Raw genomic sequence first — 57,671 nt, forward strand, 5'->3', positions numbered from 1 at the left:
GCAGCACCGGTGATCATGTTTTTAACATAGTCAGCGTGTCCTGGGCAGTCAACGTGTGCGTAGTGGCGCTCTGCAGTTTCATACTCAACGTGTGAAGTGTTGATGGTAATACCGCGTGCTTTTTCTTCGGGAGCTGCGTCAATTTGTGAGTAGTCTTTCGCTTCACCGCCGAACTCTTTTGACAGAACAGTACAAATCGCTGCTGTCAATGTTGTTTTACCGTGATCCACGTGACCGATCGTACCTACGTTTACGTGCGGTTTGGTACGTTCAAACTTACCTTTTGCCATGACCGACTCCTGATGATGGTGCTGGAATTAATAACAAAGTTTACATGGTGCCCAAGGCGGGAATCGGACCCGCGACCTCTCCCTTACCAAGGGAGTGCTCTACCACTGAGCCACTTGGGCGAATTCTGTGCTTACCGATTGAGGTTACCGGCAAGTCTGGAGCGGGTGAAGGGAATCGAACCCTCGTCATCAGCTTGGAAGGCTGTTGCACTACCATTGTGCTACACCCGCGGATCTTTCGCTTGACCCATTATTTGTTATTGTTTAACGGATATCACATAGCCATCACAAAGAACAAATAATTTTTAATTAGGCTCTCTGGTGGTGGAGGTTGGATTCGAACCAACGTAGGCGCAAGCCAACAGATTTACAGTCTGCCCCCTTTAGCCACTCGGGCACTCCACCCAGAGAATGTTTAATTATGCACATATATTTTAGATGCGTCAAGTGCTCTTCAACAAAAAACCAACTAAAAGTGGTTTTTTTGTTGAATTTTAATTTGACACACTCTTTAATGCTCGATGAGTGATGACAATCCCTGTTTTTCCAATAACGAATTCAAATGCTCCCAGCTATGAAAATCAATCATGAGCTGACCTTTGTTTTTTGCACCGACCTTGAGAACAACTTTGGTACCCAAATGATCAGACAATGCCTCTTCAAGCCGAACCAGATCCCGATCAGGAGCGGATTTGACAACACCGGCTGATTTTTTATTTTCACCTTCAATGGTTTGCTTGACCAGTTTTTCTGTTTCACGAACCGATAAACTTCTTGCAATCACCTGGTTTGCCAGCAGAATCTGTGTCGCCGCATCAACCGCCAGCAAAGCCCGGGCATGTCCCATATCAATGTCTCCGGCCAGCAACATGGTTTGCACCGGTTCAGCCAGATTCAGCAGTCGCAATAAATTGCTGGTCAGGGAACGGGAACGCCCAATTGCCTGTGCGGCCTGTTCATGCGTAAAGCTGAATTCATCAATAAGACGCTTCACACCCTGGGCCTCTTCGAGTGGATTAAGGTCTTCGCGCTGGATGTTTTCAATAAGCGCCATGATGGCCGCATTTTCATCGGCAACTTCACGAACCAGGACAGGAACTTCTTTAAGGCCCGCTAGGATTGCGGCCCGATAACGCCGCTCACCCGCAATAATTTCAAATTTGCCTTCTGGATCATCTTTTAAGGGACGAACCAAAATCGGCTGCATGATTCCCTGGGTTTTGATTGAATCGGCCAACTCCGTCAAGGCACCTTCATCCATCCGGGTTCGTGGTTGATATTTGCCGGCCTGCAATTTGCCTATCTGAATGACTGTAGGCTGCTGGACTGATTTGCCCGGCTCCTCATTTCTGATCTCTTCCAGGACATTAATATCATTTCCCAACAATGCAGCAAGGCCACGCCCCAGACCCTTGGTTTTTTTTACCGCTGTCTTGCTGGCTGTTTTACCTGCTGCCTTGGTTGCTGTTTTACTTGCCGTTGGTTTAATTGCCATTTCTATTTCCGTTTTCCTTATCCATCATTTTCACGCGTTTAATGACTTCAGCGCCAAATTGCATATAAGCCTTGGCACCACGTGAAGACTTATCATAAACAATCCCTGGCAAACCATGACTTGGCGCTTCTGCCAGCCTTACATTTCGAGGAACAACTGTTTTGAAAACACGATCACCAAAGTGTGATTCCAGTTGTTCCGAAACCTGTTGCTGCAAAGTCACCCGTGCATCGAACATTACGCGCAACAATCCTATCATCTTCAATTCGGGATTGATGTTTTTATGTACCCGTTTTATGGTATTGACCAGATCCGATAATCCTTCAAGTGCAAAATATTCACATTGCATTGGAATAATTACGCCATTTGCACATGAAAGACCATTTAACGTCAACAGCGACAAGGTGGGTGGACAGTCAATCAGCACATAATCATATTCTTGCTCTACTTTATCAATGGCCTGCTTTAACTGATGTTCACGGTTCTCCATTTGCACCAGATCAATTTCGGCTCCCGATAGTTCACGGTTTCCTGGCAATACATCATAGCCACCACTTTCTGAACGTATCCTGGCCTCATCGATACCCGCTTCTCCAATGAGAACCTGATATATGTTTAAGCTTAAATTATTCTTATCTATACCGCTTCCCATGGTGGCATTACCCTGTGGATCCAAATCTATCAAAAGGACCCTTTTCTTGTGTGATGCCAGACTGGCGGCAAGATTGATTGCCGTGGTTGTTTTACCTACCCCGCCTTTTTGATTGGCGATACAAAAAATCTTAATTGAATTTACAACTTTCCCCATGACCTACCCTTTACGCTGCAGCCAGATTAAACACCGCTTTGCATCCAGTTCCGGAACTTCAAGCGTTTCATGTGACGCCTCTTCCCATTCGGTTCTGGATACCAATTCATTTACTTCATCCTGAATATAATGCCCTTTCATTGCAACCAGATAACCGGATGCATCCACATGCTTGCCAGCCAAAGACGCAAAATCAGCCAAGGATGCAAATGCTCTTGAAATAACCAAGTCCACTTGTGGTTCGGTTCTTTGTTCTATGCGAATATGCTGTGCAGATAGATTGGGTAGTTTCAATACACCCGACATCTGACGCACGAAAGCGGTTTTTTTCTCAACCGCATCTATGCAACAAATGTTCCACGTGGCATTCATTATAGCCAGGACAATGCCAGGCAAACCACCACCCGAACCTACATCCAGTACATTCACTGTTTTTCTGCCTGCCAGTTTTTTTCTTAACGGCATTACCACAGACAGACTGTCAAAAATATGTTGAACAAGCATTTGTTCTTTATTTTTCAATGCCGTCAGATTGTAGGTTTTATTCCAACGCTGCATCTGCTCTATATACATAAGCAATGCTTGCGCCTGTTCCTCACTCATTTCAAGCCCGAGTTGCCTGGCTGCATCAAACAGGCTTTTTTTTGAATCACTCATTACTACGCTTATGCCTTTTTTGAATCGGAATATTGCATTCGTTTTATATGAATCAGCAACAATGCAATGGCTGCCGGTGTGACACCTGAAATCCGCCCTGCCTGGCCAATTGTTTCAGGTCGGCTTTCCCTGAGTTTTTGCCGGACCTCAAAAGACAAATTTCCCACTTCATCATAATTCAAGTCAACGGGAATTTTTTGATCCTCATAAGTGCTTTGACGGCGTACTTCTTCCTGCTGCCTATTTATATAACCGGCATATTTAACCTGGATTTCAATCTGTTCAATTTCCGATTCAGACAGCTCAATATCTGAATGAAGCGTTTCCCCATTGACAGTAATCGCACTGACAAGATCTTTGTAATTAACGTTCGGTCTTTTCAACAAATCGACCAAAGTGTAATCCCGTTCAAGTGACTTACCCAAGAGCGTTTGCGCCTGCTCATCGGTAAACGTTTTAGGATGAACCCTGACGCCACCCAGCCGTTTTATTTCAGCATTCACATTATCTCTTTTTCGGCTAAAGAATTCCCAACGGTCATCTGGTACCACACCCAACTTTCGTCCGATTTCCGTTAACCTGAAATCGGCATTATCTTCACGCAAACTCAAACGGTATTCAGCCCTTGAAGTAAACATTCGATAGGGTTCGGTGACACCTTTGGTAATCAAGTCATCAACAAGAACACCCAAATAAGCTTCATCACGTCGTGGCGTCCAGGGAGCTTCACCTTTCACCTGCAAGGCAGCATTCAGGCCTGCCAGCAAACCTTGCGCTGCGGCTTCTTCATATCCGGTAGTTCCATTAATTTGCCCGGCAAAAAACAAACCATTAATGCTTTTTGTTTCCAGGTTGCTTTTTAATCCACGTGGATCAAAATAATCATACTCAATGGCATAACCAGGGCGAAGAATATGGGCATTTTCAAGACCTGGCAAAGAATGTACCAATTCAAGTTGTACATCATAAGGCAAACTGGTTGAGATTCCATTCGGATAGATTTCATTGGTTGTCAAACCTTCAGGCTCCAGAAACACCTGGTGTGAATTCTTGTCCGCAAAACGATGTACCTTGTCTTCAATTGAAGGACAATAGCGTGGTCCAATACCATCAATCACTCCCGTATACATGGGAGATCTGTCCAGCCCACCCCTGATAATTTCATGGGTTCTCTCATTAGTATAAGTAATCCAGCAAGGCAACTGCCGGGGGTGCATTTGCGCATTCCCCATATATGAAAAAACAGGTATTGGATCCAGATCTCCAGGCTGCTCAATCAAATTGGAAAAATCAATTGTTCTGGCATCTATACGTGGAGGCGTTCCGGTTTTAAGTCGTCCCTGAGGAAGCTTCAACTCTTTTAATCTATGGGCAAGACTGATGGCCGGAGGATCACCGGCACGACCTGCAGAATAATTCTTCAACCCAACATGAACAAGCCCATTCAAAAATGTGCCCGTTGTTAACACCACAGCACGTGATCTGAATTTAAGACCAATTTGCGTTACCGCGCCAACTACCCGATCACCCTCAACAATCAGATCATCAACAGCCTGTTGGAACAACCAGAGGTTCTCCTGATTTTCAAGCCGGGTACGTATGGCTTGTCGATACAGCACCCTGTCTGCCTGCACCCTTGTTGCACGTACGGCAGGTCCTTTTGAGCTGTTTAATATTCTGAATTGAATTCCAGCCTCATCTGCTGCCAGTGCCATTGCACCACCAAGCGCATCAATTTCTTTTACCAGGTGCCCCTTACCAATCCCTCCAATTGAAGGATTGCAAGACATTTGACCTAAGGTTTCAATATTATGTGTCAGTAATAATGTTTTGGCACCAGTGCGGGCAGAAGCTAAAGCAGCCTCTGTTCCAGCATGACCACCACCCACTACTATCACATCAAACTCGTTTGGGTAATCCATTTTATTTCTAATAAAAAAATAGCAATAGTTGATTATAAATCCAGAACAAATGTTCCACGTGGAACATTTGCAAAAATTTCAGTTATTTTGGTTTTTATCTGTTGGAAAGCGAAAAATCTTTAGGCAAGATTGTTTTGAGGCTGTTCCACGTGGAACAAAATAAAGCTCTGTGGATAACTTTGTTAATAATATAATGAAAAAGCATGTACAAGTCTGTATGAAATGTTAATAACATTCTCTACAATAAGGCATAATAAGGATTATAGCCTTGTTGATAAAATTTATATAGCTTCAAATTGTTATACAAAAACTGTGAATAAAATGATTAAATTAAAATTACCTGACGTTGGAACAACCATTTTTACTATCATGAGCCAGTTGGCCAATGAGCATAATGCAATTAATCTGGGACAAGGATTTCCGGATTTCAATCCTGATGAAAAATTGGTTTCATTGGTGAATGAGGCAATGATAAATGGACATAACCAGTATCCACATATGCCTGGCATACCAGCGTTACGAATTGCCATTGCAGATAAAATAAATCAACTTTATTCACATAACTACAATCCCGATACAGAAATAACCGTAACCAATGGAGCCACTGAGGCTTTGATGTCTTCGATACTGAGCATTGTTCATGCTGGTGATGAAGTGATTGTGATCGAACCATGTTACGACTCTTATGTGCCATGCATAAAATTAGCCGGTGGCATCCCGGTATTTGTTTCCCTGACTCCTCCTTCCCAGGATAATCCTGCTTACTCGATTGATTGGCAAAAAGTGAAGGATGCCATTACTGAAAAAACCCGGTTAATTATTCTGAATTTTCCTCACAACCCAACCGGGCTTACATTGAAATCTTCTGATCTGGATGCTATTGAGGATTTAATCAAAGATAAAGAAATATTTTTGATCGGAGATGAGGTTTATGAACATATTGTATTTGGTCATAGACCATTTTTAAGTTTATCTACTCGAGAATTTTTAGCCAGCCGTTCATTTGTGATCTCATCTTTTGGCAAAACTTACCATACCACTGGTTGGAAAGTAGGATATTGCAGCGCACCTAAAGCCTTGACTGCAGAATTCAGGAAAAATCATCAGTTCGTGGTTTTTACTGTCAGCTCACCCATGCAGCATGCTTTTGCCGAATTTATGAAAGATCCCGGCACGTATTTAAATTTGTCCGATTTTTATCAGAAAAAACATGATTACCTTTATAACGGGTTATTAAATACCCGTTTCAAACCGATCAAGAGTGAAGGTACTTTTTTCATGCTGGCTGATTATAGTGAGATCTCATTGATCAATGAATTGGATTTTGCTACAGAATTGACAAAAAAACATGGTGTTACGCTGATTCCGGTTTCTGCATTTTATAAAGATTCTTCAGCTTTGACTTCTAACAATAATTTGGTTCGATTTTGTTTTGCAAAGAAAAATGAAACTTTGGAAAAAGCGTTGCAAGTGCTAAGTACTATTTAGTTATTATTTTTCTTTATATATAACTGATTAAGAACTAGATGCTCTGTGGATAAGTATTGAAACCCTGTTTTTTTCATTGAAAACAGGGTTTTATGCTGTTTTTTACTTGTTGAGTTCAGCTATTTTTAGCATTGGATAAAGTTGAACAAGATTTAGCGTCAAAATTTGAGATCTTGTTCTTCACTTTTCATACAAAAGTTATTCACATTTCATGCTCATAGTAGTTATCCACAGCTGTTTTTTTGCAAAAACAGGATAAAACCCTGTTTTTTTATGATTTCTGAAGGGTTGTAAAACGATTCCAAGCCGTTTTTTATTGTCTTAGGAATGAATGCATTTAATCGATTTATCGATGTCGTTTGGCTTAAGATGTTGAAATTACCTTTTGGGATTTATGTTAAAGTAATTATCAAATTGCTTCGGTTTTCAGTGAATTAACTACTTTTATGGATAATTGGAATGGTTTACGATACAAATAATATCTTCGCTAAAATTTTACGGGGTGAGGCACCTTCATTTAAAGTGTATGAAGATGATAAAACTTATGTCATGATGGATATCATGCCGCAAACAGTTGGACATACATTGGTTTTAACCAAAGAACCCGCTGCGAATTTGTTCGATTTGTCGTATGAGGCTGCCCAAGCCTGTGTTTCTACAGCAAAAAAAATTGCGCCTGCGATTATGAAAGCAACCAACGCCGATGGAATTGTTCTTAGCCAGTTTAATGGTGCCGCAGCAGGACAAACTGTCGACCATGTTCATTTTCATTTGGTGCCACGCTATGAAGGACAGAATATTCATGCTCATGCACATGTAAAAGGGGATATGGAAGAAATAAAAGCGTTGGCAGAAAAAATTGTTGCAGCCATTAATGAGTTGAATTAATACTTATACAGGCTGGTTTTACATGACTGAAAAACCGAACCCGGTATTGTACCGGGTTCGGTTTTTTTTATTATGGATTCAAATTTATTACCATAGAAACCTGTAATACAACGAAAATTGGGACAGATATCAAGGGTCAATTCTGAGTCAGAATGGGTTAATACATGCCTGACCCGGCTGATTTTTTCAGTCGGTAAAACCACAAGGCGGAAAGAATTGAGGCAGCGCCAATAACAATAAAACCTGACTTGATATCCTGGATTGAAGGCGTAGGGGAACCATTCAGGCGCATGCTTAAGTCAATGCTGAGGGTCGCTATCCCCATACCCATACTGATGCCAACTTGTTGTGCAGTTGCTGAAAAACTGCTGGCCTGACTCATTTTTTCAGGTTTGATATTGGCAAAACTCAAGGTATTGACAGATGTAAATTCGAGAGAACGAAAAAAACCGCCAAAGAGCAGGGTCATTGTCATGAGCCAGACGGGGGTTTCAAGGGTAAACAAGGCGCACGCCATAATAAATAAGCCGGTAATAACGGCATTGACGGTTAGCACGCGGCGAAACCCAAATTTTTTCAGGATGGGAATGGCAACAAACTTCATGGCAAGCGCTCCCAGTGCACCGGCAAAAGTAATAAGGCCTGCCGATAAGGGCGAGTAATTAAAGCCAATCTGTAGCAATAAGGCCAGTAAAAATGGTGTTGAACCAATGGCAAAGCGGCATAAATTGCCCGCAATAATGGAAATGGCAAAGCTTTGTATTTTTAAAAGGGACAAATCAATAATGGGATTGGCAACCCGTTTTGCATGAAACCAGTACAGGATCCCACTGACAAAAGAAATGGCCAAAAGAAAATAGGCATTGATAAATCCCTGGTTTTTGGCCAGGGATTCAAAACCATATACACAAGAAGCCATGGCAATGCCACTTAAGATGAAACCGGGCCAGTCCAGACGAGGCGGATTTTCTGTCCTGTATTCCTGAATATATTTAAGTACCATAAAAATACCCAGCATACCCATGGGAATGTTGATCAGGAAAATCCAGTGCCAGGAAGTGACGGTCACAATAAATCCACCCAGCGGTGGACCAAGCATGGGTCCTAATAAGGCAGGAATGGATAAAAAGGCCGTTGCCTTGAGTAATTGCTCACGGGGAACGGTTTTTAACATGATAATGCGTCCTACGGGCACCATCATGGCACCAGCAATGCCTTGCATAAACCTGAAAAAGATAAAAGTCTCAAATGTTGGCGCCATTGAGCAGCCCAGTGAGGTCAGGCAAAATAACAGGATGGCGAGCAAGAATATCCGTTTTGCCCCAAAGTGGTCTGCGGCCCAACCACAAACGGGAACAAAAATGGCAACCGCTATAAGATATGCGGTTATGGCAATATTCATGCGAACTGCCGTGGTGTTGAACGTATCGGCCATCATGGGTAAGGCCATTGCCACGACAGACGAGTCGAGCATTTGCATGAAAAGGGCGCATCCGACGATAAAAGGAATCAGCCTAATGGCAGTGGCGTGTTGTGTTTTGTCCGGTTTCACGTGATGATTCGATTCAGTTGACATGGTAACGTTGGTGTATGAAGTTCTTAACCACCTCAGTTTAAAGGAGATCTCAGTCAGTACGGTGCGTGATGTAAGCGTTGGACTTCAGTTTTTTTTCAAATAAATGATAGAGCGGACTTGTTAAGAGCAATACAAATACCATGCGTGACACGTGAAACGCAGTGACGATCGGTGCGCCAAGTGATAGTACTTTAGCCGTAATCGCCATTTCTGCAATGCCGCCAGGACTATTGCTGAGTACCAGGGTCGGAAAGGGGATATCTGAAACCAGAAATAACAGGTAGCTGAATCCAAATGCCAGTACTATGTTAAGCGTATTGCTGATGGCGACTACGGATAAATAGCGAGGGGCCTTTTTGAAAAAATCAGGGCCGAATTTATCTCCCAGAGACCAGCCAATAAACAATTGGCCAATTTTTGAGAGTTCACTTGGCAGATAGGTGAGGATGGTATCGTTGCCGGTTAATAGAACGCTAACCAGTAAAGGACCCAGGACCCAGGCGTTGGGCAGTGACAGTTTCTTGAAAACCCAACCGGCGATGCTGGTCAGGACGATGAGCTTGATAAAGCCGCTGGTATTAAAAAAATACAGGGTTTCCGTTCCTGGAAAATTACCGGAAATATTCAGGAATTTGAAGGCAAAGGGAACGGAAACCACGACCATGATCATTCGAAGGCTGTGTGCCGAAGCAACCAGATCTGTTCTGGCATGGTTTTTTTCCGCCAGATTGGCCATTTCACTGGCCCCGCCAATCGCACTGGCAAACCAGGCAGTTTTAAAATCCACATCACCCCATTTTCTTAAAATAAGAGATCCATTGATTCCCAATAAAAGGGCAAATATCACTCCGATAAGAATAAAAGGAGAGTAGCCGCCGATGATATCCAAAACTTCGGGTGTGAAATACAAACCCAGGGAGGTGCCAATTACCCATTGACCAATATTCCGGAAAGCCGTGTGGGAAGTGCTGTTGACGCCGGCTGTTTTAGTGATGGCTGTTAATAACAGTGAACCAATCAGCCATGGCAGGGGTATGCTTAACCATACCGCTACCAAAGCGCCAGACAGCGCGACAAGGAATCCGGTTAAATATTTTACAAACATGTCATATCAATTGGCAGGGACATGGATTTCATTTTTCTTGGAAAATTTCCTGAACAATGGCGGTACCACGCCAACCAGAACGGCGGCAATCCACAAGCCGATGGAAATCGGGCTTTCAAACAAGATGGAAATCTCACCATTGGTAATAGAGAGGGCACGACGCAGGTTTTGTTCCATCATATCACCCAATACCACACCCAGGACAAGCGGTGCCATAGGTACATTCATTTTCCGCAGGAAATAACCAATCACGCCAATTCCAACCACCAGCATCAGGTCAAATGTCGTGGCATTAATGGCATATACACCGATAAAACTGATGGATAAAATACCAGGAACCAGTAACCAGGAGGGGATGGATAACATGGCTGCAAATACCCGTACCATGGGAATGTTCATTAAAAGCAGCATGACGTTGGCAATGAACAGGGAGGCGATCAGCCCCCATACCAGCTGGGGTTGGGTATCAAACAGGACCGGTCCGGGTGTAATATTGTAAAGGGTCAGTGCACCCATCATGACCGCGGTTGTACCGGAACCGGGTACACCCAATGCCAGCATGGGAATAAATGAACCGGTTGCTGCGCTATTGTTGGCGGATTCGGGGGCTGCAAGGCCACGCATGTCTCCTTTGCCGAATTTGGCATCGGGATCTTTGCTTTCAATCAGTTTTTTTTCATTGGCATAGGCAACGGCAGAGGCGACACTGGCACCGGCGCCCGGCAAAATTCCAATGAAGAATCCTAAAAATCCGGCACGAACCGTACTCCACCAGGTAAGTGCCATTTCTTTTAAATTGAATAGCTTGCGTTCGCTTTTGGGAACATCAATGGATACACCGCTAAGCAGGTTTTCAAGCATTTGCAGCATTTCAGAAACTGCAAAAAGACCAATCACCACCACCACGAAATCAATACCATCGGCCAGATTGGGCAAATCAAAGGTATAACGGTAGACGCCAGAGTTGGCATCCACGCCGACCGTGGCAATCGACAGGCCAATCATGGCTGCCAGAATTCCTTTGACCGGTTGCTCACCCAATAGGCTGGTAAGTGCACAAAAGGCAAATACCATCAAAACAAAATATTCGGCAGGACCGAAAGCAATGGCCCATTTGGCCAGTAACGGTGCCAACAGCAATATGCCAAAAATGGCAATGGTGGAACCAATGAATGAAGACCAGGCAGACAGCGACAGAGCCACGCTGGCCAAGCCCTGGCGTGCCAGCGGATAGCCATCAAGCGTGGTCATCACGGCTGCGGCTTCGCCTGGTACGTTAATCAGGATAGAGGTAATCCGTCCACCATATTCGGCACCGACATATACGGCCGCCAGCAGGATCAGGGCTGTCTCTGGTGGCAATTGCATGGCAAAGGCAATGGGTATTAGCATGGCCACGCCATTAATGGGCCCCAATCCGGGCAAGACGCCAACAATGGTGCCAATAAATGAGCCAAGGGCGGCCACAAGCAGGTTGATACCTGAAAAGGCGACTCCAAACCCGATTGATAAATGTTCCATTAATCCACTCATAGGAGATCTCCGAGAATGCCGGTAGGCAGTACAACATCAAGGCCTTTGTCAAAAAGAAAAAAGAACAGAAGACCCATAACAACACCGCCAATAATGCATTTGATCCAGGTGCCATTGAACAGCCTGCCGACAAAAATGGTCATCAGTGCCGTAGATAGCACAAAGCCGATCCATTGAAATAAAAATGCATAGGCGGCAACATAGATGACCATGGACATAATCCGGAAATTGGCGCCTTCCGGATTCGCTTCAACCGTATTGCCACCTTTGTAAGCAAGCCGAACACCGCAAATGGCGATGATGAGTGCAAGCATAAGCGGAAATGCTTTGGGCCCAACGGGCTCATAGGTAAACGGTGCTTCAAGATCGTAGCCAAACCAGGTAAGAAATGCGGCAAAGAATAGGGCGGCAATACCCAATACCCTGTCATTGAGTGCCATAAGAGGTACCTTTTAATAAACGTTGAAGTTCCCCTGCCAGACAGGGGAACTGACGGTTTTTTTATTGAATTATTTTTTGATCAGGCCAAAAGAATCGGCCAGTTCGGTATAAAACTGAACGCGCTCTTTTACATAGCTATCCAGTTCAGCACCGGTTTTGTCAAATGGAAACAAACCTTGCTGCTCTTGCATTTGGGCAAACTCTGGAGTTTTCATCAGTTTGTTAAACGCGTCAACCCACCAGTTGTATTCGCCATCTGATACTTTGGGACCCATGTAAAAACCGCGAATGATGGGCCAATTGATATCAAAACCCTGTTCTGCAGCGGTAGGAATATCCGACATTTTTCCAGGCAAACGTTTATCATTGAAAACAGCCAGAATCCGGATGGGGGCACCGCCATCAAGCATGGTACGGGCTTCTGCGGCATCTCCCATATAAGCCTGGATATGCCCGCCTCGCAGGGCAGTTACCGCTTCACCGCCACCTTCAAAGGCAACGAAACGCATTTTTTTGTAATCAACACCGGCCGCTTTGGCAGTCAGGGCCGCTTTCATCCAATCCTGGCTACCCACAGAACCGCCTGCACCCAGGACAATTTTGGCGGGATCCGCCTTGAAAGCTTCCATCAAGGATTTGAGATCGGTATAAGGGGAGTCATTACGGACAATGGCAACGCCATAATCGCTGCCAACCGCTGCCAGCCATTTCACGTCATTAACGTTGTATTTGCCAAACTTGCCCTGAGCCAGATTGAGCAATGAACCGCCTGAAAAGGCAACAATGGCATTGCCATCAGCAGGTCGTTGAGCCACGATATTGTTATACGCCACGGCTCCAATGCCGCCTGGCATGTAAACGGTTCGCATGGGTGCTTCAAGGATTTTGGTTTGGGCAAAACCATTCTGGGCCAGTCGACAGGTCAGGTCAAAACCGCCACCGGGTTGTGCCGGTGCAATACACTCGGGTTTTTTGGGCTGTTCTTGTGCCTGGGCATTGCCAAGGCAAGCAAGGCCCAGTAAGCTTGCGGTCAGGAACGATAAGGTTTTTTTATAAAGTATCATTACAGTCTCCATTAATAGTTAAGGACTTAACGATACAAAACTGAAGCTTTCGATTAGCTTTCAATTTGATGAAAATCAGCTTTTATCAGGGTAATCCTTAGGGATTTTATGGAATACCAGCCGAACAATAAGGCCTGTTTGATTGGTTTTGGAAACAATTTCAAGCCTGGCCCGGTTGATTTCGGCAATTGTGCTCACAATGGCCAGTCCTAATCCCGATCCGTATTTTTCCTTGCCCGATGTGCCCCTGCGAAAGCGTTTGCCTGCCAGGGCAATATCTTCCGGACTCATGCCGGGGCCGTTATCTTCAACCTGTAAAATAATATGCTCTTTTTCCTCCAGGACAGAAACGGTAATCTGGGCGCGGACAGGACAATATTTAATGGCATTGTTAATAAGATTGCTTAAGGCCTCCTTAAGCAGCCATTCAATGCCATTAATCATGACGGGATGTTCGGGCAGTTCCTGTCCATAATCCATTCTTTTCTTGCGTGCCGTCGGTAATAAGTTGCTTACCACTTCGGCAGCCAGCTGGCAAATATCAATTGTTTCACGTGAAACATTGGCCGTCAGTTTATCTGCGGCATCACGAACCTTTGCCAATGCCAGTAATTGATTGGTGAGCTGAATCGTATTACCCAGTCTTTGCTGTATGGCGCTTAACACTTCTTCCATTTCGGTGGTTATAGCCAGTTTCTTTGCATAATCCACCTGCATGGTCAATACGGAAAGTGGTGTGCGCAATTGGTGGGAGGCGTCATCAAGAAACTGTTGCTGGGTAATATTCCGCTTGATGTAACGCGCCAGGTGAAGATTAATGGCCTGGACCAAAGGTTTGATTTCTTTGGGCAACTCTTTTTCATCAATGGGCAGCAAATTGTCAACGGAGCGATTCTTGATTTCTTTGCTGAGTGCTTTTAAGGGACGAAGCGCAATGATAATGCCGCCGGAAAGCAAAAGAATAAAAATGGCAAGTACTACAAAGTCTTTACGGATCGATTGCCAGATGAGCTGGTTGATGAAGGCTTCCCGGCTGGACATGCTTTCGGCAACCTGGATGATGATACGGCTATCAGGGTCATAAAGCAGGCCTTTTTTAGGGTGAATGGCAATGGCGGCAATCCGCATGGGCTGGTCAAGATAATTCCGGTTGTAAAAAACGGCTTTACCGGTTTCCAGCGGGGTCGTTGGCAAGGGCAGGTCAACATAGCCGATTTCTGTCAGCTTGTCTTCGGTGGCGACTCTGAAATAGGCGGTACTGCGCGTGGTCAGTTCAAAGAACTCAAGCATGTAAAAGGGTTGTTCCATGGCCAGGCCACCATCTTCGGTCTTGATGTTGACTTCAATGGAACGGATGGCACCGGCCAGGGAGCGGTCGAATGCCGTGTTGACTTGTCCCCTTAACTCAAGGTTTGAGGCCCAGAGCGAAATCAGCATGGTGATGACCAATGCCGGTATCAATAGCCAGAGCAATGTTGATTTCAGGCTTTTAAATTTCATCATCGGGAATGGGTTCAAGGCAATAGCCAATACCCCGCAAAGTGGTGATTTGTACCGTGGAAGGTTGAAGTTTTTTGCGTAACCGGTGAATGATGACTTCAATGGATTCTATGCCGATTTCCTCATCATTATCATGAGCCAATAAGCGTTCAAGTATGAATTTCTTGTTAACGGGCTCTTCACTTTTCCGGATAAGGATGGCCAGGACTTCACTTTCACGGGGGGTAACCTGCAGCATTTGCTGCTTAACCAGGAATTGGTGTTTTCCCACATCGTAGCTCAGGTCACCACAGCTTAAGCGTGGTTTGTCCCTGCCACGGCTTCTGCGTATAAGGGCATTAAGCCTGGCAACCAGTTCTTCAATCATGAAAGGTTTTGGCAGGAAGTCATCCGCTCCTGATTCCAGGGTCTCCACACGATCGGCAAGGGAATCCCGGGCGGTCAGTATAAGGATGGGCGTACGGTCATCTTCGGCTCGCAGCCGGCTTAGAAGGGTATTGCCATCCATGCCAGGGATGCCCAAGTCAAGGATAATGGCATCAAACTCTTCTACCTGCAATCGCTTGTAGGCGACCAAACCGTCATTGGACCATTCAATGGTGAAGCCGGCCTGGTTGCGCAGGCTACGCATTAACCATTGGGCCAGATCGGGTTCGTCTTCGATTAATAAAATACGCATTGGGCAAATGGTGTGTTAATGAAGAAGGATTACTTCCGCTATATTATGCCCTAAAAGGTTCTTGTGTATCGTACCCCTTATAATTCAGGTATCTGGTTATTCGGCATAAAAAAATGATGACTTCAAATAATGTACCCATTGTTGCCATTGCAACAGCACCCGGCCGGGGCGGTATTGGTGTTGTCAGGGTTTCAGCCCCTGATTTAAGCGTGTTTATACGGCAATTTTTCAATCGGGAATTGCAGGTTCGCCACGCCCATTACCTGCCTTTCCCGGATGCAGGCGGACAGGCGATTGATGAAGGGATTGCCCTGTTTTTCAAGGCACCGCATTCTTATACCGGTGAAGATGTGCTTGAATTGCAAGGGCATGGCGGCCCGGCCGTGCTTAAACGGATCATGCAGCGTTGCCTTGAGGTTGGTCGGGAAATTGGTATTGACCTGCGTCATGCCGAGCCCGGTGAATTTACCCAACGGGCATTTTTGAATAACCGTCTTGATCTGGCCCAGGCCGAAGCCGTGGCCGACTTGATTGATGCCTCTTCAGAGGCGGCTGCACGCAGCGCGATGGCTTCTTTAAGCGGTTCTTTTTCCAACCTGGTTAATGCCTTGGCCGACCGGGTGGTGCATTTGCGCATGCTGGTAGAGGCCACACTGGATTTTCCGGAAGAGGAAATTGAATTCCTTGAAAAATACCAGGCCAGGGAAGAACTGCAAAGCATCCAGGATGATTTGTACCATTTGATCAGGCAGGCCAAACAAGGCATGATTTTGCGTGAAGGCATGCACGTGGTACTGGCGGGCCAGCCCAATGTGGGCAAGTCCAGTTTGCTGAATGCGCTGGCAGGCGATGAAGTGGCGATTGTGACCCCGATTGCCGGTACCACACGTGACAAGGTCAGTCAGCAGATTCACATTCAGGGCGTACCCATTCATATTGTTGACACGGCGGGCTTGCGGGAAACCGACGATACGGTTGAAAGCATTGGTATAGCACGGACCTGGGCCGAGATTGAAAAGGCCAACGTCATTGTGCATTTGCAGGATGCCCGTTCACCCAATGATGAGCTGGATATTGAGATTACCCGTCGTTTGCCTGCCCGTACCCCGGTATTGAAAGTGTTCAACAAGATGGATTTATTGGATGAGGCCGCCCTGAAGCGCATGCGGGAACAGGTTGAACAGACAAGCGAAGAGAACGGGCATGAAGCCCTGGCCATCCTGGTTTCCGCCAAACAGGAAATGGGCCTGGATACCTTGCGTCATAAACTGCTGGACATTGCCGGCTGGAACCCCAGTGCCGAATCTCCCTGGCTGGCCCGTGAACGGCATTTGCACGCCCTGAACAGTGCCAATGAGCATTTGCAGATGGCCCAGGAGCATGCCAGCCATGATGACCGGGTGCTGGACCTGTTTGCCGAGGAACTCAGGCTGGCGCATGATGAGTTGTGCAAGATTACCGGGCAATTCAGCAGTGATGATTTGCTGGGGGAGATCTTTTCTTCTTTCTGCATAGGGAAGTGATCTGCTTTAGTCTTCTTGAACGGCTTGAAATGTGTTGTGAAATTGGAAGAAATCAAGCTTGGTGTTCCTGATATTTTCAAGATGTCAGATATTGTCACAAAGTTTTCATTTTAGCCTTTTAGAGTGTTGCTAATTCTAATTTCACACAAAGGCCATTGTTTTGAATTTCAATAATAATTTCAGGCTACTAACATTAGTGGCCGCCTTGCAGGTCTCATTTATTTCAAGTTCTTACGCAGCCAGTTTTACAGTGGCCAGCGGTACAACAGAGACAAACAAACAAACTTTATCCAATCTTGACCTTGGTACTGTCGAGGCAGGTGGCACATTGACTACGTCAGGATCCAATGATGCGGTAGAAGTCGGTAATGGAGTATCAACCCTTGTTAATGACGGTATTATCAGCCAGACAGGGACGGGTAATGCCATTGATACGGCATCGGCCACCCCTGTTTTCATACTGGAAAACAGGGGGCTTATTGGTGCCGTGGGTGGGTCAACGATTAAGCTTGATGTTAACGGCTCCTATATCTTGAGTAATAGCGGGGTCATTACCCAAACGGGTACTTCGGGCTTTGGTATTGATGTTGAGGATAAAACGCCCAATGTCATTATCAATAACGCAGTAGGCGGACTGATTGACGCTTATGGCAGCGGGAAATCAGCGGCTATCCGATTTGACCGGAAAGCGGGCAGCTTCACGTTGGACAACCAGGGTACGATCTGGCAAAGAAATGAAGGCGGCGGCACCAGTGACACGACCAGCCGTGCCGTGATCGCAGATAAAGACTACAGCAGCACGAGCAATACGGTTATTAACGGTTCTGAAACCAATAAATTGGCAGTAATCCGTGCCGATTCCAACGACGCCATTCGCCTGGGTACGAACGTGACGCTAACGAATTACGGTAGCATTTACTCTACCGGCATGGTCAATACCAGTAGTGCAGGCGATTCCGATCAGTATTTACATGGCATTTCCACGGCGGATTTCAGCGCATCTGATGGCGTAGCCATTCAGGATGAGCGCAGCAATGTAGCGATTCTTAATTATGGAAACATAACCGGCCCTCGCCATGGAATTGACGGAGGAGCTCCGGTTGCCGTTTCATCCCATTTGACGGATTTGGCCAGCGCCAGTTTGTCGGGCAGTCATGAGCAACTGATGACCGCTCCTTTGCTTTCAATAACAGCAACGGGTCCAAACGGTGTGGTTTTTGATAAACACCTTGATGGAGTCACCACCTCAGACGTTACCATCGCCAATCCCGTCATGATCAACTACGCGAGCGGTACGATTACCGGTAAGAATGGTTCAGGTATCGGTTTGGATGGTTACGGCGTTGTTATTAACCATGGAGACATTAGCGGCAACTATGCCGGTGAAGGGAATGTTTATTCGCATGAGGTTAACAGTCCAACCGTGACGATTAACGGGCAAACCATCACTACAAATACGAATAGCAATGGTGATGGTGATGGCGTGGATATTGACGGTGTTGCTTATATTTATAACGCCGGTAGCATTCGTGGTACGGGTGCAGGTGGATATGACTCGGGTGGCCGTCCAAATGGTGCGGATGGTATTGCGGCGGGTGGCGGTGTCATTATCAACAAGAAGGGAGCGGAAATTTATGGTCAATCAACGGGTATCTTGCTTGATGACGGCGCGAACGGCACCATAACCAATAATCCGGTAACTGCGCGTGATACAGGCTCAACAACAGGTGCAACGGCCCGTATTTATAACGAAGGCAGCATTATTGGCGAACGTAAAACAGCGATTGGTTTGGTGGGTGATTACGCCGACTTGTTGGTTAATTATGCAACTGGTGTCATCGAAGGGGGGCCTGATGCAATGCGTGTGGATGAATTAGGCAGCACAACCCCTGCTGCTGCCGTACAAATGGGTGGCGGAAACGATATTTTAATTAACTATGGGTTCATTACCGGTCACAATGGTAAAGCCATTGATTTGGGTGCAGGTGATGACCTTCTGCGGCTGTTTGGCGGTAAAGTCAACGGTACCATTGACGGAGGTACAGGTAACAATACCTTGGAAACGGCAGGTACACAGTTTTTTGCCCGTGGCGATCTGCAGAATATCCAGAATATCAACATTACCGGCGGTAACACCACGTTTGGTGGAAATCTGGATGTAGAGGGTAACTTAAGCGTGAACGGAACGCTTAAGACATCTGGTGAGCAAGCCGATCGCATTATTAATGTTGGTGGTAACTATACACAAACTGCCAATGGGGTGCTAGAAGTGGGTGTAGCGGGTAAAGACCGTTCAGACCGGATCAATGTCCTGGGTATCGCAACGCTGGCAGATGGTGCAACCATTCAACCCGTCTCACGGGGCTACATTGCAAATGGTGCCAGTTACCGTATTGTTTCCAGCCTGGGTTTGGAGGCGAATCCGGAAAATCTGGCCATCTGGAATTCTTCTTCATTAATGTCATATAGCCTTAACCGTTCAGGCAATGATTTGGTGTTGAATGCGATCCGGCCAATCGCGGTCACTAATGCGCTGTCTGGCAACCAGAATACAACGCTTTCAGCTTTAGATCAATTGGCTCTACAAGGAAGCCAGACAGCCGAACCACTGCTACAGGCTGTTTCTGATTTAAACACGACAGACCAATTATCGGATGCCTTGCGTCAACTTGCGCCTCAAACCAATGGGGCTGCCGCTAAAGTAACGCAATTAGCCACAAATTCAGTCATGTCCTCATTTTTTGATCGTATGGATGCGGTTAGAGGTAATGACTTGTCAACAGCCCCTCGTGGTTTGACAACAGGAGGTAATGACAGTTATCGCTTGTGGGCCATGGGTTTAGGCGCTTGGGGAAAGCAAAAAGAGCATGACCGGCAAGATGGATTTAAATTAAATAGTGGTGGTTTGGCTGCAGGTCTTGAATTTGATCAATCCGCTAATGCAATCTTGGGTGTTTCACTGTCTGCCAATAAAGCCAAGGCCAAAGGAATCTCAAGTGCCACTGGCGATGAAGTGAAACTGGATAACTATAATCTGGGTACTTACTATAGTTACAATACTGACGCCTGGACCTTTGATGCTGCCTTGGCGGTGGGTTATAACGATTATAAAAGCGAGCGGCGAGTACGGTTTAACGGATTCGACAGCACTGTGAATGGTGATTATTCTGGCTGGAATGTTAGTGGACGCTTTGAGTTGGGACTGCCATTCCAGCTTGCGCCGGGCTGGAACGGGCGCTGGCTGGCAAGTGTACGTGCCAGCCGCCTCAGGACTGACAGCTATACTGAAGATGGTAACAGTGCAATTGCCCAACATATCGATAAATTGACGACGACTTCTGTTCAATCGGTATTGGGTGCGGAACTTAATCATCAGTTTGAGGATCAAGGCAGCTTGCGGTTCCGTGCCCGTTACTTGCATGAGTTCCGTGATTTGCCCGATGTGAACGCCCGTTTTGTATCGGGTGGAAACACGTTTAACCTGTCGGGTGATGACCTTTCACGCAACAGCTTTGAGTTAGGGCTTGCCTACCGCGCTTTGGTACGTGAAGGGATGTCTGTAATGGTAGGTTATGATGCCGAGTTAAGTAAACGGACGACGGTGCATAAAATCACTGCCCGTGCAGTCTGGGAGTTTTAAGGCTAACGGTCCATCAATAATGCATGCGTCCATAGGCACTTGGCTTGTGGATGCATGCCTATGATTGCATCAATCTTTAATATAGCCCAATGAAGTACTCAGCTGCCGTGCTTCTTCCTGCACCTGACGGCATATTTTCCCGTTCACGCTGGCATCAAACCCGCCCGTAGCGCCCAGGGCCGTGATAACGGCACATAACTGGCCGGCATAATTATAAACCGGGGCCGCCACTGCACTAATACCCCTTAAATTGGTGTCTTTCACAATCGCGCAGTTGCGTTTTTGTACTTCCTCACGCAGTTGATTGATAAAAATTTCGGGGTCATTGATTTTTTCAGTATTTAATGAAGTGGTCGTTTTACTTATCTCTTCCTGTGCCAGTTGCCGAACCAGCCTGTCATTTTGCAGGCCCAGAAACACCCGGCCGGTTGCCGAGGTTAACAAAGGCAGGACAGAACCCACCCGCACGTTAACGGTAACCGGCAGACTGGGTTCTTCAAAGCGCACAATAACCGGCCCTTTATTACCCATTACGGCAATAAAACTGGTGACTTCCAGTGTTTCCCGCAGACGGATCAGGGCCGGTTCGGCCAGGCGAATAGGGTCTGACTGGCGCATGGCCGAAAGACCGATGAACATGGCTTCAAGGCCAAGACGATATTGCTGGGTTTCGGGATCCTGAATCACCAGTTCCTCTTCGATCAGACTGGCCAGGTAACGGTGCACCTTGGCCGGGTTCTCATTCAGATAGGTGGACAGTGCGGTCAGGCTGGCACTGCCACCTATTCTGGCTAATCCTTTCAAGACGGCAAATCCCGTTTCTGCCGCCTGTACCCGCTGCCTGCGGTCAGGGATGTGTGGTTTTTCGGTTGTTTTCATGGTCAGATTCTGGTCATTATTGATGAGCGAGGCCTATAGGCTATAAGGCATTTTACAAAAAAAGTCCTTGATACAGGTTATCCCGAATACAAAAATTACGCAATGCGTATATGATTTACGCAGGAAGGATATTGAACACTAAGGAGACTTTTCATGAATTTCTTAAAAAAGGCCTGTCTGGCCGGACTTTTATCTGTCACGACATTGGGATTAACGGCAGCCAATGCCAGTGCATCCAATTACCCCGAGAAGCAGGTTCGCTGGCTGGTGCCTTATCCGGCCGGTGGTGGTTCGGATTTTTTGGCACGTACCATTGCCCAGCCTTTAGCTGAAAAAACAGGTCAAACCGTATTGGTTGATAACAAGCCGGGGGGCAATACGTCTATTGCAGCCGTGGAAACCGCTCGCTCAACGCCCGATGGCTATACCGTTCTGTCAGCGGATAACGGCACGATGGTTTTTAATTCTGCACTTTATAAAAACTTAAGCTATGACCCGGTCAAAGATCTGGAGCCCGTTACCCTAATGGGCAAGTTTCCCATGATCCTGATCGTTTCTCCAAATTCCGGCATTAACTCGGTTGAGGAATTCGTTCAGAAAACCAGGGAAAATCCCGGTAAATTGAATTACGGCTCAGCCGGTGCTGGCAGTCCGCATCATTTGGCCATGGAACTGCTCAAAGAAGAAGCGGATATTGATATTGTGCATGTTCCTTATCGGGGTGCCGCGCCTTCCCTGTCAGATGTGGCCGGCGGTCAGGTACAGGCAATGATGGTGGATTTGGCCGCAGGTGCCGGCTTTATCAAAAGTGGCAAGGTCAAGGCACTGGCTGTGGCAAATGGATCACGGCTTGCCCAATTGCCAGAAGTTCCCACTTTTGCAGAAGCGGGATACAAGGGAGTAGAAGCGGCAGCCTTGGTGGGTATGGTGGCAACAGCAGGAACACCAAAAGATACTATTGCAAGCTTAAATAAAAAAGTGGTTGAAGTTATCAACGAGCCCGTTGTGAATAAAAAGATGATTGATTTCGGGATTGAGCCTGTGGGCAATACACCGGAAGAATATGAAGAACTGTTGAACAATGAACGGGAACGTTGGCATAAGTTGATCAGTGATCTGAAAATCACACTGGATTAATCTGCTTTCATAATTGGTATAAATTTAAAATTTATACCAATTATTCAATATTGAAATAATTAAAGAGGCAAATGAAATGAATCAATTAGCTACTACCGGTATTTCCCGCTGTCCGATTGACCACGGTGCATTCGGTCATGCACAAAGTAATGGCAAGCCCGCATCGGCAAATGGATGTCCGGTTAGTGGCCGGGCAGCGGAATTTGACCCATTCAGTAATGATTATCTGCAAAATCCACCTGAATACGTACGTTGGGCACGCGAAGAAGAACCCGTTTTCTATAGCCCCAAACTGGGTTACTGGATTGTGACCCGTTATGAAGATGTGAAAGCCGTTTTCCGTGACAATAAAACTTTCAGCCCCTCTATTGCCCTGGAAAAAATCACGCCAAACAGCGATGAGGCCAATGCCATTTTGGCTTCTTACGATTATGGCATGGGCCGTACGCTGGTTAACGAGGACGAGCCTGCGCATATGGCGCGCAGACGCCTGCTGATTGAGCCATTCACGCCTGAAGCATTAAAACACCATGAGCCGCTAGTCAGGAAACTGGCCCGGGAATACGTAGACCGTTTCATCAATGATGGCAGGGCCGATCTGGTTAACCAGATGCTTTGGGAAGTGCCATTAACCGTTGCCCTGCATTTTCTGGGCGTTCCGGAAGAGGATATGGATATGCTGCGCAAATATTCCATTGCGCACACGGTCAATACGTGGGGACGGCCAAGTCCTGAGGAACAATTGAAAGTGGCACATGCAGTGGGTAATTTCTGGCAACTGGCGGGTAAAATTCTTGAAAAAATGCGTCAGGATCCTGACGGGCCGGGCTGGATGCGTTATGGCATTCGTTTGCAGAAAGACCATCCTGATGTCATAACCGATTCTTACCTGCATTCCATGATGATGGCCGGTATTGTGGCTGCGCATGAAACCACGGCCAATGGTACGGCCAATGCCTTGAAAGTATTGCTGGAGCACCCCGATGCCTGGCAGGAAATTTGTGAAGATCCATCGCTCATTCCCAATGCGGTGGAAGAGTGCTTGCGTTATAACGGTTCTATTGCCGCCTGGCGTCGATTGGTTACCTGTGATACCAGAATAGGTGATGTGGATATCCCTGCCGGCTCAAAATTATTGATGGTTTCTTCATCGGCCAATCATGATGAACGCAAGTTTGAAGATGCGGGTCATTTTGATATCAGACGTGAGAATGCCAGTGAACAGTTAACCTTTGGTTATGGATCACATCAATGCATGGGTAAAAACCTGGCTCGCATGGAGTTGCAGATTTTCCTTGAAGAGTTCACACGTCGTTTGCCACATATGAAACTGGCGGAACAAACTTTTCATTATCTGCCAAATACATCATTCCGCGGTCCCGAGCATTTATGGGTGGAGTGGGATCCGGCCCAAAACCCGGAAAGAAAAAATCCCGGGATATTGGATTTGCAGGTCCCCTTGCGTTTGGGTGAGCCTTCCGCCAGTGCGATCAGCCGTCCGGTAGTTGTACAGGAAGTACAGTGGGTAGCCGAAGATATTTTAAAATTGAAATTAATTTCACCGGATGGAAAACCGTTACCACGCTGGACGCCCGGAGCACATATTGATATTGAATGTGGCGATACCGGTATTTCCAGGCAATATTCATTATGCAGTGATCCGGCAGATACCAGTTGCCTGGAAATCGCCATCCTGAAAGATCCGGAAAGCCGTGGCGGTTCGGCATGGTTACATGAAAATATCAGACAGGGTGACCGTGTCAGGATTCGTGGTCCACGCAACCATTTCCGCATGGATCCCAGTGCCGAAAGAGTCATCTTTATTGCCGGTGGCATTGGTATTACTCCCATCAGTGCGATGGCCCGGGAGGCCAAGCAGCGCGGCATCGATTATGAAATCCATTACAGTGGCCGCTCAAGGTCATCCATGTCTTTTCTGAATGAGCTTGAGGCCCTGCACGGTAACCGCTTGCATGTTTATGCCAAAGATGAAGGAAATCGTAATGATTTTGCCAGGTTGCTGGCTACACCGGATGCAAAAACGCAAATCTATGCCTGTGGTCCTGAAAGAATGCTGGAAGGCCTGGCACAATGTTGTGAAAACTGGCCTGAAGACGCCTTGCATGTTGAACACTTCCATTCTGTGCTGGGTGAACTGGATCCTTCCAAAGAACAGGCTTTTGAGGTTGAATTGAAAGACTCGGGTATTAGCTTGACGGTGGCTGCCGATCAGACGCTCCTGCAGGCTTTGCAAGGTGCCAACATAGACGTGCAGAGCGATTGTGGCGAGGGTTTATGCGGTTCTTGTGAGGTTCGTGTTTTACAGGGAGACATTGACCATCGGGATGTTGTATTGACCCGTTCCGAGAAGGAAGAAAGCAGAAAAATGATGGCTTGCTGTTCACGTTCAGCAAAAGGAGAAAAACTGGTTCTTGAACTTTGAGGCTAGTTTAACAACAAGCTTTTCATTGCCTGCATTACACTATTTTTTGCCCAAGACAAACAGTGTAATGCAGGCATATACCCGACTGATTTAGTCTACTATTGATGCACATCAAGGGAATTCAAAGCGGTTTATGCAAGAATGCTCAGCATATATGCAAGGATATCTCTCAATGAATGACACGCCCACACTTTCAAATGCTGTTCAGCAAGCATCAGTTTCAAAAGATCCCATCACCGCCTATGACCAGATTCGGCAACGTTGCCCTGTTGTGCACGATGAACGCTTGCACTGGACACTTTTCAAACATGAAGATGTGATGAACGTCTTGAATGATCCCCAAACATTCAGCAATGCCGTTTCCCGGCATGTCTCGGTGCCTAATGGAATGGACCAGCCTGAACATACTATTTACAGGGCACTTATTGAGCCGTTTTTCAATGAATCACGTATGGCAGCTTTTGAACCGGTATGTCAGGAAATTGCTGCTGAGCTGGTGCGGCAATCGCATCAAAACCAGGAATTTGAATTTATTTCGGGATTTGCACAAATTTATGCAGTGCGGGCGCAATGCGCCTTTTTAGGCTGGCCGGAATCATTGCATGAACCTCTGAATCAATGGGTTCGTAAAAACCATCAGGCCACCCTGGCCCAGGATCGCCAGGCTTTGTCAGAAATTGCTGTTGAATTTGATGGTTATATCCGCACTTTGCTTGAAGAACGCCGCAAGGCAGGCACTCATGCCCCTGACGATTTAACAACAGCGTTAATGCTTGAAACGGTTAATGGCCAGCCCATCAGCGATGAAGCTATTGTAAGCATTTTGCGTAACTGGACCGTAGGTGAATTGGGCAGCATCGCCGCCTGTCTGGGAATACTGGTTAATTACCTTGCCAAAAACCTGAAGTTGCAGCATCAACTGCGTTACAAACCCAAGTTACTTCCAGCTGCCATTGATGAAATCCTGCGTATTCACCCCCCTTTGATTGCCAGCCGTCGTGTAACCACCCAAGCGGTAACGGTTGCAGGCCATCACATTGAAGCGGGTGAGCGTCTAACCCTGCTGTGGGCATCCGCCAATCGCGATGAAGCGGTATTTGGCAAGCCCGATGAGTTTCGTAACGACCGTGAGCCATCACAAAACCTGCTGTATGGGGCCGGTATTCATGCCTGTCCGGGTGCTCCGTTGGCCAGGCTGGAATTGCGCCTGATTATGCAAGAACTGTTAAAAGGCACCAGCCGCTTCGCATTGGGAGAAAATGCAGCACCGGTGCACGCTGTGTATCCGGCGGGTGGTTTTGATTCCCTGCCCATCAAGCTGGTTATGGAAACCTGCTGTGGCGCTTGCAGCTAATCGTCTTCAGGCTACTTTATGACCCGTTAAAAACTGTTCAGGAAACCAGGGCAATATTTCTCCTGATTCACAAGAAAAATATTGCCCTGGATTCAATTTTGATGAATACGCCCTTAAATTTATAAATATTCTAAAAATCAGGGCTTTGGACTACATTAAGTCAAGCACCCGGAATAATTCCGGGCATGTATTGAATAAATAATATTAATGGAGATCCAAGTGGGTAAACCCGACATCACAACAAACTTGCAGGTACAAAACAATAAAAAAATGTGGGAAGCCGATTCAATTGCCATCATTGGTGCTTCCAATGATCCTTTGCGCATTGGCGGTCGTCCCATTTCTTATATGCTGCAGCGTAATTATGCTGGCCGGATTTACCCCGTCAATCCCAAACAGGAAACCGTACAGGGCCTGAAGGCCTATCCCGATGTGGACAGCCTGCCTGAAACCCCCGAAATTGCCATTATTGCCGTATCAAGCCGTATGGTCATCAAGGCGGTAGAGGACCTGGGTAAACGTGGTACACGTCTGGCCGTGATTTTGTCTGCCGGTTTTTCCGAAGTGGGTGAAGAAGGCAGGCTCATGCAGGAAGAGCTGATTGCCACAGCAAAAAAACACGGTATTCGCGTGTTGGGACCCAATACCCTGGGTTTTTATGATGACCGTCAGGGTCTGTTCTCAACCTTTTCCTCTGCCTTTGAGCTGTACTGGCCTTTACCCGGCTCCATTGCAATCGCCAGCCAGTCGGGTGCTTTCGCGCTGCATATTTTCTGCTCTGCCCGAAACCGTGGCATCGGTATTCCGCTTTGTGTCACCACCGGCAATGAAGCCGATATCAATGTGGCCGATGCGATGATTGATATGGTGCTTGATCCCCAGATTCAGGTCATTGGTGTGTACCTGGAAGGCTTGTCGAATGCGGATAAATTCATTGAAGCATTACGGTTGGCCAAGCAGCATCGCAAGCCGGTGGTGGTCATGAAAGCCGGTCGTAGTGAAATTGGTCAAATGGCGGCACAATCCCATACCGCCTCGATTGCCGGTGATGACGCTGTCTTCAATGCTGTTCTTGAAGAATATGCGGCCGTCAGGGCATACAGTCCCGATGAGTTTCTGGATATTGCCTATATGGCCACAAAAAAGATTTATCCGGAAAACAATGCAATGGGCGTGATCACAGTTAGCGGTGGCGCTGGCATCCTGATCAGTGATGCCGCCGAAGATCTTAATTTGCCCATGCCTGAACTGGAAGAAAGCGCCCAGGCATCACTTAAAGAAGCCTTGTCCTTTGCCGCCGTCAAGAATCCGGTGGATTGCACCGCTCAGGTCATTAATCAGCCTGAATTGGCTGACCAGTTCCTTTCAACCATGCTGGATACTCAACAGTATCCATCCATTCTGGCCTTTTTTGCCCATGCAGCGGGAACCGCTTCCATCGAGGCCAAACTGCGTCCGGAACTTAAAAAGGCGGTTGATAAACATCCCGATCATTTGTTTGTCCTGTCTATTATTGCCGAGAAAGATACGATTGCCCGTTATGAAGCGGATGGGTTTGCGGTGTTTGAAGACCCAATCCGTGCCACCAAGGCCATTCATCATATGGGCGTTTTGGGTACGGCCTTTGCCAGGCCAGATGCCCTCATTCCCTTTGAAAAGAAAACCGTTGCCGCGCTTGCCAGCACACCTGACGAAGCCCAGGCCAAGCTTATCCTGGAAGAGGCGGGTTTGCAGGTCATTCCGGAAGGAATTGCCCATGATGCGGCAGAAGCGGCACACCTGGCGGATAAATTCGGCTTTCCCGTTGTCATGAAAATCCTGTCACCCGATATCAAGCATAAATCTGAAATAGGTGGCGTTATTCTTAATGTGTCCAGTATTGCCGAGGTGCATGAAAGTTATGCCTTGCTCTTGCAAAGAGCCGCTGAAAAAGCGCCTTCCGCCAATATTACCGGTGTCCTGGTTGCCAAGCAGGTAAACAATGCCGTTGAATGCATTATGGGTGTCAAAAACGATCCGGTATTTGGTCCCGTGGCCATGTTCGGTCTGGGTGGCATTCATGTGGAAGTATTAAAAGATGTGGTTTTGCATCGCTGTCCATTCAGCCCTGAAACAGCCCGGAACCTGATTCTCAGTATCCGCAGTGCGGCCATTTTGCAAGGCGTGCGTGGCAAGCCGGCGGTTGATATTGACGGGCTTGCCGGGCAGCTGTCACGCCTGTCTGTTTTTGCCGCCCAGGCACAGGACCAGATCAAATCGGTGGAAGTCAATCCGATTCTGGCGGTTCCTGGTGAAAAGGGCTGCTACGTTGCCGATGCACTCATAGAGGTTTAATAAAAGTACTGTTTCCCACGCAGGAGCGTGGGAAACAGGTAAGCTCGTAATATGCAACTATCAGGCGATCTTCAGCGCTTTCAGAATGGCAAGACGCTTTGTCATGAATTCACTGGCCTGGATCTTCAATTCGGCGATGTTGGCATCGACCGTTTCCAGTGTTTTTCCATCTTTAATCAGACGTTGGCCTTGCATCGCTAATAAATCCCAAACAAACCGGGCCTGTTCGTGTGGCTGTTTATGATTGTTTTGCAGGGCCAGCAAGAACAGTTGTTGAAAGCGGGATACGCCAATGCCACCGCCTGTGACCGGACTGGCCAGATAATTCAAGTCGTTGCTGCCACGCGCCTTGGTCATTAAATAGTTATTCAGGCGCTTGGTCCTTTCATGAGCAATGTTTATGGTCGCTTCATCCTGGACAGCCATCAGGGTATTGTTACTGGCAAGAACCATCACGGCTTGTATGATCTGGGCGAAGGTGATACTGCTTGACTTAAGAGCTTGCTCCAGCTGACCCAGTGATTGGGGTTGGTGGTTTGCCAGCTGATCCAGGATGGGGTTATAGATGGCTTCTTGCAGTGTGGCCTCACCCAGGTTACTGTTAATCTTGAGACTGACCTCATTTCTTGGCAATACCAGGATAATCTGTTGCGAACGCAATGCCTCAATTTGTTCCAGTGGGCTGAGACGGCGTGCCCCCTTGACCCAATAGTCTTTGCGGAATTGTTGATTGACACAAAAATCACGTGTGGTTTGGCGAAACATGGGGTCGGGGATGCTGGCCAGCAGTTGTTGTTGTTCGGTAGTCAGGTTGACCGCATCAATCGCATCCAGGTAGTTGGCTGAACAGGCCCATTGCAGTTTTGCCGGTTCCAGCCATTGCGCCATTTTGGCAAAAGCCATGGGTTCCCAGTCACGGTTGAAATACTCGTGGGCCACATAATGACGATCCTGTTCTTTGATTCTTTTTATGCGTTCGGCGATTTGCGGATTGGCGCGTGCATAGGATGGGTTGGCTGCCAGTAGTTGCTCGGCAAAAGCCAGGGCGCTATCAATACGGCTGATAATACCCGCACCGTCGGAACCCAATACCTCGGCGTGCTCGGTGAGCAGATCCCGCATGGGCACCATGGCGGCCCAGCCGGGTTGCGTGTTGTAGCTGATATAAAGTACACCACCTACTTTCAGCTTACGGCGTACAAAATCAACAATTATGTTACGGTTTTCATCACTAATCCAGCTCCAGATCCCGTGAAGACCAATGTAATCAAACTCTGGCAAGTCGGATCGATTGCAAAACCGGGCAAATGACTCATCAAAAAGCTGTGCCTTTGACTGGGCGATGCCTGCCAGTTCCTGGGCAAAACCGGCTTGTGCCGGATTGAAGTCGGTACCTGTCCACTGAACGACACTGGCCGAGGCATGCATATTTGTGCTCATGCCTTGGCCAAAACCAAGCTCGCACGCGGTTCCCACTTGTGGTGGCACCAGGCCTGCATTTAAAAAAGCCAAACGTACACGCAGTGGGTTGAGTTCGCTGTAATAGCCATAGGTATAGCCAATGTCGGCAACATAACCAGCAGTCCAGTCAGACATAAAAAAGAGCCTCTCGAATGTAATTATTGATAATAGAGATTTCATTTTTACATACTTTTCATTTGGCTGAAAGCATTAAAATGACAACTATTCTTAGGATGGATAGCCACTTGGAACAAGTCATAAAAAAACCGCATCCGAAGATGCGGTTTCCTGTTTTCATTCCGGTTTGTCAGCGAAAGACAAACCGGAAAATGACTGCACTGGGATTACTTGTGCGTCAGAATGGCTTCATTGGCCGCTTTGTTCATGTTGCGGGTAATGTACCATTGCTGGGCAATCGACAGGATGTTGTTCACAACCCAGTAAAGCACCAGACCAGCCGGGAACATGAACATCATGGCACCAAATACCAGCGGCATGAGCATCATGATTCTGGCTTGCATTGGATCAGGCGGTGTTGGGTTCAGCTTGATCTGCAGGAACATGGTGGCCATCATGATGGCTGGCAGGATGAAATACGGGTCACGTGCCGACAGGTCGGTAATCCAGCCGATCCAGCCGGCATCACGCATTTCCACACTGGACAGCAAAACACGATACAGGGTCAGGAAGACCGGGATTTGGATCAGGATCGGGAAGCAGCCGCCCAAGGGGTTGATTTTCTCGGTACGGTACATTTCCATCATGGCTGTGTTCAGCTTCTGGCGATCATCTCCGTATTTTTCCTTCAGGGCCTGCATGCGCGGGGCCACATTTTTCATTTTGGCCATGGAGCGGTAGCTGGAGGCCGACAATGGGTAAAGGATCAATTTGATAATGACGGTCAGCAAAACGATCGTCCAGCCCCAGTTGCCCACCAGTGAATGCAACCAGGTCATGAAGGTGAACATGGGCTTGGCAAGAATGGTTAGCCAGCCATAATCAACCACCAGATCCAGGGAAGGAGAAATGGCCGCCAGGGCCTTCTGGTCTTGCGGGCCTATCCACAGGGTGGATTGGGTGGCAACCGTACTGTTGGGTGCAATGTTACCCAATGGCTCTACCGCACTGATGGCATACAGGGAATTGGAAACCTTGCGCATGTCGATATAACGCTCTTTGCCTTCCTCGGGTACCCAGGCAGTCACAAAGAAGTGTTGAATGACACTGATCCAGCCATCATCTGCCGATTTGACGTAATCGGCATTTTTCTTGTCGATTTCAGAAAAGGACACTTTCTGGAAGCGTTCTTCATCGGAATACACGGCCATACCCGTAAAGGTGGGGTAGAAGCTGGAACTGCCGGCCGGATCCTGGCTGTCACGGGCAATTTGCAGGTACAGAGAAGGTGACTGAGACTCGGTGGCAGTGTTGGTGACTTCGTCCTTGACGTCGATCCGGTAGGAATTGCGATGGAACGTATAGGTACGGGTAACCTTGATGCCGTCGGACTCGGACTCAAACACCACGGGCAGGGTATCACCGGTCATGGTGGTTTCAGTGGAAACCATTCTGAAGGGGGTATTCTGGTCGGGGTAACGCTTGTTAATTCCCTGTGGTGCAACCAGACCGCTTTGTACAATATATTCTGCGGTTGGAGAGTTATCCAGCAATACGATTGGCTGGTCACGGTTTTCTGTGGAAGGATACTTCAACAATTCCGCATACACAATCTGTGCACCAATTGAATCAAAATTCAATTTGAAAACATCGGTGGTGATGGTGATTTTTTCCGAGGCAACGGCAGGGGCTGCGGTTGATGGAGTGCTTGCAGTACCGGCAGGCGTGGCCGCATTGGGAACGCCAGGGGTACCTGAGGCCGGATTGGAAGTGGTTTCGGATTGGGGAGCCTGGCCAAACAGGGATGGCTGACCATTATAGGTTTGCCAATTATTCCAGATGGCGAAGACCGAAAATACAAAAATCATCCAGAGGATGGTGCGTCTAATATCCATTTAACCTGATCATTATTAAGCGGTTAGTAAAGCTCGTCAGTTTAACCCAGCTAGGGGTATAACACCTGAATTTAAAACAAATCTTTGGGAAAAAGACTCTTCTCAGGCGAGGAGCGGCCAGAAACAGGAGGAACAGGATCATGCCCACCCCGGCACCATGGGTTACAGCGACAGATCCGGTGCGTACCCAGATACAGCCCTTTGGCGGCACCGTGGGTTTCAATGGCTTCAATCATGTATTCGGAGCAGGTGGGCGTGAAACGGCAGGAACGTCCGATCCAGGGACTTAAAAAATATCGGTAGAACCGGATAGGTGCTATGAGTATTTTCTTGATCATGCCGATTTGGCCTTTGCAAAATGAGTGTCGATTTCTTTCCGTATGGTTATCTTGAGTTCGGTAAGGGTACAGGGAGTAACCTTGCCATGCAGGCGAATAACGTAATCGCAGGCAGGTAACTCATGGCGGCAGTGCCTGAAAGATTCACGGGCAACCCTTTTAATGGCATTGCGGGTAGTGGCTTTGGCGGCAAACCGTTTGGCGATAACAAGCCCCAATCGGGCGATTGGTTCGGGAAGGGGAGAGACGGGTTTGGCTTTGCTAAGCGTAAACAAAGCCCCTCGAGATACACGTTTGCCTTTCAGGGCATTGGTGAACTCTAAGGGGCGGTGCAGTCGCGCCGCTTTGGGATAGGTGGCGCTTGGCATGCTTAGGAACCGGGACGATCAGAAAATACAACCATGTGTTTAACGAGTAAACACACTTTCTGTTCAACCTGATTATTAAATTGTAATCAGCTGGGATTAAACAGCTAAACGCTTGCGGCCTTTTGCACGACGTGCGTTAATAACTGCGCGGCCGCCACGTGTTTTCATGCGAACGCGAAAGCCGTGTGTGCGTTTACGGCGTGTGACTGATGGTTGGTATGTACGTTTCATGGAAATTCCAAATATAAAGAGCTAAGAGCTTGTTCAGGACCCTTTTCAGTATTTGAAACTATCAAAGATACCCAAAAATGACCCAAACGGTGTAAAGAATTTTGTAAAGCCTTTTATTTCATCAAATAATTGGTGATTAGTCAATGATTTAGGCTGAATTCCCGTAATTAAAACATAAAATCTGTTCTTTTTCTGAAAAGAATGCACTTTGTGGAAAATTTCCCGTGAATTAATCAAGTTGTGGATAACTTTTTGTTTGTCAGGGTAAAATAGAATGTTTTTATCGTAGATCGTATATGAAAGAGTTTTGGCAATCCTGTATCCAGGCATTGGCGCAGGAACTTCCTCCCGAGCAAATGAAAGCGTGGGTGCTTCCGCTGGCTCCTCTTGGTTTTGATGAAGAACTGGGAGAGCTGCGTATTTCTGCGCCTACGCCAATCAAGCAGAACTGGGCCAAAACCAATTACACGGCGCGAATTCAGGAATTGGCATCCCAGTGGTTCAACCGCCCTGATGTCAGGGTCATGTTCCAGCTGGTGCGTGCCAACCAGGTGCCACCTGTCATGTCTGCCGCAGCACCTGCGGTAACACTGGCACCCGCACCGGCTACACCAGTCCCGGCAGCGCCCGTTACGGGTACCCAACCGTTTGGTACAAGCCCCGAAGTCATTATAGAGTCCGCTTCGCCCAATACGCCGACCCCGGCTTCATTTGGCAATACCGAAACCGAAGACTTCATTTACAAGCGTTCGCATATCAACCCCAACCTGACTTTCGAAAGTCTGGTGGTGGGCCGCTCGAACCAGCTGGCCAATGCCGCGTCGGCACAAATTGTCGATAAACCGGGCGTCTCAGCCTATAACCCGTTTTTTATTTACGGCAGTACAGGTTTGGGTAAAACCCACCTGATGCATGCCATTGGCAATGCCCTGATCAAGGCGGGCAAGGTCAACCGGGTAAGGTATATCCACGCCGATCAATATTACTCGGATCTGGTCAAGTCATTCCGCACCAGTACCTTTGATGAGTTCAAGCGCTATTACCATTCGCTCGACCTGTTGCTGATTGACGATATCCAGTTTTTCCGCAAGAAAGACCGTACCCAGGAAGAGTTTTTCTACCTGTACGAAACCATGGTGGCGCAAAACAAGCAAATTATCATCACATCCGATACCTATCCGCGTGAATTACAGGATATCAGCAACCGCCTGACATCGCGTTTTGATTCGGGCTTAACCGTTCATATCGAACCCCCCGAGCTGGAAATGCGGGTGGCCATTTTACTTCGCAAGGCCGAAGAAAAGCCGGGCATTATCCTGAAAGAGGAAGCCGCGTTCTTTATTGCCAAGCATTTGCGCAGCAACGTTCGTGAACTGGAAGGAGCACTCAGTAAAGTGTCTGCCTATGCCGGTTTTCATGGGCTGAAAACCTTTACGGTTGAAGTTTGCAAGGAAGCGCTTAAAGATCTTTTATCTGTCTCCAATGGTCAGATTACGGTTGAGAATATCCAGAAAACCGTGGCGGATTTTTATAAAATCAAAGTTCAGGAAATGTATTCAAAACGGCGTCCTGCCAATATCGCAATGCCAAGGCAAATTGCCATGTATCTGGCCAAAGAGCTGACCCAGAAAAGCCTGCCTGAAATTGGCGATCTGTTTGGTGGACGGGATCACACAACTGTTTTGCATGCCGTACGTAAAATAACTGAAGCACGTGTGAAAAATGCAGAGTTGAATCACCAATTACACGTGTTAGAACAAACCTTAAAAGGATAATCATGCAATTGCTACAAGCTACCCGAGATGCTGTACTCAAGCCGCTGTCGACAGTGGCCGGTATTGTTGAACGCAGGCATACCATGCCCATTCTGGCAAATATCCTGTTGCGAAAAGAAGGTAACCGTGTTGCATTCATTGCAACCGATCTTGAGGTCCAAATCACTACACATGCCGACTTTGGCGTAGGTGATGATGTGGAATCCACGACGGTTGCCGCACGTAAATTGCTGGATATCTTGCGGGCTCTGCCCAACACCGGAGAAGTCAAGCTGGGCCTGAACGATGGAAAAATGACCGTCAATGCCGGCAAAAGCCGCTTTGCCCTGCAAACACTGGACGGTGCCGAATACCCAACGGTTGCACAGCCCGAAAGCTGGAACCTGAGCCTGTCCATGCCACAAAGAACCTTGCGCAAGCTGTTTAATATGGTGCACTTTGCCATGGCCCAGCAGGACATCCGCTATTATCTGAATGGCATGCTCATGGTGTTTGAGGAGGGTATGGTTCGCACCGTCGCCACCGATGGTCACCGCCTGGCCCATGCGGCCGAAGCGGTTGAAAGCATTGGCGAGCGTCACGAGGTTATTGTCCCACGTAAAACCGTTCTTGAAATGCAGCGTCTGCTGGATGAAAGCGATGAGCCCGTTACCATAGACCTGGCGGCTGGCCAGATCCGTTTCACTTTTGGTGATGTGGAACTCATTTCCAAGCTGGTGGAGGGTAAATTTCCCGATTTCAAACGGGTCATTCCAACCGACTATACCCGTAGTTTCAATATCAATCGTGAAGCCTTGCAAAGCAGTCTGCAACGTGCAGCCATTCTAACGACTGACAAGCTCAAGGGTGTCAAGCTGCATCTTGAAAACAATCTGCTGCAAATCTCATCCTCCAATGCCGAGCAGGAAGAGGCAAGGGAAGAAATTGAAGTAAATTATGAATTTGAACCCATTGATGTTGGTTTCAACGTGAGCTATTTGCTGGATGTCCTGGCCATGGCAAAAACCGAAGAAATCACCTGGTCTGTCAAGCCGGATGTCAATGCATCCGCACTTATCAGCCTGCCCGAGGAAACAGAGTTCAAATACGTTGTTATGCCAATGCGCATTTAATCAGGCCATTATCAAAGTTCCGGCCTTGTCATGGCCGGATATTTTCCTGTTCCCAGCAGTCGATCAAGATTTTTAAAAGCGTTATTCCATTATGTCTGAAAATACTCCGAACACCCCGAATCAAGGTTACGGTGCCGAATCCATCAAAATGCTCAAGGGCCTTGAGGCTGTCCGCAAACGTCCCGGCATGTATATTGGAGACACATCCGATGGCACAGGTCTTCACCACATGGTGTTCGAAGTTGTCGATAATGCCATTGACGAAGCCCTGGCTGGCTATTGTGATGATATCGTTGTCACCATTCATACCGACAACTCGATTTCCGTTACCGATAATGGTCGCGGCATTCCCACCGACATTCACAAAGAAGACGAGTTCCATCGCAGTGCCGCTGAAATCGTGATGACCGAATTGCATGCCGGTGGTAAATTTGACCAGAACTCCTACAAGGTGTCCGGTGGTTTGCATGGTGTGGGGGTCTCATGCGTGAACGCCCTGTCAGAATGGTTGCGCCTGACCATTCGTCGTAATGGCCAGGTTCACCAGATTGAATTCAATCGTGGTGAACGGGTTGAGCCCCTGAAAGTGGTTGGTACCACCGACAAAACCGGTACCAAAGTACACTATCTGGCAGACAGCACCATTTTTGACAATGTCGAATACCACTACGAAATCCTCTCCAAGCGCCTGCGTGAACTGTCGTTCCTGAATAATGGCGTCAAGATTCGTCTGGTTGACGAGCGCCAGGGCAAAGAAGAGGATTTTGCGTTTTCAGGTGGGGTAAAGGGTTTTGTTGAATACATCAACCGTACAAAAACCGTCTTGCACAGCAATGTCTTCAATGTATCTACCGAATCAGATGCCGGTGGCACCCCCATTACGGTTGACGTTGCCATGCAATGGAACGACAGCTACGGTGAAAGCGTCCTTTGCTTTACCAACAACATCCCCCAACGTGATGGCGGTACCCATTTAACCGGTTTGCGCGCTGCCATGACCCGCAGCCTGAACAAATACATTGCCGATAATGAAATGGCCAAAAAAGCCAAGGTTGACACCACCGGTGATGACATGCGTGAAGGCCTGACCTGTGTGTTATCGGTCAAGGTGCCCGAACCCAAGTTCAGCAGCCAGACCAAAGACAAGCTGGTCTCCAGTGAAGTGCGTCCGGCCGTCGAAGAAGCGGTTTCACGTACGCTTGAAACCTGGCTGCTGGAAAATCCCAATGATGCCAAGGCCATTTGCGCCAAGATTGTGGAAGCGGCCCGCGCCCGGGAAGCGGCCCGTAAAGCACGTGAAATGACACGCCGTAAAAGTGTGCTGGAAGGTGCCGGCCTGCCCGGTAAGCTGGCCGACTGCCAGGAAAAAGACCCGGCAAAATCTGAACTGTATATTGTCGAGGGTGATTCTGCGGGCGGTTCAGCCAAACAGGGTCGTGACCGTAAGTTCCAGGCCATTCTTCCCCTACGCGGTAAGGTGCTGAACGTGGAAAAGGCCCGTTTCGACAAATTAATCGCCAGCGAGGCCATTACCACCCTCATTACGGCACTGGGTACCAGCATTGGCCCCGATTTCAATATCGACAAACTGCGTTATCACCGCATCATCATCATGACCGACGCGGACGTTGACGGCGCGCACATCCGTACCTTGCTGTTAACGCTGCTGTATCGTCAAATGCCCGAACTGGTTGAAGGCGGTTATGTATATATTGCCCAGCCACCATTATACAAGGTCAAATTTGGACGCGAAGAACGCTATCTGAAAGATGCAGCCGAAGAAGCCGAATTCATGCAGCAGGTTGCCCTTAAAGATGCCGGCCTGATTCCACATCAAGGCGCAGAGCCCATTACCGGCGAGGATCTTGAAACACGGGTTCAGCTTTATGTCTCGGTCGACCAAGTGATCGAGCGCCTGTCCCGCATCATGGACGCTGCTGCCCTGTCAGCCATTGCTGAAGGGGTCCAGATTAATCTGGATAACGCGGAAAACGCCGGGAAATCGGCCCGTGACCTGCAAGCGGCCCTGTTTGACCCTGCCATGCCACATGCCGTTACCGTAGAAGCGGAATATGATGCAGAACTGGATAAACACCGTTTGGTTCTCAAGCGCATTCATCATGGTAACGTTCGTGTGTGTGTGTTTAACCAGGAATTCATGGACAGCAAGGATTATGCCGTCCTGTCCCGTTCAGCCGAAACCCTTTCAGGTCTGGTTGGCGAGGGTGCCCTGGTTTACCGCGGTGAGGGCGAGCGACGCAAAGAACAATATGTGAACGATTTCCGTGAGGCCGTTCAATGGCTGCGCAGCGAGGCCGAACGCGTGGTAACCAAACAGCGCTATAAAGGTCTGGGTGAAATGAATCCCGAGCAGTTGTGGGAAACCACCATGGATCCTTCGGCACGTCGTCTGCTGCGCGTCAAGATTGAAGATGCGATTGCGGCTGACAATGTGTTTACAACCCTTATGGGCGACCAGGTGGAACCGCGCAGGGAGTTCATTGAAACCAATGCGCTGATGGCATCTAATCTGGATATTTAAAATCTGTTGGTTTCCGGAATAGTTGCCCAGGTTTTATAAATAAGTTGGCCAGCGAGGTTCTCGGTCATAAAGCGGCTACCTTTTTAGGTAGCCGTTTTTTTTGGATGATCTTTTGGACCTTTATGTAGACTAAAACATTTGCATTTTTGTAACCAGACAGGTTCTCCCTTTTTTTGCTCAATCGTTATTGTCCTGCCCAAACATTTAGAAGCTATACTATGAGAGAAATATAGTTTATATCGATAGCTTAGAAAGTATTAGAATGAAAAAACATACCCTACTCGTCATTGCAACTACCGTCGTATTACCATTGTCGTCCATAGCCAGAGAGGCTACGACCCATGAGGCGCACGGCCCGGTGCATGATGCTGTCATTGCTGAACAAAAAGCAATACTCTTGAAGAACACCGAGGGCAAAGGTTTTGGTCCGCAGTCGCCGCGAGATATTGATCTCAAGGCTGGTAGCAATCCACGTGTGTTCCAACACGCGCCAGCTTATACACAAATGAATTTATGCAACATCCATTTTCACAATAATGCTGAGCACAAGGGTGGTGAATTCATCAAATACGCTGGCAATGGTGATAGCCATGGCAACCTCTCCGGCTATCAATATTCTGGTACGCTAAGTCCAACCGAATCAAAGCCTGTTGCACATGAAGTCTGCAGCAGTGATCATGGGGGCTTGGCCGTAGGTGACACAATCGAATTGCATTATGTGTACAGCACGGCTCAGGTGCAACCCGGAGTCACCCTCGGAGCTTGCATGAACGACACCATCAAAAACCCGCAGCTTCGCGTTGAAGCCCAGGTATTCGTGCTGGTGAATGACAAACGTGCCATGGACTTCATTAAGCTGACGCAGGTCGGTGAGAAGAACGGTTTCAAACAAGCTTTGAATATCCCTACGGATACTGGTGAACCAATACAATACACAGGATCCACTACCGGTCCTGCCTATAACACTCAAGGCTCACCTTTCCAGGTCACTTGGGGTGTACGTCCAAAGGTTTCTAAAGTCCATATCGATTCAATAGGCGAATGGTGTAAGGATAATGTCTTTAAAGAAGATCACGCCCATGGTGTACGTAATCTAATCACAAATCCAGCCTTACTCTCGCCGATGTAGTGAGGCGCTCGCCGGATTCGAGCAGGCATGAGAACGCGACCCCTCATACCAAACAACGTATTACGATGCGTCTTTTGCAGCCAGAGTTATGGAGAAAACCAGGCGTAGCATATCATGCAGGTCTAATGGACTCTGTTACGATACACATGCTTTCAGCATTACAAATGCCTTGGCAAGCATAACTAGTGCCATCTGAATCGCCTAACTGCCTGCTTATATCCAATACTTGGGATAACTATTTGCATGGCGCGCATTATTGACAATCCACGCAATGATTACAATCACTAACGACCCGACCAAAACAGGTGAAACAAGATAAGTTACCGGGGCATGAGCAAGAATGACAATAAGGGGATCAGCTCCTGCTGGCGCATGGACTGTACGGGTTATTTGCATCGCGGCCAATGCAAAACCAACACCAAGCGCACAAGCAAGCCAACCATCACCAAAAACCGCAAAAGCAGTTAAGCCAATCGCAGTGGAAACCAAATGTCCACCGACAATCGCACGTGGCTGTGAGAGCGGTGAATCGGGTACGCCAAATGCCAATACACAGCTTGCTCCAAAGGGCGCCATCAACCATAGCGTTCCCGATAAAACACTTAACCAGCCCATAATGGCAATCGCTATCATGGCTCCAATGGAAGAAAGCAGGACAAATTTCAGGGGTGGAGCAGGTGGAGAATCGGAACGCAGCAAACGATGAATGGGCATGGTTTATCCTTAATAAAATAACTTGAAATTGAAACTTGGTGTAAAGCGTGCTTTAGTGTAGTATACAGATTGGTATCCCAATGTCAACCGATCGGTATCCTTTATGAGTACAGCACAACACATTCTCGAATCTTCATTAAAATTATTTTATCGTTATGGATTTCATGCCTCTGGGGTTGATTTTTTAAGCCAGGAAGCAGGCGTAACAAAAAAAACGCTTTATCGTCATTACTCAAGCAAAGATGCGCTTATTGAAGCTGCATTAGAATTGCGACATACCCAGTTTATGTTAAAAATGCGTGCTTTTATAATGGCTGCCATGGTTGAAAAACGTCCTCTTTCCTATATTGACTTCATAGTCAGTTGGGTTCAGGAAGAGGGTTTTTATGGTTGTGCTTTCATTAATGCTACGGCTGAGTTTTCAGATCCGGATACTTCTCCGCATCAACAGGCAATTAAACATAAAAAAGAAGTTCAATCTTTTTTGCATAACATTTGTTCTGCTGTTGATGGGGTGTTGCATCCGGAGCATATCGCCGAACAACTATTTATGATTGGTGAGGGCATAATCGTTACATGTCAGGTTCAAGGCTATGAGGCGAAAAAAATAGGAACAGCTCAGGAATTGGCTCGTCTGGCATGGGTTTCAGCAACAAGATCTTGAGCCGTTATACTTAATTTATACATTAATCCTCTTATACGATGCTGGTGAAAAACGCAAGTACATCACAAGCAAAATAATATCCCTAATGAGCAAAATGCGTTAACTGCTTTGAGCTTAGTACCTGTAGCAGGCGATCCGCACTGATTTAACTACCGTTACGTTCCAAAGCGGATAGTAAATTCAGACATACAAACCTTAGGCTGTATTTTAATTTGTAAAATTAAAATGATCGAGTAAGAAGCAAAAGCGCCTGTAGAACAGGCGCCCTAATTCATAATGACAATTCAACCACTAAAAAAACAGTTTAATAAACCGTTAAATCAGTCTAGCTGAATATTCAACTCTTTAATAAACGGTTGCCAAAGGGCGGATTCCGTTTTAATCTTTTCTGCATAGGCTTGTGGCGTACTGGTCAGGGTTTCCATTCCTGCTGTCCGCAGGCGGGTTTGTGTGTCCGGATGTTCAATTGCCTTGATTAAGCCGGTATTAAGTGTGTCAATAATGGTTTTGGGCGTACCTGCCGGAACCACTACACCCTGCCAGGCATAAACATCCAGATCTTTGAAACCGGCTTCTGCAATGGCAGGTACGTCAGGGAAACTGTCCAGCAAGCCGTCTCCGGCCTGGCCTTTTAGCACCATGGCCAGTTTCCAGGCCAGGTTCTGGGCATCGTGTACGGCCGAGTTAAGGCCTAGGCCTGTCGTGGGTGTGTGGCGGTGAGCGGCGTCACCGGCCAGAAACACCCGTCCAAAGCGATAGCGGTTAGCCAAAACGCCTTGCACAATCCAGCGTCCAATCCCTAATAACTCAAGATCCAGTTCAGGAATTTTCAACAGTTCACGGATACGCGGGATTAGGGTGTCAGCATCATATTGCCCATCAGCATTGGGTTTGAAGCTGAAATGAAACATCCATTCTTCGGAATGGCGGTCAAAACGGGTCGGGCCCAATTTGCCCAATACCCCGCTACCCCAGGCTGTTGTATCGCCCTCAGGGTTGGCAAACCAGAAAGTGCTAACGCGATCATCATCAATCCAGCCAGACAGGTCAGCCTTGAAATAGACCGTGACCATTTCCAGTAATTCAGGCGTCCCTTCCAGTCTGGCACCCACGATCGGACCTACTGTTTTTCCGGAGTCTGCCGCAACCAGGTAGCTGGCCCTTATTTGGTATGTTTTTTGTGTGGCCCGTTCCAGCACAGTAGCAATCACACCTTTGTCATCCTGTTCCAGCGTAATCAGCTCATGCCCAAAGCGTAATTCACCTTCAGCAAGGGTATCCGCTTTTTCTTTTAATAGGGGTTCAAGCCGTACCTGAGGGTAGATAGTGCTTTTGCAGGGGCTATCCTGTTCATAAACGGGTGCCAGTGAACCACCGCCCCAGGCTTCCAGGTCATAGAGGGTTTTACGGTCCCATTCACCGTTGCCGCCCAGACTGGTACACCAGCGCATTTTACTAATATATTCAATGGGTACCGAACGCTCATACACCGATTGTGCAATCCCCAGCTAGCGAAAAACCTCCATCGTACGCTGATTCAGGTAACGTGCTTTGGGCATGGGGGATTGCTTTTCATGTTTCTCTATAAGCAAGGACTTGATGCCCAGATTGGAAAGCGCGATTGAAGTGGTCAGGCCACAGCCGCCACCGCCTACAATTAATACAGGAACTTGTATGTCAGTCATTCATGTCTCCTTGGTTTTTTATTTTAAATTTTAAATGTTTTTGGTTGTGAGCCGTTGCCGCAGCTCAGTTTTTAAAACCTTGCCATAGCTGTTTTTGGGCAAGGTCTCAATCACATGATAATGTTTGGGCCGTTTAAAGCGAGCCAGATTATCCAGGCACAGCCGGTCCAGCTCTTCTGGTTCAACACAGCAGCCTTTGCGTGTCACCACAAAAGCCACAGGCACTTCTCCCCATTCGGCATCCAATTGGCCCACGACCGCAACCTCTGATACATTCGCATGCGTCAGCAGAACCTCTTCCACTTCACGGGGATAAATATTGGAACCACCGGAAATGATAAGGTCTTTGGAGCGGTCATGCAGGGTAAGAAAACCGTTTGCATCCAGAAAACCGGTATCACCCGTAAGCAACCAGCCATCGCACACTGTTTTTCGTGTGGCTTCTTCATTACGCCAGTACCCCTGCATGACAGGTGCGCCCCTTACAGCCACTTCACCAATTTCTCCTGCATCCAATGATTCGCCATTACCATTTATGACTCGGACTTCCACCATGGATTGTGGCAAACCCACCGAAGCAATACGTGCTTTCCAATTAGCATGTGCCGCATCTGCCAAATGCTGGCGGGCCAGTGCCGTGATGGCCATGGGACACTCACCCTGTCCGTAAATCTGTACAAATCGAGGACCAAAAATCTGTAAAGCTTGCTGGATATCTTCAACATACATGGGACCACCGCCATAAACAATGGTTTTGAAACCTGAAATATCAGCACCGCTGTCAATCACATAATCCAGCAAGCGCTTGACCATTGTGGGTGCGGCAAAGAATGTCAGCCGTCCAACTGATGCAGCCAGTTCCACCAGCTCTGCCGGGTCAAAACCACCGGATAACGGTACCAAATGGCGGGCGCCGCTAAGCATATGGACATAGTTGTACAAACCGGCACCATGAGACATGGGTGCGGCATAAACCATGACATCGGCAGGGTCTGAGGTATCCACATCGGTCAGATAGGAGACGGTCATGGCCTGCAGGTTGCCATGACTTTGCATGACGCCTTTAGGGCGACCGGTTGTGCCCGAGGTGTAGAACAGGGAGGCCAGCTCGTCAGGCCCGCAATCGTACATGGGTACACGGGCGTGCTGCAAGGCTCGTTCGTATTCAGGACTACCCGGAATCAGAATATGTGCCGGCGGGTTTGCCAGACTCTCAGTACAGGCAGACAATGCTTGCGAAACGATCAATACCTGCGCTTCACAATCAGCCAGTACATAGTCCAGCTCTTTGTTGTGAAGCTTGTAATTGACAGGCACGGATACCGCACCGATCCATAAAATAGCATGCAGGATTTCAAGATACTCAACGCAGTTGGTGGCATAAATGCCAACTCTGTCCCCAGGATTTACCCCAAACACATGCTTCAAATAACCGGCCAGAGCAGTGGTTCTTTGCAACAGTTCACCATAATTCAATTGCAACTGTGTGCCCGAGTAAACTGCTGGCGCATTGGGATTGGCTGTGGCCGTGCGTTGAAGATACAGTGCAAGATTCATCGTACCTGCTCCAGAATAAGTTTTTCAAGGCCGAGATTGTCAAGACGGCCAAATGGGAGATGGGACCAGCCCACGATAGATACAGTCACGTTATGCCTCCTTATGCTTTTTTATCTTTATCAGGTTATGGTTATAATGCCCGATACTTACTCATACTGATAGTTGCTTGATTACGCAAGGGTTTACCCGATAAAGGATGCTTAATGATGGAGACAAAACCCCTTTTATCTCCCGCTACCCAGGATGATTTGTTACTGGCTTTTGATATGGCGCCAGTTGGTTTGTTGGTATCCCGCAATCGCTATGTGCAGTCATGCAACCGGGCATTTTCCAACATGTTCGGCTATTCATCCGAAGCACTGAAAGGAAAATCCCTGATCACTTTGTATCCCTCTGCCACCGAATTTGAGCATATCGGTGACCGTGCTCTGATGGTTATGCGAAGTGAAGGGCGTTATTCCGATGATCGCATCATGAAACGCAATAACGGACAGTTATTCTGGTGTCATGTAAGCGGGCAGGCCATTAACAGGAACGATCCGTTTTCTGCAGCAGTATGGGTGTTTGAGGATATTTCAGAAAAAAGGCAGATTACGACTGAATTGACAGCCCGTGAACGTGAAATAGCCCAGTTTCTTGTGGCAGGAAAAAGCAGCAAGGAAATTGGCAAGTTGCTTGGTATTGGTTACCGTACCGTTGATGCCCATCGGGCAAGACTCATGCGCAAATTTAAAGTGACTTCGTCGAATGAACTTGTTGCAAAACTGATCGGTTAAATGCAAAACTGGCTTCAGGCCAATAAGAACTGGTCCCTGATAATTTTTAAATTCAGATTTTAGATGGAGAATAAGAGTGGTAACCTCAAATCTTTCGGCAAATATAGATTTCCCACTGGATGATATACGTGTCCTGGATCTTTCCCGGGTTTTTGCAGGACCACTTTGCGGTCAGGTACTGGCCGATTTTGGCGCCGAAGTAGTCAAGGTGGAACATCCAGCCCGTGGCGATGATACACGCGATTGGGGGATGCGTATTGGTAAAACCGAAACGACCTATTACAACAGCATGAACCGCAACAAGCGTTCAATCACCATAGACCTGCAAAGCCAGGAAGGAATACAACTTATTTACAAGCTGCTGCCTTCGTTTGATGTTGTCATTCATAACTTTAAAACAGGTGGCGCTGAAAAACTGGGACTTGGCTATGAACAGCTTAAAGCCATTAAACCCGACCTGATTTATTGCGCCATTGCCGGTTATGATACCCGCGGTCCAGAGGCAAAAAGACCCGGCTACGATCTTGTGATCCAGGGAGAGAGCGGTTTAATGGCCCTGAACGGAGAAGCCACCCAGCCTCCACTCAAGTTCGGGGTGGCGGTTGTGGACATGATGACTGGCATGTACGCGGCCCAGGCCGTGTTAGCCGCCCTGTATAAGCGTGGCAAAACCGGCCTGGGCCGGCTTATTGAACTTGCTTTATATGATTGCGGCATCATGGTTACCGGTTATTACGGATTGGATGCCCTGTTGATGGAGAAAGATCCGCCACGCTATGGTAATGAGCACCCCTCCATCATGCCTTATGGCATGTTTGAAGCCGCTGACGGTCCCTTGATCATTGCTGTCGGTAACAATGCACAATTTTTCAAATTCTGTAACCAGGTTATTGAATGCCCGGCACTGGCTGAAGACCCCCGCTTTATTTCCAATGTGGAACGGGCCAAGTACAGAGAGGAGCTGCAACCGCTTTTGGTTGAAGCCATCAAGAAATACCCGCGTAAACAGTTACTGGACCGCATGACCGACTGTGGTATTCCATGCGGCGAAGTGGCCGGTTTGTATGAAGCACTAACCAGTGAACGATCCAGACAGGGTGGCCTGATTGAGAAAATGCCTCATCCGGATGCCGGCAGCACTCATGTTTTTGCTCCTCCTTACCGCTTGAACGGACAACGCCTTCCCGTCCGTCATGCACCACCACAATTGGGTGAAGGAACACGTGAAGTTCTTACCCGGCTGCTTGCACTAAGCGATGAAGAACTGGCTGATTTGCACAGTAAGGGAGTACTGACATTGCCATAATAAATGATGCATAAAAAAAGACAATCACAGGCGCACGCCAGCTACTTAAGGCGTGCGCCAAGCGCTGGAATACATTTATTTTTTGATTAATTTGTAATTCAGCTTGGTAGACATGGGCTGGCCGGTTTGCCTGTCTCTTGCTTCAATATACCCTTCCCCGACAAAATAAACGCTGTTGTCAGCCTTGTCATCCAAACGGATTAACGAAGGGTTGTTTTGGTCGAATTCAAATTTGCCATTGGTTTCAAAAACCCTGTTACCGGGACGATTGGTGACGTATTCCTGCCTTAGTTTATAGGTTTTATTGGGAAGCAATTCCAGTTGTACCTGGATCTGCTCACAGTCGGCACAAGGGAAAACACCGCCATAAGTACCGCTCCAATCCAGCGCGATTTCAGCAGTATGCCTATCAGGAGCCTGGGTGTCCCGGGCAGGGTTACTGGCACAGCCAACAGCAAAAAAAGAAGCAAGCAAAATAGTCAATCCTGTTTTTGTCATTTCAAATTTCCCTTTCAACACGAACGATAAGAATAATGTCCAGTTTAAGCCAGTATGGACGACAAATGTTACAGCGATACCTGTTGAAATAGTTAAGTATGGTAAAAACTGATCTGCTTATGGGTAATGGTGACCGATAGTGCAACCCGCTGATACAATAAAATCAAAATGATATGGAAAACCAAGGATGATGGATGGCGGGTTACATTTAGCTAATTAAGATTCATATACCCGTAAAATAAATTTTTTATATTAAATAAAAGGATAGATATATTATACCTATAATAGCAATAAATTATTGCAACTTCATTTTTGATAAATATGTGCTATATTTGAATCATCAAACGTTTCCGAAACTCCGGAAACCCCCCCTTACCATTGGAGAAATGCAATGAGCCAAGATATCAAAAAATGCCCTGTTACTCACCTGACGACTGATTTTGGTGCACCGGTACCCGATAACCAGAACAGCTTAACCGCCGGCCCACGTGGCCCCCTGTTGTCCCAAGACGTTTGGTTGCATGAAAAACTGGGCAATTTTGTCCGTGAAGTGATTCCTGAGCGTCGCATGCATGCCAAAGGTTCTGGTGCATTTGGTACTTTCACCGTTACCAATGATATTACCAAATATACACGTGCCAAGATTTTCTCTGAAGTCGGTAAAAAAACCGAAATGTTTGCCCGTTTCACAACGGTTGCCGGTGAGCGCGGCGCCGCTGATGCTGAACGCGATATCCGTGGTTTTGCCCTGAAGTTTTATACCGAAGAAGGTAACTGGGATATGGTGGGTAACAACACACCTGTGTTTTTCTTCCGTGATCCTCGTAATTTCCCCGATCTGAACAAAGCCGTAAAACGCGACCCGCGCACCAATTTGCGTAATGCCACCTATAACTGGGACTTCTGGACCCTGCTGCCCGAATCTTTGCACCAGGTAACCATTGTGATGTCTGACCGCGGTATCCCCAAATCTTACCGTCACATGCACGGCTTTGGCAGCCATACCTACAGCTTCATCAATGCGCAAAACGAACGTTTCTGGGTAAAATTCCATTTCCTTACACAACAGGGCATTCAAAACCTGACCGATGCCGAAGCCGAAGCCCTGATTGGCAAAGACCGCGAAAGCAGCCAGCGTGACCTGTTCTACGCCATCGAAAATGGTGATTTTCCGAAATGGAAAATGTGTGTTCAGATCATGCCCGAAACCGATGCCGAGAAAGTACCCTATCATCCGTTTGATCTGACCAAAGTCTGGCCACATGGTGATTACCCGTTGATTGAAGTGGGCGAATTTGAACTTAACCGCAACCCCGACAACTTCTTCATGGATGTTGAACAATCTGCCTTTGCACCTAGCAACCTGGTACCCGGTATTGGTGTTTCACCCGATAAAATGCTGCAGGCACGTCTGTTCAACTATGCCGATGCACAGCGTTACCGTTTGGGCACCAACTATCAGCAAATCCCAGTCAACCAGGCCCGTTGCCCGGTCCACTCCAACCACCGTGACGGTATTGGCCGCGTTGATGGCAACTATGGTGGTTTGCCACACTACGAGCCCAACAGCTTCCATCAATGGCAAGCCCAGCCCGAGTACAAAGAACCACCACTGAAAATCAACGGTGATGCCGATTATTGGAATTACCGCGAGGATGATGCTGATTACTTCAGCCAGCCACGTGCCCTGTTCAATTTAATGAACGATACACAAAAACAGGCCCTGTTCAACAACACGGCAGCAGCCATGGGTGATGCGCTTGATTTCATCAAATACCGCCACATCCGTAACTGCTATGCCTGTGACCCGGCGTATGGTGAGGGTGTGGCCAAAGCATTAGGAATGACCGTGGCCGATGCCCAGGCCGCCCGTGAAACAGACCCGGCCAAAGGACAACCCGGTTTTCTGTGATCACACATCTGAATGGTTGGCAATATCCTATAAAATACAGCTCTTGAACTGAATAACCCCCCAAACCTTTTTCAGGTTCGGGGGGTTTCTTTTTTGCGAAAAACATCTTGGGGCATCTATTCACAAAACAACTATTTTCCCAATTGAAACGCAATGAAACCAGTAAATATGGCAACAACATTGACCCTTGATTTCTATCACTCACATTTTAGAAATCAGCGCTAAATTAAAAACAACAATGAATACTGATTCAGTTAGTATTAACATAAAGTTACACTGATGTAATCGAAATATTTTCACTCCTATTTCCTGTGTCCTGTGTCGGCAAATGCAAGGGTCAAACCATGAAGAAGATCAAAATTTCATTTTTCGCCATTCTGGTAATACTGACATTACTCTGGCTGATGGCTGACACCATTCTTTCGCAAAGCAAGCAATTTTTTGCCATTCGGTCGTCTTTGTTGAGTCACACCGGCATTATTGGCATAGGTACCATGAGCATTGCCATGATCCTGGCTTTGCGTCCCGTTTTTCTGGAGCCTTTAACCGGCGGTCTGGATAAAACCTATCGCCTGCATAAATGGCTTGGCATTACAGGGCTTGTTATATCCATTATGCACTGGCTTCTGGTGAACGTACCCAAATGGCTGGTAGGTTGGGGCATGCTTGCACGTCCCGTCCGTGGACCAAGAGCCGAACCGGCAAATGCCATTTTCAGCTATTTCCAATCGCAGCGTGGCCTGGCTGAAAGCATTGGGGAATGGGCATTTTATGCCGTTGTCATATTGATTTCTCTGGCTCTGATTAAAAAATTTCCCTATAAGCATTTTTTCAAAACACATCGATTGCTGCCTATTGTTTACCTGTTTCTTGTATTTCACTCTGTGGTGCTGATGCCTTTTTATTACTGGCGGGAACCCATCGGGCCTGTCATGCTGCTTCTCATGCTCGGGGGTACTGGTGCCGCCATCATTTCCCTATCCAGAAAAGTAGGCCATCACCGTAAAGCGGTCGGCGAAATCAGCCACCTGGAATACTTTAAGGATAACCGGGTACTCAAAATAGACATCAACTTATTAAGTTATTGGCCAGGCCACCACACCGGTCAATTTGCTTTTGTCACATTTGATAAAGATGAAGGCGCGCATCCGTTTACATTATCTTCTGCCTGGAACAATGACGGCCGTATCAGCTTTATGGTAAAGGGGTTGGGCGACTACACCAACCTCATGCCAACAACCCTTAAACAAGGAGATTTGGCCAGTGTGGAAGGCCCTTATGGTTTATTCAAGTTCAAAGGTGACAAACCCAACCAGATTTGGGTAGGGGGCGGCATTGGCATTACCCCATTTATTGCCCACATGCAAAAATTGGGCGCTGAAAATCATAGCCGGACGATCCATTTGTTTTACAGTACCAGCGCACCACAGGAAGATTTTATTGAAAGACTAAGGCAACTCGCGGAAAAGGCAAAAGTGACCTTGCATGTCATTGTCTCGGGCAAAGATGCACGACTTAATGCCGACCGGCTTTGCAACATCATACCAAACTGGCAAACCGCCGACATCTGGTTTTGTGGCCCCGCAGGTTTTGGAAAATCGCTAAAAGAAGGTATGCTGGAAAAAGGTCTGTCTGAAGACGATTTCCATCAAGAGCTGTTTGATATGAGGTAAAGTCATTTTATAAAGTGCTTTCAAGGAGAAAACTGTTATGACACTACCTCTACCTGATACCCTGCCACCAGGGCTGGAATGCTACAGCCAATCACCCGTTTTCACACCGGATACCTTGCCGGAAAAATTAAAAACCAGTCATTCCGTCAAAACGGGTACCTATGGATTATTACGGGTGATTAGCGGAACATTGCGTTTTACCTATGAAACAGAACCGTCCACAGACGTTGTCCTGAATGCCGGTGAGGAAATCGTGATTGCCCCCGACTCTGCCCATCACGTCGGGTTTGAACAACCTGGCAGTTTCCAGATTGATTTTTACCGGTCAAAGGACCATGTCAAAAGACCCGATAACACATAACTCACCAAGGCCATTTTTTTAAACCAGAAGCCACCACATCAAAAAACGGGTACGATGCCAGGCAAAAATCACACCATCTTGCATGCCATAACCAACACTGGCTATAGCATACAAGATTTTTTCATCACGGAATCGTGGGATATTCAGGCATGTGCTCGGGCCATTGGGTCAGTACTTCAAAACCATCTTCAGTCACCACCACCATATGTTCCCACTGGGCCGACAGGGAGCGGTCTTTGGTAATAACCGTCCAGCCATCCGCCAGTTGCTTGCAATGTCTTTTACCGGCATTAATCATGGGTTCGATGGTAAACATCATGCCCGGTTCAAGTTTCAGGCCCTGACCAGGACTGCCATAATGAAGCACCTGTGGTTCATCGTGGTAAATTTTGCCAATACCATGTCCGCAATACTCACGTACCACACTAAAACCTTCCCGGTGGGCAACGGTCTGGATGGCATGGCCAATATCACCAAGGGTAGCACCGGGACGAACCTGCATGATACCGGCGCGCATGGCTTCATACGTTGTGTAAACCAGACGACGGGCCAAGGTACTGGGCGGACCCACAAAATACATGCGACTGGTATCACCATACCAGCCATCTTTAATCACGGCAACGTCAATATTGATGATGTCACCGTTCTTGAGTACCTTGCCTGGTGAGGGAATGCCATGACAAATGACGTGATTGACCGATGCGCAAATGGTTTTGGTAAACCCGCAATACCCCACGTTGGCTGGAATGGCCTTCTGTACATCAACAATATAATCGTGACAAATCCGGTCCAGTTCTTCGGTGGTAATACCTGCCTGAACGTAAGGTGCAATCATGTGCAGGACATCTGCAGCCAACCTTGCGGCTTCTCGGGCTTTGGCGATATCTTCCTGCGTATTGATGGGGACTTTTTTCCTGCTCATTATCGGATACTCTTAATAGTCGAAATTTATTGTTATGAGTATAACATTTCAGTTTTTTTTATTTTGCTGACGTTCCATGCCTGGCTTTCTGCTAGCATATTCCGTAGCATATCTAAAGGTAAAGTCATGAAATTGCACAAGTCATTCGTATTCATTCTGGGTCTATGCTGTTCGGGTATTGCTATTGGGCAAACCCCGACTCCTGTTTCAAACGCCAATGAACTGACTATTCTGCATATCAATGACCACCACTCCAATCTGGATGACTATCCTGGCAGCCTGTTATTAAAGACAGGTAAACAACCTCAACGTGAACCGGTTTCAGTCAGCATGGGTGGATTCGCAAGAGTAACCGCTGCTTTTGAATCACTGGCCCAAAACAAGGAAAATGTTCTGAAGCTGCATGCCGGTGATGCCACAACCGGCACGCTTTACCATAGCCTGTCAGCGGGGCAGGCCGATGCCGACCTGATGAATACCGTCTGTTTTGATGCAATGACCGTTGGTAATCACGAACTGGACCTGGGTGATCTGGCATTATTCAACTTTATCGAAATGCTCGGGAGTCATCCAAACTGCCAGACACCACTGCTTTCCAGCAATCTTAAGCCTGGTCCCAATTCGCCACTGGGCGGCAACGTCATCAAACCATCCATTGTGCTGGAACGTGGCGGCCATAAAATCGGTATCGTGGGTGTAACCACTGCCTATAAAACTCAAAACGCCTCACGTCCTGATGCGGGCACGATCCTGAGTGATGAACTTGAAGCGGTGCAAAATGAAATTAACCGGCTGACTGAGCAAGGCATTAACCGGATTATCGTGCTGGCCCACCTGGGTTATGCTGCCGAACAAAAACTGGCACAGCAATTATCGGGGGTCGATGTGATTATAGGTGGCGATTCCCATACCTTACTGGGCAGCAAAGCATTGGATGATTATGGTCTGGAACCCAAGGGACCTTACCCCACACGACTTGTCAATGCCGATCATCAGCCGGTTTGTCTGGTGCAGGCCTGGCAGTACAGTTCAGTAGTCGGTGAACTCAATGTTCGTTTTGATGCAGATGGTAACGTCAGTGATTGCCAGGGACAAGCACATGTACTCATCGGTACCGATTTCAATCGCAAGGGAAATCCCGTCAACGTCCAGGAACAACAAGCCATTCTGGCCGATTTGGCTGCACAAACAGAAATCATGCCCATTGAACCGGCTGCCAGCGCACAGTCAGTGCTTGAACCGCATCGTGAAAAACTGCTGGCATTTGCCAGCCAACCGGTTGGCACAGCCCCTTACGATATTTGCAGTCGCCGATTCCCTGGCCTGGCCGGGGCTGGCAACTCAAAACTGGCTGGCTGTGATGTCAGGCAACATCCCAATCCTCATGGCGGAGATATGCAGCAATTGGTCGCCCATGCCTTTCTAATGCAGGGGAAACATTTTGGTGGAGCCGATATCGCGATTCAAAATGGCGGTGGCGTCCGCACGGATATTGCGGCAGGACCGATAACGGTTGGAGATATTTACACTGTTCTGCCATTCAGAAACATGCTGGTCAGACTAACCATGAAAGGCCATGATCTCAAAAAAGTGCTGGAAGATGCCATTGACTCGGTGCTTGCCGGCAATACCGGTTCATACCCTTATGCAGCTGGCTTGCGTTGGGATCTTGACCTGATGGCACCAAAGCAGAATCGGCTGACTAATTTGCAAACCCGGCAGGAAGACGGTTCCTGGGTGGCCCTGAATCCGGAAAGCACTTACAAAGTGATAACCATTGATTTTCTGGCAGATGGCAAGGATGGCTATCAGCACTTTGCCACGGCACCAGAGATTGCCCGTGAAGATACTTTTCTGCCCTATGCAGACAGTTTCCTCAAATACGTGCAATCTCACCCGACGCTTGAGCGTTTGCCCGACCCGGAATACAGTACGCAAACCATAAAGGGCATGCCATCCCTGGATAAATGGCTTGGTTTTCTCAAAAAATAAGGGTGGAATCGCAGCAACATTTGATTTCGAACAATATATTGTTTCAGCTCCATTACAAAATTTGATATGGCTCAAAACAAATAGTTACCTTTTGCATCAATCTAGAGCCTAATGTAATTTTTATCTGTTTGTGGAGAAATCTGATGCAGTTCACACCTAAAGTAGTAACCGGTTGTTTAGTGGCCATGGGTATTTTTGCCGCTACACCTGCCCTGGCTCACGAAGCCGGCGACTGGCTTGTCAAGGCAGGCGTTACCGGTGTCATGCCAAAGTCCAATAACGGCACCGTAGGCAAGGCCCTGGTTCCAAATGGTATAGATTTAAACGTTAGCAACAACATGCAACCCAGCATTAGCCTGACTTACATGGCCACGAAAAATGTCGGTATAGAATTACTGGCAGCAACGCCGTTCAGCCACAAAATTTATGGTGATGCCCCAGACCTGGGAGGCGATATCGGAAAAATTGGCAAAACAAAACATCTGCCTCCAACCCTTAGCGTCCAATGGCACTTTCTCCCTGACTCAGATATCCAGCCCTACGTTGGTTTAGGCTTGAATTATACAAAATTCTTCGATACAAAACCCCAGGGTGCACTCAAAGACCTGGGTTTCAAAAAGCTCAAGCTTGAAGATTCATGGGGTCTTGCCGCACAGGTGGGTGTCGATATCCGCTTAAGCGAACGCTGGTTCATGAATGCCGATTTGCGTTATATCGATATAGACTCCAAAGTCAAACTTGACGGACAACGCATTGGAACTGCCAAAATTGATCCATGGGTAGCTACCGTGGGTGTTGGCTACCGATTCTAATCCAACAAAAAAACCCGGACTTGATACCATCCGGGTTTTTTTAAATACTTTAAAACATTTAAGCTTTAACTGGAATTTCCAGTCCGCGCTGTACAGCCGGTCTGGCCAGGCCACGCTCCAACCATTTGGCCACATTGCCAAAACTGTCAAAATCAACCAGTTCCCTGGCTTCATAAAAACCAATCAGGTTACGCACCCAACCCAGCAAGGCAATATCGGCAATCGTATACTCATTGCCCATGACCCAATCCCGGCCTTCAAGGCGCGTATTCAGCACACCCAGCAAACGCTTGGATTCGGCACGATATCGTTCCAAAGGACGTTTGTCTTCATATTCCTTGCCCGCAAATTTGTAAAAGAAGCCCAGTTGCCCAAACATGGGACCTACACCGCCCATCTGCCAATGCACCCACTGGATAGTTTCGTAACGCAGGGCAGGCTCTGTGGGCAGCAATTTACCCGATTTTTCAGCCAGGTATTGCAAAATCGCACCTGACTCAAACAGGGGGAGGGGTTTACCACCAGGACCATTCGGATCCAGAATGGCCGGAATCTTGCCGTTGGGATTCAATGACAAAAATTCAGGTGTATGGCTTTCGTTTTCTCCAAAATCCACGTAATGAGCCTCATAAGGCAAACCGATTTCTTCCAGCATGATTGACACCTTGACCCCGTTGGGAGTGGCCAATGAATACAGTTGCAAACGGTCAGGATGCTGGGCGGGCCAACGTTTGGTAATGGGGAAATCCGATAAATCCGACATGTAAAACTCCTGTGGAAAAAATAAACAGCCATCAATCCGAATACATCCTGGCAAATATACGGGCCCAGTTAAAGAGCCCGCTTGTTATGTGTGCCAGCAAGGAATGATTTGCAACGACCCGATATGAAAATCATATCGGGCATGATTCAAATAATCCGATTATTGCTTGACGGCTTCCAATGCGATATCCAGTGTAACTTCATCACCCACGCCGGGTGCAAACTTACCGGCATTGAATTCGGTCCGCTTGATGACGGCGGTGGCGTTGGCACCAATGGCATCTTTATTCAACATGGGATGAGGCATATTGACAAAAGAAGTGATGGTAAGGGTTACCGGTTTGGTAATGCCCTTGATGGTCAGGTCACCGTCGATGCTGACCGGCTTATCACCTTCAAAGACCACATTGGTGGATTTGAACGTGGCGGTTGGAAATTTACCTGTATCCAGAAAATCTTCACCCTGGATATGTTCATCAAACAGTTCAAAACCGGTATCAATGGATTTCATGTCTACCGTGATATCAACGGCAGCGGTTTTGGCTTCCTTGTCCAGCTGTACAGTGCCTGAGGTTTTGTTAAAACGCAGAATCTGCTTGGACATGCCCATATGGTCATAAGAAAAGCGCGGGAATGTATGGCTTGGGTCAATGTTATAAGTTTCGGTGGCCGCAAAGGCAGGTGAAGCGATAAGCGTTGCAAACGCGGCTGCAATAAGATGTTTTTTCATGATAAATCCTTTCATTTAATAAAAAATAACTCAAATATATTGTTGGGTATAAACCGACAGGATTATTGTCCTGCCACCACACTGAATGTAATCCGGATGTCATTGGCTACAATGCCAAAATCTCCCCACATGCCTTCACCCACTTTAAAATCGGCCCGTTTGAAAGCAAATTCACCTTCAAAAATACCCTGACCGTCTTTTTCAGAAAACGTGAATGGAATGGATACGTCACGGGTATTGCCCTTGATGTCAAGCTTGCCATCCACCTGGAAACGGTTGTCACCCAAGGCCTGGACCTTGACAGACTCAAATTTGGCAACCGGATAAGTGGATATATCCAGCCATTCGGTTTTTTTCAATTCTTCATTGGCTTCACCATAACCGGCATCAATATCCGCAAGCGGTATTTCAATGATCACACGAGCCTGTTCCGGCACGGCAGGATCAAAACTGAATTGTGATGCATTGACTTGCTTGAAGTGCCCATCCATATTGACGTTCATCTGGCTATAGGTAAATGACAATTTGCTGGCCGATGGATCAATGGTTTTATATTCAACCGCACTGACAGTACCCGTCATGGCAAGCAACAAGGCTGTAGCGGTAAAAAAATGACGCAAATGCTGTTTCAACATGTGTTTCTCCTGATAATTCGTTTATTTCTGTTTGTCCAGAACCGGAATCATGCGTGTCAGAATATCGTCCCTGTCCACAATATGATGCTTAAGCGCCGCAACAATGTGTAAGCCCACAAAAACCAGTAAAGCGTAATTCAAGACCCAGTGCACCGTATTCAGTAATTCACCCAGCACCGCATCCTTGCCCACCAAATCAGGTAAAGGCCAAATGCCAAACCAGACCACCTGGAATCCCTGTGCCGAACTCATCAACCAGCCACTTAAAGGAATCGCCATCATCAGTGCATACAGCACCCAATGAGCGGCATGCGCCATAAATCGCATGAATCCGGACATGGTGCCCGGTAATGGAGGAGAAGCATGGGTTATGCGCCAGGCCAGCCGGACAAATACCAGGATCAGCATGGCCATGCCCGCCCATTTATGCCAGGCGTAAAACTGCAGCTTTGACGGAGACAAAGGCAGGTCCTGCATATAAAAACCCAAGGCAAAGGTACCACTTAGGCCCAATGCCATTAACCAATGAATGGCAATTGCGGTAGTGGTATATCGTTGGCTCATGGGACCGCCTCCTTCCATAAAATTAATGAATACATCAATAACAATGAATTTATTTTAAATATTCTATTCAATCCTGCCTGAAAGCAGAAGGTCTTAATTTGGATATACTTGTCCCATCAGTGGAATAATAAGGGATAAAAACCATGACTTTGAATCCAAATGACCTGATTTTGTTTGCCCATATTATGGAATATGGCAGTTTTTCTGCCGCTTCCGATCACACAGGTCTGCCAAAATCCACCCTGTCACGGCGTATCAGTGAACTGGAAACCCTGTTGGGCGAAAAGCTGATTACCCGCAGTACCCGTAAACTGGCAATTACCGATTTTGGCGAAGGAATACTGGAGCATGCCAAACGACTGCTGGAAGAAACCGAGGCAGCCA

At 47.4% G+C, this 57,671-nt stretch carries 48 protein-coding genes, 3 tRNA genes and 1 pseudogene (1 of these 52 running past the window's edge); 21 read left to right on the top strand and 31 right to left on the bottom strand.

The features are described 5' to 3' along the window. The 8 genes from HCX92_RS00005 to mnmG all read right to left on the bottom strand — a co-directional run. On the bottom strand, positions 1 to 290 hold a 290-nt coding region (locus HCX92_RS00005), incomplete at its 3' end, for a GTP-binding protein (protein WP_248289956.1). Between the two features lie 45 nt (positions 291 to 335). Then, a tRNA-Thr gene (locus tag HCX92_RS00010) sits at positions 336 to 410 on the bottom strand. Positions 411 to 447: 37 nt separating this feature from the next. Then, positions 448 to 521 (bottom strand) — tRNA-Gly (locus HCX92_RS00015). Between the two features lie 88 nt (positions 522 to 609). After that, positions 610 to 695, bottom strand: a tRNA-Tyr gene (locus HCX92_RS00020). A 106-nt stretch (positions 696 to 801) separates the two neighbouring features. After that, positions 802 to 1,785, bottom strand: a complete 984-nt coding sequence (locus tag HCX92_RS00025; RefSeq protein ID WP_169292875.1) for a ParB/RepB/Spo0J family partition protein — start codon at positions 1,783 to 1,785, stop codon at positions 802 to 804. After that, entirely contained in the window at positions 1,775 to 2,593 is an 819-nt protein-coding gene (locus HCX92_RS00030; RefSeq protein WP_169292876.1) for a ParA family protein, read from the bottom strand. Before HCX92_RS00030 ends, HCX92_RS00025 begins: the two co-directional genes overlap by 11 nt. A 3-nt stretch (positions 2,594 to 2,596) precedes the next feature. Next, the gene (gene rsmG, locus HCX92_RS00035) at positions 2,597 to 3,250 is read right to left on the bottom strand and encodes a 16S rRNA (guanine(527)-N(7))-methyltransferase RsmG (protein ID WP_169292877.1); all 654 of its coding nucleotides are present in this window, start codon (positions 3,248 to 3,250) and stop codon (positions 2,597 to 2,599) included. 8 nt (positions 3,251 to 3,258) lie between these two features. Further along, positions 3,259 to 5,172, bottom strand: a complete 1,914-nt coding sequence (mnmG, locus tag HCX92_RS00040; protein ID WP_169292878.1) for a tRNA uridine-5-carboxymethylaminomethyl(34) synthesis enzyme MnmG — start codon at positions 5,170 to 5,172, stop codon at positions 3,259 to 3,261. 321 nt (positions 5,173 to 5,493) lie between these two features. Between mnmG and HCX92_RS00045 the strand changes: the two genes are divergently transcribed. Together HCX92_RS00045 and HCX92_RS00050 are read left to right on the top strand one after the other, a co-directional pair. After that, positions 5,494 to 6,660 (top strand): methionine aminotransferase, encoded by a 1,167-nt coding sequence (locus HCX92_RS00045; RefSeq protein ID WP_169292879.1) that lies wholly within the window; start codon positions 5,494 to 5,496, stop codon positions 6,658 to 6,660. A 459-nt stretch (positions 6,661 to 7,119) separates the two neighbouring features. Continuing rightward, a complete protein-coding gene (locus tag HCX92_RS00050) occupies positions 7,120 to 7,548 on the top strand; it encodes an HIT family protein (RefSeq protein WP_169292880.1) in 429 nt (142 codons plus the stop codon). A gap of 157 nt (positions 7,549 to 7,705) precedes the next feature. Here HCX92_RS00050 and HCX92_RS00055 read toward each other — a convergent pair whose 3' ends face one another. The 7 genes from HCX92_RS00055 to HCX92_RS00085 all read right to left on the bottom strand — a co-directional run bounded on the left by HCX92_RS00055 (position 7,706) and on the right by HCX92_RS00085 (position 15,446). Next, complete coding sequence (locus tag HCX92_RS00055; RefSeq protein WP_169292881.1) at positions 7,706 to 9,124, bottom strand: DHA2 family efflux MFS transporter permease subunit; 1,419 nt, start codon at positions 9,122 to 9,124, stop codon at positions 7,706 to 7,708. Between the two features lie 49 nt (positions 9,125 to 9,173). Beyond that, complete coding sequence (locus HCX92_RS00060) at positions 9,174 to 10,229, bottom strand: AbrB family transcriptional regulator (RefSeq protein WP_169292882.1); 1,056 nt, start codon at positions 10,227 to 10,229, stop codon at positions 9,174 to 9,176. Between the two features lie 6 nt (positions 10,230 to 10,235). Beyond that, complete coding sequence (locus tag HCX92_RS00065) at positions 10,236 to 11,762, bottom strand: tripartite tricarboxylate transporter permease (RefSeq protein ID WP_169292883.1); 1,527 nt, start codon at positions 11,760 to 11,762, stop codon at positions 10,236 to 10,238. After that, on the bottom strand, positions 11,759 to 12,202 hold the full coding sequence (locus HCX92_RS00070) for a tripartite tricarboxylate transporter TctB family protein (protein ID WP_169292884.1): 444 nt from the start codon (positions 12,200 to 12,202) through the stop codon (positions 11,759 to 11,761). Before HCX92_RS00070 ends, HCX92_RS00065 begins: the two co-directional genes overlap by 4 nt. 69 nt (positions 12,203 to 12,271) lie before the next feature. Then, on the bottom strand, positions 12,272 to 13,279 hold the full coding sequence (locus HCX92_RS00075; protein ID WP_371808370.1) for a Bug family tripartite tricarboxylate transporter substrate binding protein: 1,008 nt from the start codon (positions 13,277 to 13,279) through the stop codon (positions 12,272 to 12,274). A 63-nt stretch (positions 13,280 to 13,342) separates the two neighbouring features. Then, positions 13,343 to 14,770, bottom strand: a complete 1,428-nt coding sequence (locus HCX92_RS00080) for a sensor histidine kinase (protein WP_248289957.1) — start codon at positions 14,768 to 14,770, stop codon at positions 13,343 to 13,345. Beyond that, positions 14,757 to 15,446 (bottom strand): response regulator, encoded by a 690-nt coding sequence (locus HCX92_RS00085; protein WP_169292886.1) that lies wholly within the window; start codon positions 15,444 to 15,446, stop codon positions 14,757 to 14,759. The genes HCX92_RS00080 and HCX92_RS00085 overlap by 14 nt, the downstream gene beginning before the upstream one ends. 113 nt (positions 15,447 to 15,559) lie before the next feature. On the opposite strand from HCX92_RS00085, the gene mnmE reads away from it, so the two are divergent. Together mnmE and HCX92_RS00095 are read left to right on the top strand one after the other, a co-directional pair. After that, positions 15,560 to 16,969 carry a tRNA uridine-5-carboxymethylaminomethyl(34) synthesis GTPase MnmE gene (gene mnmE, locus HCX92_RS00090; RefSeq protein ID WP_169292887.1) on the top strand — a complete coding sequence of 470 codons (1,410 nt, stop codon included), beginning with the start codon at positions 15,560 to 15,562 and terminating at the stop codon, positions 16,967 to 16,969. Between the two features lie 160 nt (positions 16,970 to 17,129). Beyond that, positions 17,130 to 20,609, top strand: a complete 3,480-nt coding sequence (locus HCX92_RS00095) for an autotransporter outer membrane beta-barrel domain-containing protein (protein ID WP_169292888.1) — start codon at positions 17,130 to 17,132, stop codon at positions 20,607 to 20,609. A gap of 69 nt (positions 20,610 to 20,678) precedes the next feature. Here the strand turns inward: HCX92_RS00095 and HCX92_RS00100 are convergent, their stop codons facing one another. Then, positions 20,679 to 21,488: an IclR family transcriptional regulator gene (locus HCX92_RS00100; protein WP_169292889.1), complete on the bottom strand. Its 810-nt coding sequence runs from the start codon at positions 21,486 to 21,488 to the stop codon at positions 20,679 to 20,681. A gap of 153 nt (positions 21,489 to 21,641) precedes the next feature. Here HCX92_RS00100 and HCX92_RS00105 point away from each other — a divergent pair, with 153 nt between their 5' ends. The 4 genes from HCX92_RS00105 (at position 21,642) to HCX92_RS00120 (ending at position 28,756) form a co-directional block, all read left to right on the top strand. Beyond that, entirely contained in the window at positions 21,642 to 22,625 is a 984-nt protein-coding gene (locus HCX92_RS00105) for a tripartite tricarboxylate transporter substrate binding protein (protein WP_169292890.1), read from the top strand. Positions 22,626 to 22,701: 76 nt separating this feature from the next. Next, on the top strand, positions 22,702 to 25,068 hold the full coding sequence (locus HCX92_RS00110; protein WP_169292891.1) for a cytochrome P450/oxidoreductase: 2,367 nt from the start codon (positions 22,702 to 22,704) through the stop codon (positions 25,066 to 25,068). A 172-nt stretch (positions 25,069 to 25,240) separates the two neighbouring features. Then, complete coding sequence (locus tag HCX92_RS00115; protein ID WP_169292892.1) at positions 25,241 to 26,422, top strand: cytochrome P450; 1,182 nt, start codon at positions 25,241 to 25,243, stop codon at positions 26,420 to 26,422. A 219-nt stretch (positions 26,423 to 26,641) separates the two neighbouring features. After that, the gene (locus HCX92_RS00120; protein WP_371808371.1) at positions 26,642 to 28,756 is read left to right on the top strand and encodes an acetate--CoA ligase family protein; all 2,115 of its coding nucleotides are present in this window, start codon (positions 26,642 to 26,644) and stop codon (positions 28,754 to 28,756) included. A 60-nt stretch (positions 28,757 to 28,816) separates the two neighbouring features. On the opposite strand, the gene HCX92_RS00125 is transcribed toward HCX92_RS00120, so the two are convergent. The 5 genes from HCX92_RS00125 to rpmH all read right to left on the bottom strand — a co-directional run bounded on the left by HCX92_RS00125 (position 28,817) and on the right by rpmH (position 33,166). After that, complete coding sequence (locus tag HCX92_RS00125; RefSeq protein ID WP_169292893.1) at positions 28,817 to 30,352, bottom strand: class I SAM-dependent methyltransferase; 1,536 nt, start codon at positions 30,350 to 30,352, stop codon at positions 28,817 to 28,819. A gap of 209 nt (positions 30,353 to 30,561) precedes the next feature. Beyond that, positions 30,562 to 32,229 carry a membrane protein insertase YidC gene (yidC, locus tag HCX92_RS00130; protein ID WP_169292894.1) on the bottom strand — a complete coding sequence of 556 codons (1,668 nt, stop codon included), beginning with the start codon at positions 32,227 to 32,229 and terminating at the stop codon, positions 30,562 to 30,564. Between the two features lie 71 nt (positions 32,230 to 32,300). Further along, positions 32,301 to 32,567, bottom strand: coding sequence for a membrane protein insertion efficiency factor YidD (gene yidD / locus HCX92_RS00135; RefSeq protein WP_169292895.1), 267 nt, complete (start codon positions 32,565 to 32,567; stop codon positions 32,301 to 32,303). Further along, complete coding sequence (gene rnpA / locus HCX92_RS00140) at positions 32,564 to 32,935, bottom strand: ribonuclease P protein component (protein ID WP_169292896.1); 372 nt, start codon at positions 32,933 to 32,935, stop codon at positions 32,564 to 32,566. The genes yidD and rnpA overlap by 4 nt, the downstream gene beginning before the upstream one ends. A gap of 96 nt (positions 32,936 to 33,031) precedes the next feature. Then, complete coding sequence (rpmH, locus tag HCX92_RS00145; protein WP_006578231.1) at positions 33,032 to 33,166, bottom strand: 50S ribosomal protein L34; 135 nt, start codon at positions 33,164 to 33,166, stop codon at positions 33,032 to 33,034. A gap of 296 nt (positions 33,167 to 33,462) precedes the next feature. Here rpmH and dnaA point away from each other — a divergent pair, with 296 nt between their 5' ends. From dnaA to HCX92_RS00165, 4 genes are all read left to right on the top strand, one after another. Beyond that, positions 33,463 to 34,941 carry a chromosomal replication initiator protein DnaA gene (gene dnaA, locus HCX92_RS00150; protein WP_169292897.1) on the top strand — a complete coding sequence of 493 codons (1,479 nt, stop codon included), beginning with the start codon at positions 33,463 to 33,465 and terminating at the stop codon, positions 34,939 to 34,941. A 2-nt stretch (positions 34,942 to 34,943) separates the two neighbouring features. After that, positions 34,944 to 36,053, top strand: coding sequence for a DNA polymerase III subunit beta (gene dnaN, locus HCX92_RS00155; RefSeq protein WP_169292898.1), 1,110 nt, complete (start codon positions 34,944 to 34,946; stop codon positions 36,051 to 36,053). Positions 36,054 to 36,144: 91 nt separating this feature from the next. Then, on the top strand, positions 36,145 to 38,595 hold the full coding sequence (gene gyrB / locus HCX92_RS00160) for a DNA topoisomerase (ATP-hydrolyzing) subunit B (RefSeq protein WP_169292899.1): 2,451 nt from the start codon (positions 36,145 to 36,147) through the stop codon (positions 38,593 to 38,595). A 262-nt stretch (positions 38,596 to 38,857) separates the two neighbouring features. Beyond that, positions 38,858 to 39,724, top strand: a complete 867-nt coding sequence (locus HCX92_RS00165; RefSeq protein WP_169292900.1) for a delta-class carbonic anhydrase — start codon at positions 38,858 to 38,860, stop codon at positions 39,722 to 39,724. Positions 39,725 to 39,937: 213 nt separating this feature from the next. Here HCX92_RS00165 and HCX92_RS00170 read toward each other — a convergent pair whose 3' ends face one another. Continuing rightward, positions 39,938 to 40,438 (bottom strand): HPP family protein, encoded by a 501-nt coding sequence (locus HCX92_RS00170; RefSeq protein WP_169292901.1) that lies wholly within the window; start codon positions 40,436 to 40,438, stop codon positions 39,938 to 39,940. 103 nt (positions 40,439 to 40,541) lie between these two features. On the opposite strand from HCX92_RS00170, the gene HCX92_RS00175 reads away from it, so the two are divergent. Beyond that, on the top strand, positions 40,542 to 41,102 hold the full coding sequence (locus HCX92_RS00175; protein WP_169292902.1) for a TetR/AcrR family transcriptional regulator: 561 nt from the start codon (positions 40,542 to 40,544) through the stop codon (positions 41,100 to 41,102). Positions 41,103 to 41,422: 320 nt separating this feature from the next. Here the strand turns inward: HCX92_RS00175 and HCX92_RS14815 are convergent, their stop codons facing one another. The 3 genes and pseudogenes from HCX92_RS14815 to HCX92_RS00190 form a co-directional block, all read right to left on the bottom strand. Further along, complete coding sequence (locus HCX92_RS14815) at positions 41,423 to 41,713, bottom strand: tripartite tricarboxylate transporter substrate binding protein (protein WP_256368571.1); 291 nt, start codon at positions 41,711 to 41,713, stop codon at positions 41,423 to 41,425. Beyond that, positions 41,711 to 42,787, bottom strand: a pseudogene (locus tag HCX92_RS14820) (FAD-dependent monooxygenase); the annotation flags it as partial. The pseudogene HCX92_RS14820 and the gene HCX92_RS14815, both read right to left, overlap by 3 nt. A gap of 30 nt (positions 42,788 to 42,817) precedes the next feature. Next, entirely contained in the window at positions 42,818 to 44,344 is a 1,527-nt protein-coding gene (locus HCX92_RS00190) for a class I adenylate-forming enzyme family protein (protein ID WP_169293012.1), read from the bottom strand. 203 nt (positions 44,345 to 44,547) lie between these two features. On the opposite strand from HCX92_RS00190, the gene HCX92_RS00195 reads away from it, so the two are divergent. Further along, positions 44,548 to 45,120 carry a LuxR C-terminal-related transcriptional regulator gene (locus HCX92_RS00195; protein WP_371808372.1) on the top strand — a complete coding sequence of 191 codons (573 nt, stop codon included), beginning with the start codon at positions 44,548 to 44,550 and terminating at the stop codon, positions 45,118 to 45,120. A 76-nt stretch (positions 45,121 to 45,196) separates the two neighbouring features. Then, a complete protein-coding gene (locus HCX92_RS00200; protein WP_371808373.1) occupies positions 45,197 to 46,426 on the top strand; it encodes a CaiB/BaiF CoA transferase family protein in 1,230 nt (409 codons plus the stop codon). A gap of 75 nt (positions 46,427 to 46,501) precedes the next feature. On the opposite strand, the gene HCX92_RS00205 is transcribed toward HCX92_RS00200, so the two are convergent. After that, positions 46,502 to 46,924 (bottom strand): copper resistance protein NlpE, encoded by a 423-nt coding sequence (locus tag HCX92_RS00205; protein WP_169292905.1) that lies wholly within the window; start codon positions 46,922 to 46,924, stop codon positions 46,502 to 46,504. A gap of 391 nt (positions 46,925 to 47,315) precedes the next feature. Here HCX92_RS00205 and HCX92_RS00210 point away from each other — a divergent pair, with 391 nt between their 5' ends. The 3 genes from HCX92_RS00210 to HCX92_RS00220 all read left to right on the top strand — a co-directional run bounded on the left by HCX92_RS00210 (position 47,316) and on the right by HCX92_RS00220 (position 50,870). Further along, on the top strand, positions 47,316 to 48,836 hold the full coding sequence (locus HCX92_RS00210; RefSeq protein ID WP_169292906.1) for a catalase: 1,521 nt from the start codon (positions 47,316 to 47,318) through the stop codon (positions 48,834 to 48,836). Between the two features lie 344 nt (positions 48,837 to 49,180). Continuing rightward, the gene (locus HCX92_RS00215) at positions 49,181 to 50,509 is read left to right on the top strand and encodes a ferric reductase-like transmembrane domain-containing protein (RefSeq protein ID WP_169292907.1); all 1,329 of its coding nucleotides are present in this window, start codon (positions 49,181 to 49,183) and stop codon (positions 50,507 to 50,509) included. Positions 50,510 to 50,546: 37 nt separating this feature from the next. Continuing rightward, a complete protein-coding gene (locus tag HCX92_RS00220) occupies positions 50,547 to 50,870 on the top strand; it encodes a DUF1971 domain-containing protein (protein WP_169292908.1) in 324 nt (107 codons plus the stop codon). Between the two features lie 124 nt (positions 50,871 to 50,994). On the opposite strand, the gene map is transcribed toward HCX92_RS00220, so the two are convergent. Next, positions 50,995 to 51,792: a type I methionyl aminopeptidase gene (gene map, locus HCX92_RS00225; RefSeq protein WP_169292909.1), complete on the bottom strand. Its 798-nt coding sequence runs from the start codon at positions 51,790 to 51,792 to the stop codon at positions 50,995 to 50,997. A 126-nt stretch (positions 51,793 to 51,918) separates the two neighbouring features. On the opposite strand from map, the gene HCX92_RS00230 reads away from it, so the two are divergent. Both HCX92_RS00230 and HCX92_RS00235 read left to right on the top strand, forming a co-directional pair. Continuing rightward, positions 51,919 to 53,784 (top strand): bifunctional UDP-sugar hydrolase/5'-nucleotidase, encoded by a 1,866-nt coding sequence (locus HCX92_RS00230; RefSeq protein WP_169292910.1) that lies wholly within the window; start codon positions 51,919 to 51,921, stop codon positions 53,782 to 53,784. 143 nt (positions 53,785 to 53,927) lie between these two features. Next, positions 53,928 to 54,596: an OmpW family protein gene (locus tag HCX92_RS00235; protein ID WP_169292911.1), complete on the top strand. Its 669-nt coding sequence runs from the start codon at positions 53,928 to 53,930 to the stop codon at positions 54,594 to 54,596. Positions 54,597 to 54,654: 58 nt separating this feature from the next. Here HCX92_RS00235 and HCX92_RS00240 read toward each other — a convergent pair whose 3' ends face one another. From HCX92_RS00240 to HCX92_RS00255, 4 genes are all read right to left on the bottom strand, one after another. Further along, a complete protein-coding gene (locus HCX92_RS00240) occupies positions 54,655 to 55,359 on the bottom strand; it encodes a glutathione S-transferase N-terminal domain-containing protein (RefSeq protein WP_169292912.1) in 705 nt (234 codons plus the stop codon). A 159-nt stretch (positions 55,360 to 55,518) separates the two neighbouring features. Further along, positions 55,519 to 56,088, bottom strand: coding sequence for a YceI family protein (locus tag HCX92_RS00245; protein ID WP_169292913.1), 570 nt, complete (start codon positions 56,086 to 56,088; stop codon positions 55,519 to 55,521). A 62-nt stretch (positions 56,089 to 56,150) separates the two neighbouring features. Further along, on the bottom strand, positions 56,151 to 56,723 hold the full coding sequence (locus HCX92_RS00250) for a YceI family protein (RefSeq protein WP_169292914.1): 573 nt from the start codon (positions 56,721 to 56,723) through the stop codon (positions 56,151 to 56,153). A gap of 21 nt (positions 56,724 to 56,744) precedes the next feature. Then, positions 56,745 to 57,287 (bottom strand): cytochrome b, encoded by a 543-nt coding sequence (locus tag HCX92_RS00255; RefSeq protein ID WP_169292915.1) that lies wholly within the window; start codon positions 57,285 to 57,287, stop codon positions 56,745 to 56,747. 143 nt (positions 57,288 to 57,430) lie between these two features. On the opposite strand from HCX92_RS00255, the gene HCX92_RS00260 reads away from it, so the two are divergent. Next, on the top strand, positions 57,431 to 57,671 hold the beginning of the coding sequence (locus tag HCX92_RS00260) for a LysR family transcriptional regulator (RefSeq protein ID WP_169292916.1). 659 nt of this gene lie beyond the right edge of the window; the window shows 241 of its 900 coding nt (coding positions 1–241); the start codon lies at positions 57,431 to 57,433; its stop codon lies off the right edge, out of view.

The organism is Advenella sp. EE-W14 (assembly GCF_012923605.1).
In the GTDB taxonomy this organism is placed as follows: domain Bacteria; phylum Pseudomonadota; class Gammaproteobacteria; order Burkholderiales; family Burkholderiaceae_B; genus Advenella; species Advenella alkanexedens.

Excerpts from the sequence above, each read along its gene's own strand:
- HCX92_RS00025 (WP_169292875.1), bottom strand. The coding sequence starts at position 1,785 with ATGGCAATTAAACCAACGGCAAGTAAAACAGCAACCAAGGCAGCAGGT.
- HCX92_RS00030 (WP_169292876.1), bottom strand. The coding sequence starts at position 2,593 with ATGGGGAAAGTTGTAAATTCAATTAAGATTTTTTGTATCGCCAATCAA.
- rsmG (WP_169292877.1), bottom strand. The coding sequence starts at position 3,250 with ATGAGTGATTCAAAAAAAAGCCTGTTTGATGCAGCCAGGCAACTCGGG.
- mnmG (WP_169292878.1), bottom strand. The coding sequence starts at position 5,172 with ATGGATTACCCAAACGAGTTTGATGTGATAGTAGTGGGTGGTGGTCAT.
- HCX92_RS00045 (WP_169292879.1), top strand. The coding sequence starts at position 5,494 with ATGATTAAATTAAAATTACCTGACGTTGGAACAACCATTTTTACTATC.
- HCX92_RS00050 (WP_169292880.1), top strand. The coding sequence starts at position 7,120 with ATGGTTTACGATACAAATAATATCTTCGCTAAAATTTTACGGGGTGAG.
- HCX92_RS00055 (WP_169292881.1), bottom strand. The coding sequence starts at position 9,124 with ATGTCAACTGAATCGAATCATCACGTGAAACCGGACAAAACACAACAC.
- HCX92_RS00060 (WP_169292882.1), bottom strand. The coding sequence starts at position 10,229 with ATGTTTGTAAAATATTTAACCGGATTCCTTGTCGCGCTGTCTGGCGCT.
- HCX92_RS00065 (WP_169292883.1), bottom strand. The coding sequence starts at position 11,762 with ATGAGTGGATTAATGGAACATTTATCAATCGGGTTTGGAGTCGCCTTT.
- HCX92_RS00070 (WP_169292884.1), bottom strand. The coding sequence starts at position 12,202 with ATGGCACTCAATGACAGGGTATTGGGTATTGCCGCCCTATTCTTTGCC.
- HCX92_RS00075 (WP_371808370.1), bottom strand. The coding sequence starts at position 13,279 with ATGGAGACTGTAATGATACTTTATAAAAAAACCTTATCGTTCCTGACC.
- HCX92_RS00080 (WP_248289957.1), bottom strand. The coding sequence starts at position 14,770 with ATGATGAAATTTAAAAGCCTGAAATCAACATTGCTCTGGCTATTGATA.
- HCX92_RS00085 (WP_169292886.1), bottom strand. The coding sequence starts at position 15,446 with ATGCGTATTTTATTAATCGAAGACGAACCCGATCTGGCCCAATGGTTA.
- mnmE (WP_169292887.1), top strand. The coding sequence starts at position 15,560 with ATGATGACTTCAAATAATGTACCCATTGTTGCCATTGCAACAGCACCC.
- HCX92_RS00100 (WP_169292889.1), bottom strand. The coding sequence starts at position 21,488 with ATGAAAACAACCGAAAAACCACACATCCCTGACCGCAGGCAGCGGGTA.
- HCX92_RS00105 (WP_169292890.1), top strand. The coding sequence starts at position 21,642 with ATGAATTTCTTAAAAAAGGCCTGTCTGGCCGGACTTTTATCTGTCACG.
- HCX92_RS00110 (WP_169292891.1), top strand. The coding sequence starts at position 22,702 with ATGAATCAATTAGCTACTACCGGTATTTCCCGCTGTCCGATTGACCAC.
- HCX92_RS00115 (WP_169292892.1), top strand. The coding sequence starts at position 25,241 with ATGAATGACACGCCCACACTTTCAAATGCTGTTCAGCAAGCATCAGTT.
- HCX92_RS00125 (WP_169292893.1), bottom strand. The coding sequence starts at position 30,352 with ATGTCTGACTGGACTGCTGGTTATGTTGCCGACATTGGCTATACCTAT.
- yidC (WP_169292894.1), bottom strand. The coding sequence starts at position 32,229 with ATGGATATTAGACGCACCATCCTCTGGATGATTTTTGTATTTTCGGTC.
- yidD (WP_169292895.1), bottom strand. The coding sequence starts at position 32,567 with ATGATCAAGAAAATACTCATAGCACCTATCCGGTTCTACCGATATTTT.
- rnpA (WP_169292896.1), bottom strand. The coding sequence starts at position 32,935 with ATGCCAAGCGCCACCTATCCCAAAGCGGCGCGACTGCACCGCCCCTTA.
- rpmH (WP_006578231.1), bottom strand. The coding sequence starts at position 33,166 with ATGAAACGTACATACCAACCATCAGTCACACGCCGTAAACGCACACAC.
- dnaA (WP_169292897.1), top strand. The coding sequence starts at position 33,463 with ATGAAAGAGTTTTGGCAATCCTGTATCCAGGCATTGGCGCAGGAACTT.
- dnaN (WP_169292898.1), top strand. The coding sequence starts at position 34,944 with ATGCAATTGCTACAAGCTACCCGAGATGCTGTACTCAAGCCGCTGTCG.
- gyrB (WP_169292899.1), top strand. The coding sequence starts at position 36,145 with ATGTCTGAAAATACTCCGAACACCCCGAATCAAGGTTACGGTGCCGAA.
- HCX92_RS00165 (WP_169292900.1), top strand. The coding sequence starts at position 38,858 with ATGAAAAAACATACCCTACTCGTCATTGCAACTACCGTCGTATTACCA.
- HCX92_RS00170 (WP_169292901.1), bottom strand. The coding sequence starts at position 40,438 with ATGCCCATTCATCGTTTGCTGCGTTCCGATTCTCCACCTGCTCCACCC.
- HCX92_RS00175 (WP_169292902.1), top strand. The coding sequence starts at position 40,542 with ATGAGTACAGCACAACACATTCTCGAATCTTCATTAAAATTATTTTAT.
- HCX92_RS00190 (WP_169293012.1), bottom strand. The coding sequence starts at position 44,344 with ATGAATCTTGCACTGTATCTTCAACGCACGGCCACAGCCAATCCCAAT.
- HCX92_RS00195 (WP_371808372.1), top strand. The coding sequence starts at position 44,548 with ATGATGGAGACAAAACCCCTTTTATCTCCCGCTACCCAGGATGATTTG.
- HCX92_RS00205 (WP_169292905.1), bottom strand. The coding sequence starts at position 46,924 with ATGACAAAAACAGGATTGACTATTTTGCTTGCTTCTTTTTTTGCTGTT.
- HCX92_RS00210 (WP_169292906.1), top strand. The coding sequence starts at position 47,316 with ATGAGCCAAGATATCAAAAAATGCCCTGTTACTCACCTGACGACTGAT.
- HCX92_RS00215 (WP_169292907.1), top strand. The coding sequence starts at position 49,181 with ATGAAGAAGATCAAAATTTCATTTTTCGCCATTCTGGTAATACTGACA.
- HCX92_RS00220 (WP_169292908.1), top strand. The coding sequence starts at position 50,547 with ATGACACTACCTCTACCTGATACCCTGCCACCAGGGCTGGAATGCTAC.
- map (WP_169292909.1), bottom strand. The coding sequence starts at position 51,792 with ATGAGCAGGAAAAAAGTCCCCATCAATACGCAGGAAGATATCGCCAAA.
- HCX92_RS00230 (WP_169292910.1), top strand. The coding sequence starts at position 51,919 with ATGAAATTGCACAAGTCATTCGTATTCATTCTGGGTCTATGCTGTTCG.
- HCX92_RS00235 (WP_169292911.1), top strand. The coding sequence starts at position 53,928 with ATGCAGTTCACACCTAAAGTAGTAACCGGTTGTTTAGTGGCCATGGGT.
- HCX92_RS00240 (WP_169292912.1), bottom strand. The coding sequence starts at position 55,359 with ATGTCGGATTTATCGGATTTCCCCATTACCAAACGTTGGCCCGCCCAG.
- HCX92_RS00245 (WP_169292913.1), bottom strand. The coding sequence starts at position 56,088 with ATGAAAAAACATCTTATTGCAGCCGCGTTTGCAACGCTTATCGCTTCA.
- HCX92_RS00250 (WP_169292914.1), bottom strand. The coding sequence starts at position 56,723 with ATGTTGAAACAGCATTTGCGTCATTTTTTTACCGCTACAGCCTTGTTG.
- HCX92_RS00255 (WP_169292915.1), bottom strand. The coding sequence starts at position 57,287 with ATGAGCCAACGATATACCACTACCGCAATTGCCATTCATTGGTTAATG.